Origin of the sequence: Schaalia georgiae DSM 6843 (assembly GCF_000429245.1) — a bacterium.
Classification (GTDB): domain Bacteria; phylum Actinomycetota; class Actinomycetes; order Actinomycetales; family Actinomycetaceae; genus Pauljensenia; species Pauljensenia georgiae.
Genome location: NZ_AUBM01000008.1, coordinates 172364 through 230034 on the forward strand (window position 1 = coordinate 172364; position 57671 = coordinate 230034).

Here is a 57671-nt window from a genome sequence, read left to right on the forward strand (position 1 = left end):
TCATCCAGGGACAGGGGGTGGTCGTTGGGGCAGGCGCGCTTCTCGGAGAAGCGGCGGCGCCGCGCGGGATCCGCCTCGTCGAGGTCCACGCAGTCGATGACGACGAGGCCGTCGGACAGGCGCAGGGCCGTTTCCACCGAGTCGGTGAGGCGCTGGCGGATGCCGCTGCGCACGACGAGGCGGTCCACGACGACCTCGATGGTGTGCTTGAGCTTCTTCTCCAGTTTCGGCGCGTTCTCCAGGCGCACGGCCTCGCCGTCGATGATGGCACGCGTGTAGCCGTCGGCTTTGAGTTCGTCGAGCAGGTCCTGGTACTCGCCCTTGCGGCCGCGCACGACCGGTGAGAGCACTTGGAAGCGGGTGCCGTCGTCCATGGTGCGCACCCGGTCGACGATCTGCTGGGGCGTCTGCGCCTGGATACGGGCCCCGCACTGGGGGCAGTGGGCGATCCCGGCGCGCGCGTACAGCAAGCGCAGGTAGTCGTGGATCTCGGTGATGGTGCCGACCGTGGAACGGGGGTTGCGGGACGTGGACTTCTGGTCGATGGACACCGCCGGGGACAGCCCCTCGATGAAGTCGACGTCGGGCTTGTCCATCTGCCCCAGGAACTGGCGGGCGTAGGAGGACAGGGACTCCACGTAGCGCCGCTGCCCCTCAGCGAAGATCGTGTCGAAGGCAAGGGAGGACTTGCCCGAGCCGGACAGGCCCGTGAAGACGATCATCGCGTCCCTGGGCAGGGTCAGGCTCACATCCTTGAGGTTGTGCTCGCGGGCGCCCTGGATCACTAGTTGGTCATGCACCCTACGATCCTAGCGGCGCCCTGGGCAAATTCCGGGATGAGCGCTACGGTGGGTGCATGGCATATTTCGCAGTCGAATACGTGTACGACCCCTCGAAGACCGAACTCATGGACCAGGTGCGCCCCCGGCACCGCGCCTACCTGGGGGCGCTGAGGGACGAGGGGAAGAACCTGGGGTCGGGCCCCTTGTCGGGGGACGCGCCCGGCGCGCTCCTCATCCTCAAAGCGGACACCGAGGCGGACGTGCTCGCCATGTTGGACGCCGACCCGTTCCACGAGGCGGGGGTCGTCGCCTCGCGCACCGTCCGAGAGTGGAACCCGGTGATCCGACACTTCTGATCCTGCGGCGGGCGCGGGCCGTTCCACCGGCCCTGCCTGGCGCGGCCACGGCGTCGGCCATGCGGCTGATCCGGCCCGCGCCCTCTACTGCCCGCCCCCGGATTGGGTGGATTGGGCGCTGGTTCCGAATTGCTGGTCGGGTGGGCCCTGGGGGTTGCCGTCGGCGTCGAAGGACCGGTAGAGCACCAAGTCGGGGAAGGTCTGGCTGAGGTCGCGCCCATAGACCTTCGCTTTAAGGTCGTCCTCGCCCATGTCCCCGAAGGGCACGCACCCCGAATGGTAGTAGAAGCGCAGCATCTGACCGGGCACGTAGTAGACGCTCAGAAGCGTGCCATTTCGGTCCTCACCCCACACCAGGCTCCGCTCCTCATCGGGCGCGAAGGTATCGGGGGGCGTGAACCCCGCGGGCTCGAGGATCTGCTCCGACAGTGCCCGCAGATCCATCGCATCCGTCATCATGATCTTCAAACCCGGGCCCCTCACCCGTATCCCGTGCTCGTCCCCTGTTTCCCCGCACCCGTTGATATACGCAGAACCGGCGTATCCAAGGGCTCCTCCGTTCTGCTTGGCCAGGGCGTCGACGAAACGTTCCAGAACCGGCTCCGCATCCGACAAGTACACCCCGATGGGGGCCCTCTTGTCGAAGGGCAGCAACGGGTCCGGCCTGCCGAAGACATCCGTGCCCCGCCCGCACCCGCACACGGCCACCACCACGCACACGCACCACACGACAGACAGAGCGCGCAGGCGCCCGCGCTTCACTGCCCGCCCCCGGATTGGGTGGATTGGGCGCTGGTTCCGGATTGCTGGTCGGGTGGGCCCTGGGGGTTGCCGTCGGCGTCGAAGGACCGGTAGAGCACCAGGTCGGGGAAGATCTGGGTCAGGTTGCGAGCGTGGACATCCGCGTCCAGCGCGTCGACGTCTGAACCGGTTTGTGGTCTGCACCCCGAACGGTAGAAGAAACGTAGTTCTTTACCCGGCACATAGTAGACGTTGATAAACGTGCCGTCCTGGCTACGCATCCATGAGAGACTGCGTTCCTTGGAAGGGGCAAAGGTGTCAGGTGGCGTGAATCCAGCAGGCTCAAGATACTGATGGGACAGAGCCTGCAAATCCATCGCGCTGGTCATCATCACCTTGAAAATGGGGCTCGCTACCTCCCACCCGTGATCGCCATCGCGCTCGCCGCATCCGCCAACATACGATGTCTCATCGAATCCAAGTGCTCCCCCGTTCTGTTTCGCCAGTGCTTCAACGAACCGCTGAATCACCGGCTCAACGTCAGAAATGTACTGTTCAGCAATAGGGCGTTTCTCCAAGGGCGTCACCGGATTCGGCCTGCCGAAGACATCCGTGCCCCGCCCGCACCCGCACACGGCCACCGCCACGCATGCGCACCACGCCACAGCCAGAGCGCGCAGGCGCCCGCGCTTCACTGCCCGCCCCCGGATTGGGTGGATTGGGCGCTGGTCCCGGATTGCCGGTCGGGTGGGCCCTGGGGGTTGCCGTCGGCGTCGAAGGACCGGTAGAGCACCAGGTCGGGGAAGGTCTGGGTCAGGTCGCGCCCGTAGACCCTCGCTTTGAGGTCGTCCTCGCCCATGTCCCCGAAGGGCACGCACCCCGAATGGTAGTAGAAGCGCACCATCTGACCGGGCACGTAGTAGACGCTCAGCAGGGTCCCGTTGCGGTCCTCAACCCACACCAGGCTGCGCTCCTCATCGGGCGCGAAGGTATCGGGGGGCGTGAACCCGGCGGGCTCGAGGATCTGCTCCGACAGTGCCCGCAGATCCATCGCATCAGTCATCAAGACCTTGAATATCGGACTCGCCACCCGTATCCCGTCATCGTCCCCCGTCTCCCCGCACCCGTTGAAATGCGCGTAACCGGCGTGCCCTAGGGCTCCTCCGTTCTGCTTGGCCAGGGCGTCGACGAAACGCTCGATCAGCGGCTCCGCATCCGACAAGTACACCCCGATGGGGGCCCTCCTGTCGAAGGGCAGCAACGGGTCCGGCCTGCCGAAGACATCCGTGCCCCGCCCGCACCCGCACAAAGCCACCGCCACGCACGCGCACCACACGACAGACAGAGCGCGCAACCACATGGCCCTCATTACTTCGCCCCCCGATGACACGGCAGATGTCGTCCAACGCCTCATTGCGCCGACCAGGCGCCGGGGCGTCGAAGTAGGTGGAGTGGTTGGCGGCCGGATTGAGTGAGAACGACTTGTATTGAGTGGATCCAGTTGTATCGCCGGAGAGGTGCTGGATACCCTCGAGGTCAGCGGGGTCGCGCCCGAAGGACTCCCATCGATCTGGCGGGAGTCCCTGCACGAAGTCGCGGTAGTCGGTCGCCGACACCCACACGTGGGAGGGATCGACTCCGAGCGAGCTGACCGTGCTGGTGCCCGCACCGGGGGACCCCGTGTAGATGAAATCGTCCACCACGCCCGCTCCGATGTCCTTCATGGCCAGTCCCGCCGTGGTGGATCCGTAGGAGTGCGAGACGACCGTCTGGTGGAGGTCGCCGCCCCCTTCCCACCGCCACGATTTGACGCCCGTGAGGAAGTTGTTGAGGCGGGGAGCCCCGGCCTCGGCCTTCTCCGTCGAGGCGACCGAGATGTAGTCCTGCGGCGCATCGTAGCCGAGCCACGCGACGACTGCGGTATCCGACGGATCCCCATGAGAAACCGCAGCCGTGTTCTCTTGGAGCCTCACCGCAGTGTCGACATATTCCTTAATTGAGTTATGGACGTTGGTTCCCAGGCCGGGGACGAAGGTGGCCACGTTCTTCGCGTTGTCGACATCGCCCACCGCCACTGCCGCCTTGAGGCGCTCGCCCGAGGGGTCCAGAGCTAGCAGGGAGGTGGGCGCGCCGTCCGACCCCGTCCTCTGCAGCTGGGCGTCAAGCCTGCGCAACTCCTCGAGGTCGTGCTGGGCTTTGAGCAGTTTTTCGTCCAGCGCGGTCTCGCCGAAATCGGACTCGCTACTCGGCTGCAACCACCTGCTGCCCGCTTCTGCTTGCGCATCGGCGACCGCCGCCTCGGCCTTCTCGATGAGCCCCGGGACGTGGTTGCCCCTGGAATCGGTGTACCCGTAGAGGACGAGCCTATTCGCCTTGTCCCTTGAGGCCATGTCGATGCCGTCGAGGTTCCCGTAGGTGGCGGGGTCGCGCTCGATGCACTCCTGGCGCTCGGCGTCGCTGAGGGCGTGCCACCAGGCGCTCACCTCAGCCGGCGACCACGAGGGGTCGGCGTCATCTGGCAAGCCCGGGGACTTCGAGTCGCGCCCCTCCCGTGCTCCGCCCCCGTCGAACGTCCCATTCGCCAGTGCGCTCAGCCGCTTCTCCAAAGCGGCATCGACCTCGTCCGCGATGCGCAGCGCGTCGGCGATGCACTGCTGGAGCTCCCCGTACTTCGACTGCTTGACAACACTCGCAAAGGTCTGTGAGTTCATCGGAGGGACCTGGAGCCCAGGTACGGGTTTATTGTCCTCGTATTCGGGGACGAATGGATCCAGGCTCCCGTCCTCTTTGATCGGATAGCCTATCTCCGCGGAGATCTCCTGGGCGCTGCGCGTCTTCGCCTCGACCCGGCGGACCCCGTCGGCCGCCTCCTCGCAGGCCAGCATGTACTCACTGGCCACTTGGACCAAATGGTCCAGGTCGTCTTGCAGGGCCGATCCCGCGCCGCGCATCGCATCGGCCGCCTGGCCTTCAGAACGGAAGCGGTCGAAGTACCCCGCGAGTTCTTCGACTTGAGTGCGCGTTCTCCGCCTCCCGTCTCCCCCGGTATTCGCGGACTCGTCGAGGTGACTCGACCGCCAGTACTCCAGATCGCTCCACGCCACCATTGCTGTTCCTCCTCACTCAGTGCGCATCCGCCTGGGAGGCGGCCGCGAGGTTCTGGAACACCACGGAGTTGGCGTCCTCAGTCGTCGCGTACGCACTGATGGTCCCATCGACGTTGAACGCGTAGTCCTCAAGGCCCTGCGCGAGCGCAACCCACGCGTCATCGATGCTTTGGCACGCCTGGAGCACGACTTGCGCGCTCCGGCTTCCGGGCATGCCGCTGGCCACGTACCCCGCCGCGTCGCCGAACGGCGCCGAGCCGAGCGCTTCGGCCACCGTGTCAACGCCGTCGCGCAGGGCCTCCAAGTCGCCTACGATGATGTTCAAGTCCGTCATTGCTCTCTCCTGGGTCCGGTGTTGGGTGTTCGGCCGGCGCCGACCTAGTCCTGGCGGTGGTAGCGCGGTGACGTGCCCAGTGCCGACTGGTCCGGGTGCTTGTCCACGACTTCTGGGTCCACGCCCCGGTACACGTAGGCCTCATCGGCCTTGAAGAACGAGTCCCTCGACGACAGGCCGTCGGTGTAGTCCGCCACCGAGGCCGCGCTCGGCTCCTCCCCGGCGAACTTGTCCATCAACGGGTTCGTATCCGGGTACCCCGTCGGATCGGTTGTGTCCAGGCTGCCTGGAGTAAGTAGTGGATACCCGTACGGTCCCTTCTTGGCTGTACCCACCAGGGATTGGAGGATCTGGTTCGGCGTTGCCTGCGGCCACTGCTGCATCGTCACCGCCAGGGTACCCGCGACGATGGGGGTGGCCACCGAGGTCCCCGTGACCGAGACGACCTCTCCGGAGGCGAAGTCGTGGACCTTGAGGTTCTCCCCTGGGGCCAGAACCGTCAGCCCCTTCCCGAAGTTCGAGTACCGCCATACGTAACCATGATTGTCCGACGATCCCACCCCCACAAGGCCATTGAGGGATGCCAAGGAGTCCTCGGGGTCCTCGCGCCCCTCGTTGCCCGTCGACACCACGACGATCACGTTCTTGGCCAGTGTCCGCACCAGCGCGTCGCGCAGGGACTCGCTGAGCTCTCCTCCGCCCAGCGAGATCGAGATGATCTGCATGCCCTCCGCGACCGCCGCGTCGAGGGTCTCCTCCATCCCGATCCCCAGGCACCCCTTGGTGTCGTTGACCGTGTCGTCCTCCCCGTCGCCCAGCCGCCGCCGCGGGAACGAGTAATTGACCACCTCCGCACCCGTCGCCACCCCGTACCCGCGCGCCGACAGGATCGACACCATCGCGCTCCCATGGGTCCTGGACCTGTCCGACCCGTCGAAGTCGCACATCTTCCTCACACGCACATTCGCCCCCTCCAACTCCGGCAGGCCCGTGTCCGCAGGACCGTCGATGACCCCGATCCGCACCCCCACACCCGTCAGCCCTTTCGCAGTCGCCTTGTCGATGCCCAGCACTGACACGTAGTCCTGGGTCGTGATCTCCTCCACCGCCTGCGCGGGCGCGGCGCCGACCACCCCCGCGCCCACGGCCAGCGCGGCCGCGCACGTCGCAATCCGCAACCGGCGCCTGGCCCGCGACAACGCCCTCACAGTTCCCACTCCTCCAGGTCGAGGGAGAACTCCACTCCGTCGTCCTCCGAACCGGGGCCGTGTGCCGGATCCCACACGGGTTCGGCCTTCGGCTCCGGATCGAAGTACGGGAGGGGAACGACCTCCTTCTCCTGGTCCTCCTCCTCGGGGTTCTCACCGTTGTCGTTGCGCCTGCCGTCTGCCTTCTGCCGTTCCTCCGCCGCGCCGGAGACCGGCACGCCGGCGGCGATCGGCGTCATTATCGGCTGGCCGCCCCGAGCGGAGGCGGGCGCCCTGGTGCCGACGGAGGACGCCTTGCCACCGGCCGGAAGAGTTCCGCCGATTCCCGCAGTGCGCCCCGGCTTCCCTGCTGCGCGGCCGCCCAGGACGCTCCTGGCGCTGGGGAGGCTTCGACCCGGTCCGAGCAGGCCTGCTCCGAGCGCGCCCGCAGTAGCCGCTGAGACTTGCCGCACGCTGGTTGGCATGCGGTAGGTGGGGTCCCAGCGCGGATCCGAGGCATTGACGGCGGAGGGCGGGATGTAGCCGCCGACCAGGCCATTGGGGGTCACTGTCATATTGATGGGACGGCCCACTAGATCCACTCCGTCCAGGTCGCCCACGACGGCGCTATCGGGCGCCTGTTGCGGCAGGCCGGGGCGTTGGAAGCCCTCGGCCACCAGATCGAACCCGGGTGCGGGGCCGCCTCGGGGCGCAGACGGACCCCCGACCCGATCGGGCGCCGCACCGGTATGACCGTCGGCCGCGACGGCCCCGCCTGCGGACTGGTCGGCCGGAGCAGGACGCGACGGCTTCTCCGGCGCACTGGGGAATCGCTCGCTCCATGCCGTGCCCTGCTTCGTGGCCGTATCCTGGACGCTGCTGCCGTGCTGGCCCACCTGGTCGTTGAGCTGGTCGAGCAGGCCCTTGCAGTAGTCCTCGCGCTCGGTGCGGCGTTGGACCTCAAGGGTCTCGAAGTAGCACTCCGACGGCGTGTACATGTAGTAGCCGCTGGCGGGGACGACGACCATTTGCCCCTTGGACGACTCGCGGAGGGACTCCTCCTCGGGAGTCAGCAGCTCGGAGGCGACGTTCTGGTTGAAATCGTCGCGCAGGGAGCGCATCGTGTCGCGGGCGTCCACGATGGTGGCGAACCCCTCCTGGAGCCGTGCCCGCGCCGCCTGCAGACGGCAGCGCAACTCGTAGGACCAGTTGGTGATCGACTCGCCCACCAGGTCGGAGACGTACCCGTTCTCCTGGGCGTAGCGCAGGACGGCTCCGTCGCAGTCGTCGATACCGGCCAGCACCGCCCGGTAGGCCGCTTCATCAGCGGAGTCGTCGTAACGCAGGTCCGCGACGGCCTGCATGCGCCTGAAGAACTGGTCCTGCTTGAGCGCGCCCCCCTTCGTTTTGCCGGCTTCACTCATCAGCATCCCCTTTGTTCTGTACAACGATCCGTACGCATCTCTGATTTGAATCCGAAGTCATCCCAGTTCCTTGCCTTCAGTGTGCGCCATAATCGGCGGTTCCATCGCCGACCGCCTGTGGGCCAGCGCCATAGGCCTCACCGGGGAAGGCGGAGGCGAGGCGGGCGACGATGTCCTCTTCGTTCGCCTCGTAACCGGCCATGGCCCTCTTCGAATCCTCCAGCGCCTGCTCGAGCGCCGTCCGGCATTCCTGCAACTCTGCGCTTACGGCGTCCAGAAGGGCTTTGAAACCGTCCCTGGCGGTCTGCGGCCCGGTCTCCGTCCCCCACTTCAGCTCGGTCTGCTTCGAAGGCGAGCGCCTGGACGCCCTTTTCTCCGGCCTCATCCAGATCGGTCGTCCCCACTGCCGCGCGCGAGAGGGCCTGCTCTTCGATTTCAGGGTCGACGCCACCGCTGTCATTCATACCGCCTTGTCCTTCCGACGCCGTGCCCGTGCTCCTAACGGGCCCCAGTGCGACTATATCCAGGAGGGCGCGCGGTTGTTAACCACTTTGAAAGTGCGATGAATTACAGGATAATCACACATCCTGTTCAAATTACCGGGTCAGTCCCGGGCCGTCGCTCCCTCCTTCAGGGAACGCCTGTAAGCGGTCCTGTAGAAGATCCACTGCCCGGCCTCAATGAGCGCGCCCGCGCACAGGCCCACGCCGACGATGACCGCCCACTCCTGCGGCGTCGGCCACACCATCTGGAAGAAGTCCCGCACGGGCCCCAGGGCGACTCCCCCGACGGTGGCGACAGCAACAGCCGTCAGCAGCGCGCACTTGACGGGGGTCAAGGGCCTGGACGTGATGACGAGCAGCCAGATCGCGCCCACCATGAGCGCCAGGATCGCCGCAGTGGACTCGCGCGAGGACGCCGGGCCGTCCACAATGCGGTCCACGATGCCGAAGGCGGTGAGCGCGGCGGCGGCCAGGACGGCGCCCGTGGGCATCGCCAGTGACAGGGTGCGGCGCAGGAAGCCCGGCACGTAGCGGCGGCGGTTGGGCCACAGCGCCAGGAAGAACGCGGGGATGCCGATGGTGAGGGAGTCGATGTAGCTGAACTGGCGGGGCAGGAAGGGGTAGCGCCAGCCGACCAGGGCCGTGACGATCACCAGGATCGCCGCGTAGGTGGTCTTCGCCAGGAAGAGGCTGGACACCCGTTCCATGTTCGCGATGATGCGGCGGCCCTCGGCGACCACGCCGGGCAGCACGGAGAACTTCGAGTCCACCAGGACGATCTGCGCGATCGCCTTCGTGGCCTGGGAGCCGTTGCCCATCGCGATCCCCAGGTCCGCGTCCTTGAGGGCCAGGGCGTCGTTGACGCCGTCGCCCGTCATGGCCACGCAGTGCCCCCTGCCCTGCAGAGCGCCCACCATGGCGCGCTTCTGCTCGGGCGTGACGCGCCCGAACACGTCGTGGGAGTCGATGGCGAGGGCGAACTCCTCCGAGGCGGTGTCCTCGGGCAGCTCGCGGGCGTCCATGAGGCGGGGCTCGCCGCCCCCCGGCGCAGTGAGGCCGGCCTGTGCCGCCAGCGCGCCCACGGTGGTCGGGTTGTCCCCGGAGATGACGCGCACATGGACGCCCTGCTGGCGGAAGTAGTCGAGGGTCTCGGCGGCGTCCTGGCGCAGGTCCTCCTCCAGTGTGATGACCGCGGCGGCGAGGCGCGCCTCGGGCAGCCGGTCCTCGACGAGCGCAGCGGGGGCGCTCACGAGGGCGACGACGCGCGCGCCCTGGCTGGCGGCCCCGGCGGCCAGTTCCAGGGCCCGGGCCCCGCCCTCGGACGCGCGGTCGATGACGATCTCCGGGGCGCCCAGGATCCACGCGGTCTGCCCGTCCCCCCACGCGCTCCACTTGCGCGCCGACGAGAAGGGCACGCCCCACGTCTGCGGGCCCAGGGGCCCAGGCGCACCTTCCTCCTCCAGGTGGGTGGCGATGGCGGTGGCCGTGGCGTTCGTGCGGTCGGCCGAGGCAGTGGCCAGCGCGCCGAGCACCTGGTCCCGGTCCCCTGCCAGGACCTCGACGGAGCGCACCCGGATACCGCCCGTGGTCAGGGTGCCCGTTTTGTCGACGCACAGCGCGTCCACGCGGGCCAGGACCTCCACCGCGGGGAGCTCCTGGACCAGTACGCCGCGGCGTGCCAGCGTGGCCGAGCCGAGCGCGAAGTTCATGGAGGTGAGCAGGACGAGCCCCTGGGGGATCATCCCGATGATCGAGGCGACCGACAGGACCAGGGCGTTGCGCCAGTCCCCGCCGTCCACTCCGGCGACGCGGTTCTGGGACCAGAACGTCAGGACGACGACGGGGAGCAGCAGGAAGGAGACGACCTGCAGGACCCGGTTGATTGAGGCCTGGATCTCCGAGACGGTGCGCGTGAACTGGCGGGCGGCGGCGGAGATCCCCTGGGCGTAGACGTCTGCGCCCACTGCCGTGGCTCGCATCGCACCCGCTCCGGCGACCACGGAGGTACCGGCCAGCAGCCGGTCCCCCGCCTGCTTCTTCACGGGGCGCGACTCGCCGGTGAGCAGGGACTCGTCGACCTCGAGTCCGTTGACTTCCAGGGCATCGCCGTCGACGGGGATCTGGTCGCCCAGTCCCAGTGAGACGACGTCGTCGAGGACCACCTCGGCCGCCGGGATCTGCTGGGTGCTGGAGTCGCGCACCACGTGGGCGCGGGGCGCGTCCACAATGGCGAGGGCGTCCAGGGTCCGCTTGGCGCGCAGCTCGGAGACGATGCCAATGACCGCGTTGATCACCATGACGCCGCCGAAGATGCCGTCCTGGATGTGCCCGAAGAGCAGGACGATCACGCTGGCCCCGACGATGATCGCGTTGAACAGCGTGAACACGTTCTCCCGGACGATGGCGGCCAGGGAACGCGATGTCTGCTCGCGCACCCTGTTCACTTGGCCGAGGGAGACCCGCTGCGCGACCTGCGCGGCAGTGAGTCCTGTGGTGGTTACGGCGTTACTCACGCGGTGTTCCTTCCTTGGTGGAGCTGGCGACGAGGGAGGCGACGACCGTCACGGCCAGGACGGAGACGACGACGCACAGGGACAGGGCCGAGGGGATCTCGGGCAAGGAGGTGAGCGGGGCGCCGCCAGCCACGAAGGGCAGTGCGCCACCGCGCAGAGCCTCGAGGATCAGTTTGACGCCGATGAAAGCGAGGACGGCGCCCAGTCCGAACCCCAGGTACACGAGCCTGGAGAGCAGAGAGTCGACGAGGAAGAACAGCTGGCGCAACCCCATGAGGGCGAACACTGTGCACGAGAAGACCAGGAATGGTTCGGAGGTGACGCCGAAGATCGCGGGGATCGAGTCGAAGGCGAACATGAGGTCCGCCGAGCCCAGCGCCATGACCACCAGGAACAGCGGGGTGATGGAGGTGCGGCCGCCGTGGCGGTGGAGGAACCGGTTGCCGGTGTAGCCGTCGGTCACGGGCAGGACGCGGCGCACCCGGCGGACGAACCCGTTCTCCCGGTACTCCTCCCCGCCGCCCCCTCCCCGCAGCGCCTCGCGGACCTGCGTGAACGCCGTCCACTCCAGCCACAGGCCGAACACCAAGAACACCGCGGAGAACCGGCTGACCAGCGCCGCCCCCGCCAGGATGAAGGCGAGGCGCAGGACCAGGGCGATGACGATCCCGAAAAGCAGGGCCTTCTGCTGGTACTCCCTGGGCACGCGGAACGACCTCATAATGAGGATGAAAACGAACAGGTTGTCCACCGACAACGACCACTCCATCGCCCACCCCGTGTAGAACTCCTGGGCGTAGGCCGCGCCAGCAGTCAGCCACACCCCGATGCCGAAGAGCACCGCGAGGCCCGCGTAGAACAGCGTCCACCGCAGCGCCTCCCCCGACGACGGGGGGTGCGGCCTGCGCGCGTGCCCGGCGAAGTCGAAGGCGAACAACGCGAGCGCGACGACGGCGAGGACGGCCCACGCCCAGGGGTGCACGGTCATAGGGCGGAACCTCCGCCCCGGCGCCCTTGCCGGGCGCGCTCCGCCTCCGCCTGCCGCGCCCTCGCCCGGCGCCTCGCCGACGCGGCCAGGGAGGCTGCGGCGGTGATGACGATGACGACGACGATGAAGCCCAGGGAGAAGGGGATGGACGGCTCGGGGACCGCGCTCCAGTGCTCGCCGCCGTTGATGAAGGGCAGTTCGTTGGTGTGCAGCGCGTGGTTGACCAGTTTGAAGCCGATGAACCCCAGGATCGCCGCCAGCCCGTAGTGCAGGTAGACGACGCGGTCCAGGAGGCCGTCGATGAGGAAGTACAACTGGCGAAGGCCCAGCAGGCTGAAGGCGTTGGCCGCGAACACCAGGTAGGGCTCCACGGTCAACGAGTAGATCGCGGGGATCGAGTCCACTGCGAACATGACGTCGGCCGTGCCGATGGCGATGACGCACAGAAGCAGGGGTGTGACGTAGGTGCGCCCGCCGTGCCGGTAGAGCATGCGCCCCCCGATGAAGCCGTCGGTGACGGGGACGACCCGGGACACCCACCTGACGATGGACGGGGGCCTGTACTCCTCGTCCTGGTGGGCGTCGGGGTCCTCGGCGCCCTCGCGGATCTGTGAGAACGCGGTCCACAGCAGCCACAGGCCGAAGGGGTAGAACACCCACGACCAGCTCTCGATCATCGCCTTGCCGACCAGGATGAAGGCGAGGCGCAGGACCAGTGCGATGACAATGCCCGCCAGCAGCACCTCCTGCTGGTTCTTCCTGGGAACGCGGAAAGCGGTGATGATGAGCACGAACACGAACAGGTTATCGACGGATAGCGCCTTCTCGGTGACGTAGCCCGCGAAGTACTGCTGCCCGAAGTCAGCGCCCCAGACGGCCCAGACGAGGCCGCCGAAGACGAGGGCGAATCCGATGTAGCCCAGTGACCACCACGCTGCCTCGCGGATGGTGGGCTCATGGGGGGTTCGGACGTGGCCGACTATGTCGATGGTGATCATGGTGATGATGATCGCCGCCAGCGCGGCCCATCCGATGGCGTGGACCTCCACAGATATTCCTCCGGTACGGTTGGTGTACCGGAGGTCTCTTTCCGCCCTCCTCGATGGGATCGGGCCGGTGGCACCGGAGGCCGTTGGGCCGTCGTGGTGACGATGCCACTGTTGGTGGAAGTACTCCCCTCCGCTAACGGGAACCAGGGTACCCGATGACGGGCGGCGGGCACGACACCGTCCAGGTGGTGTGCGTCGCGGCCCTACTGGGCGCGCTCCATGGCGCGCAGCTCCTTCTTGAGGTCCTCGATCTCGTCGCGCAGGCGCGCCGCGAGTTCGAATTGCAGGTGGGCGGCCGCCGTCATCATCTGTTCGGACAGCTCCTCGATGAGGGAGGCGAGGTCCCCCTGGGCGCGCCCGGCGGCGCCCCTGGCGCCCGCTGCGCTCCGCTCGGCAGCCGTCTTCTCCCGGCGGTAGCCGCCCTCGAGCAGGGACTCCGTGTCGATCTGCTCGCGGGCCAGCATGTCGGTGACATCCGCGATCCGTTTGCGCAGCGGCTTGGGGTCGATCCCGTGCTCGCGGTTGTAGGCGATCTGCAGGTCGCGCCTGCGCATCGTCTCCGACAGGGCCTCGCGCATGGAGTCCGTGATGGTGTCGGCGTACATGTGGACCTCGCCGGAGACGTTGCGGGCGGCGCGGCCGATGGTCTGGATCAGGGAGCGGGTGGAGCGCAAGAACCCCTCCTTGTCGGCGTCCAGGATGGACACGAGGGAGACCTCGGGCAGGTCGAGTCCCTCGCGCAGCAGGTTGATGCCGACGAGCACGTCGAAGGCTCCCTGGCGCAGTTCGCGCAGCAGCTCCACGCGGCGCAGGGTGTCGACGTCGGAGTGGAGGTACTCGACCCGCACGCCGCGCTCGGCCAGGTAGGTGGTGAGCTCCTCGGCCATTTTCTTCGTGAGGGTGGTGACCAGCACCCGTTCGTCCTTCTCGACGCGGGCGCGCACCTGCTCGAGGAGGTCGTCGATCTGCCCGTCGGTCGGTTTGACGGTGACGAGGGGGTCGACGAGTCCGGTGGGCCGGATGATCTGCTCGACGACGCCGTCGGAGCGGTCGAGCTCGTAGGGGCCGGGGGTGGCGGACAGGTAGACGGTCTGGCCGATGCGCGCGGTGAACTCGTCCCATTTGAGAGGGCGGTTGTCCATGGCGGAGGGCAGTCGGAAACCGTGGTCGACGAGGGTGCGCTTGCGGGACATGTCGCCTTCGAACATGGCGCCGATCTGCGGGACGGTCACGTGGGACTCGTCGATGATGAGCAGGAAGTCGTCGGGGAAGTAGTCGAGCAGGGTGTGCGGGGGCGTGCCCGGCCCCCGGCCGTCGATATGGCGCGAGTAGTTCTCCACCCCTGCGCACGAGCCGATCTCGCGGAGCATCTCCAGGTCGAAGGTGGTGCGCATGCGCAGGCGCTGGGCCTCGAGGAGTTTGCCCTGCCCCTCGAACCAGGCGACCCTCTCCTCCATCTCCTCCTCGATGGTGCCGATCGCGCGCTTCATGCGCTCCTCCCCGGCGACGTAGTGAGAGGCGGGGAAGAGGTAGGTGTGGTCGACCTCGTCGATGACATCGCCGGTGAGGGGGTGCAGCACGGCCAGGGAGTCGATCTCGTCGCCGAACATCTCGATGCGGATGGCGAGCTCCTCGTATACGGGGATGATCTCGATGGTGTCCCCGCGCACGCGGAAAGTGCCGCGCGTGAAGGCCATGTCGTTGCGCACGTACTGCATGGCGACGAAACGGCGCAGCAGGGCGTCGCGGTCGATCCGCATGCCGCGCTCGAGTTCGATCATGCGGGCCACGTACTCCTCGGGGGTGCCCAGGCCGTAGATGCACGACACGGAGGACACGACCACCGTGTCGCGGCGGGTGAGCAGGGAGTTCGTGGCGGAGTGGCGCAGGCGCTCCACCTCGTCGTTGATGGAGGAGTCCTTCTCGATGAACGTGTCGGTCTGGGGGACGTAGGCCTCGGGCTGATAGTAGTCGTAGTAGGACACGAAGTACTCCACGGCGTTGCCCGGCAGCAGCTCCCTGAACTCGGCGGCCAACTGGGCGGCGAGCGTCTTATTGGGCTCGAGGACGAGCGCGGGGCGCTGGAGCTCCTCGATGAGCCACGCGGTGGTCGCGGACTTGCCGGTGCCCGTCGCGCCCATGAGCACGACGTCCTGCTCGCCGTCGCGGATCCGGGAGGCGAGTTCCTTGATCGCCTTGGGCTGGTCCCCCGACGGCGAGTACTCGGATACGACTTCGAAGGGGCGCTCTTGTCGGAGGACGGGTTTTTCGCTCACCCGCCTACGCTACGCCATAGCGCCCGCCCCCGCTGGCGGGCCGGTGGGCGCCAGCCACTGGGCGAGCACGGCGGCGGCGAGGACGCGCAGCTCGTCGGCGGTGCCCGCGTTGTCGATCCAGACGCTTGCCACCGCGCGCCTCTGGTCGTCGGAGGCCTGGGACGCCATGCGCCGCAGAGCGTCTGCGCGCCCCACTCCCCTGGCCCCCAGGCGCTCGAGGCGCTCCTCCACGGCGGCGTCCACGACGACAACGGCGTCGAAGAGTCCGGCGCCCCCGCCCTCGACGAGCAGCGGCACGTCGTAGACGGCGACGGCCCCTCGGGGCGCGGCCCGCAGGATGGCCCAGGCGCGTTCGTCGATGGCGGGATGGGTGATGGCCCCCAGCGCGGCCACCGCCTCGTCGTCGCAGAAGACCCGCGCCGCCAGCGCCGCCCGGTCCAGGGTTCCGTCGACTCCGACCACGTCCTCGCCGAAGCGCTCGCGGATACGGGCGAGCACGGGGCTCCCGGGGGCGACGACCTCGCGTGCGAGCGCGTCGGCGTCGGCGAGGACGGCCCCCCTGCGCTCCATCTCGCGGGCGGCCGTGGACTTGCCAGAGCCGATGCCCCCAGTGAGTGCGACGACGCGGGCGGGGCCCGTCGGGTGCGGGGGCGGCAGTGGGCGCACGAGGCGGGCGCGGGCGCCCCCGATGACGATCTGGTCCATCCGCCCAGGGTATGCCCCGTTTGGCGCCGGCGCCCGCCCATGCCAGAATCGACGCAGACATCAACCGCTCACGAGGCTCCAGGACAGTGCCGACGCATACGAATACGAACACCACCGCCGCCCCGAACAAGACCGGGCTGCTGATCGCCACTTCGCTCACCCTGTTCTCAATGTTCTTCGGCGCCGGGAACCTCATATTCCCGCCGATCATGGGGGCGAACGCGGGCACTAGCTTCCCGTGGGCGATGACGGGCTTCCTGATCGGCGCGGTCGCACTGCCTGTGCTCTCCATCATCACGATCGCCCTGTCGGGCACCGACCTGCGGGACCTGGCGTCAAGGGGCGGACGGGTCTTCGGCATCGTCTTCCCCGGACTCGTCTACTTGTCGATCGGGGCGTTCTACGCGCTGCCGCGCACGGGGGCCGTGTCATTCTCCACGGCCATCGCGCCCTTGACTGGCTGGTCCTCGTCATTGGCCTCGACGCTCTTCAACATCGTGTTCTTCGCAGTCGCGCTCTTCCTGTCGTGGAACCCCCGGTCCATCATCGACTCGCTGGGCAAGGTCCTCACGCCCCTGCTGCTCGCGCTCCTGGTGCTGCTGGTGTTCCTGTCGTTGGCGAACCTGCCCGCCTCCAGTTCCGCGCCGACTGCGGCCTACGCGAGCGCGCCCCTGACGTCGGGCCTGCTGGACGGGTACATGACGATGGACTCGATCGCGGCACTCGCCTTCGGCATCGTCGTGGTCACCTCGCTGGGGCGCCCCGGGGGCGGCATCGGAGCCAAGATGGTGCGCCGCACTTCCGTGACGGCGCTCATCGCGGGGGCGCTGCTGGCGCTGGTCTACATCGGTCTCGGACTGATCGGGCACGTGATGCCCGGCGGCCAGCAGTACACCGACGGCGCCAGTCTGCTGGCCGACGCCGCGCAGATGACCATCGGGTGGCCGGGGCAGGTGGTTTTCGGGCTGATCGTCCTCACCGCGTGCATGACGACGGCAGTAGGCCTCATCGCGGCGACCTCCGAGTTCTTCCACCGCCTGCTCCCAGTCGTGTCCTACCGGGCGTGGATGGCCGCCTTCACCGTGATCTCTTTCGTTCTGGCCGCCGCGGGTCTGAACTCCGTGCTGGCCATCGCGGTCCCCATCATCACCTTCCTCTACCCCATCGCCATCACTGTCGTTGCGATCACCCTCGTGACCCATCCGCTGCGCCTGGTGACTCCGGCCCTGTGGGCCTTCCGCTTGGGCACTTGGATGGCAGCCGCGTGGTCGGCCGCGACCACGCTCGCTCAGGTTGGCGCGGCCTCCGAGGCCATCGGCCCAGTCCTGTCGTGGAGTCCGGGACAGGCCCTGCAACTCGGCTGGATCGTGCCCACCGCCCTCGCCTTCGTGGGCGGCCTGGGGGCCGACCTCGCCGTGGCGCGGCGTGCGGCGTGAACCGGATCCCCGCACTCGAGGATGGGTCAGTGACCGGCATTGGGGTAGGCAACGGGTCATTGGGGTAGGTAATTTGCCTACCCCAATGTGTGGTTTCCTACCCCGATGCGCCGTCAGCACCTGGCGGCCCCGGACGGATCCGGGACCAGTGACAACCGTGGACTGATGCTCCGTTGCGGCACCCACTCTTCGCAATACCGCCACACATCATCAGCCCGGAGGCGGACAAAGCGGTGGCCCCCGGGATATCCCGGGGGCCACCGCTCACGCGTTCACATGCGTGACGCGCCGATTCAGTTGTTGTTGGTCAGCTTCTCGCGCAGGGCGGCCAGGGCCTCGTCGGAGGCCAGCGTGCCCTCGGAGTCGACTGGCGTGGAGTAGGAGGCCTGCTCCTGGATGGACGGGGCGGATTCCGCGTCCTCCTCCATCGCCCGGCGGACCTGCGCCTTGTGGGCCTCCCAGCGGGCCTGGGCCTCCGTGTACTGGTTCTCCCACGCCTCGCGCTGGGCCTCGAAGCCCTCGATCCACTCCTGGGTCTCCGGGTCGAAGCCCTCGGGGTACTTGTAGTTGCCGTCCTCGTCGTACTCGGCGGCCATGCCGTACAGCGACGGATCGAACTCCTCCGAGTTCGGATCCACGCCCTCGTTGGCCTGCTTGAGGGACAGGGAGATGCGGCGGCGGTCCAAGTCGATGTCGATGACCTTGACGAAGACCTCTTCGTTGACCTTGACGACCTGGTCAGGCAGCTCGATGTGGCGCTGGGCCAGCTCGGAGATGTGGACCAGGCCCTCGATGCCGTCCTCGACGCGCACGAAAGCGCCGAAGGGGACCAGCTTGGTGACCTTGCCGGGCACGACCTGGCCGATCGCGTGCGTGCGGGCGAAGGCCTGCCACGGATCCTCCTGGGTGGCCTTGAGCGACAAGGACACGCGCTCGCGGTCCATGTCCACGTCGAGCACCTCGACGGTGACCTCCTGGCCGACCTCGACGACCTCGGAGGGGTGGTCGATGTGCTTCCAGGACAGCTCGGAGACGTGGACGAGGCCGTCGACGCCGCCCAGGTCCACGAACGCGCCGAAGTTGACGATCGAGGAGACGGTGCCCGTGCGGACCTGGCCCTTCTGCAGGGTGTGCAGGAAGTTCGTGCGCACCTCGGACTGGGTCTGCTCCAGCCAGGCGCGACGCGACAGGACCACGTTGTTGCGGTTCTTGTCGAGCTCGATGATCTTCGCGTCCAGCTCGCGGCCGATGTAGGGCGCGAGGTCGCGGACACGGCGCATCTCGACCAACGAGGCGGGCAGGAAGCCGCGCAGGCCGATGTCGAGGATCAGGCCGCCCTTGACGACCTCGATGACGGTGCCGGTGACGACGCCGTCCTCTTCCTTGACCTTCTCGATCTGGCCCCAGGCGCGCTCGTACTGGGCGCGCTTCTTGGACAGCAGCAGGCGGCCCTCCTTGTCCTCCTTCTGGAGAACAAGCGCCTCAACCTGGTCGCCGACGGCGACGACGTCGTCCGGGTTGACGTCGTGCTTGATGGACAGCTCGCGAGAGAGGATCACGCCCTCAGTCTTATAGCCGATGTCGAGGAGGACCTCATCGTGGTCGACCTTGACGACAGTGCCCTCGACGATATCGCCATCGTTGAAATACTTGATGGTCTCGTCAATGGCGGCGAGCAGATCTTCAGTCGATCCAATGTCGTTGATCGCGACCTGCGGCGTATTCGTGGTCATGTAGTAGTTTCTCCGAAGTGGACTGGATAGTTGGGTGGACAATTCCAGCGACCGGAGCCGACTACGGGTGCAATCCACCCCGGGCGCTGTTATCACCCTATCAGGTTTCTCACAGGTGCCTAGGCCCTTGTCCCCAAGCACGACGTGGCGTTGGTCGCTAGCTCCGCCCTCAGTGCGCCGCCTCCTGCCAGGACGGCCCCACCCCCACCGACACGTCCAGGGGGACCCTCAGGGAGGCGACCCCCGCCATCTTCTGGCGCACGGCCTCCTCGACCCGTTCGCGCTCCCCCGGTGCCACCTCGACCAGCAGTTCGTCGTGGATCTGCACCAGGACGCGCGAGTGCAGCCCCGCCTCGCTGAGGGCGCCGACGACGCCGATCATCGCCAGCTTCATAATGTCCGCGGCGCTGCCCTGGATGGGGGCGTTGAGCGCGGCGCGCTCGGCCATCTCCCGGCGCTGCCGGTTGTCGCTGCCCAGATCGGGCAGGTAGCGGCGCCGGTGGTACATGGTCTCCGTGTAGCCGCGCGAGCGCGCCTGGTCCACCAGCGACTCCAGGTAGTCGCGCACACCGCCGAAGCGCTCGAAGTAGCGTTCGCGCAGGGCGGCCGCCTCGGGCACGGGAATGCCGAGCTGCTTGGACAGGCCGTACTTCGACAGCCCGTAGGCCAGGCCGTAGGACGTGGCCTTGATGCGGGAGCGCTGCTGGGCGGTGACCTCGGCGACCGGCGTGCCGAACACCATGGAGGCCATGGTCCGGTGCAGGTCCTCCCCCGAGTTGAACGCCCCGATGAGGCCCTCGTCCTGGGACAGGTGCGCCATGATGCGCATCTCGATCTGGGAGTAGTCGGCGCTCATGAGCGCCTCGAAGCCCGGTCCGGCCACGAAACCGCCCCGGATCCGCATCCCGTCCCCGCTGCGCGCCGGGATGTTCTGCAGATTCGGATCCGCCGACGCCAACCGGCCCGTGGCGGCCGCCACCTGGGAGAAAGTCGTGTGGATGCGCCCGTCGTCGGCCACGGAGGCGATCAGGGAGTCCACCATCTGCTTGAGTTTGATGCGGTCGCGGTGGGCCAGCAGGTGCCCCAGGAACTCGTGGCCGTCGCCCCCCTGCTGTGCTGTCTTGGCGTAGAGGTCCTGCAGGGCCTCGGCGTTCGTCGTGTACCCGGTCTTCGTCCTGCGCGTCCGGGGCAGGCCGAAGTGCTCGAAGAGCACCTCCTGCAGCTGCTTGGGACTCGACAGGTTCACCTCGCGCCCCAGGACGGCCAGCGCCCCTTCGCGCGCCCGCTCCACATCGCCGCCGAGCTCGTCCGACAGCGCGCCCAGGCGGGCCGAGTCGACTCCGATCCCCACCCGCTCCATCCCCGCCAGCACGGCCGCCGTGGGCATCTCGACATCGGAGAGCAGGCCGGCCTCCCCGCTGTCACGCAGGGCCTCCCCCAGCTTGGCCCGCAGGGGGTGCAGGGCGGCGCACAGGCGCCCGAGGCGGGCCCCGGCCACGCTGGGCCCCTCCCCCTCGGCCTCCAGATCGAAGAGCGCGTCATCGGGGGCGTCCCCGCCCACGTCGATGCCCAGGACCCTGTCGATCAAGTCGGCAGCCGCGTAAGACCGCTGGTCGGGGGCGACCAGGTAGGCGGCGAGCATGACGTCGAAGCACGCCTCCCCCAGGGCCCAGCCCTGGGCGCGCAGAGCGTGCGCGGTGCCCTTCCAGTCGTGGGCCACAGCCACTCCCCCGGCCAGCACTCCCCCGACCTGGTCCACTTGCGCGGGGGTGAGCAGTGCCGGGTCGATGACCAGCGCCCGGTCCGCGCCCGCCAGTGCGAGCCGGTCCACCCGGCCCGCGACGGCGCGCGGATCCCCCTCCACCAGGACAGCGACCGGGGCGTTGTCCCGCGCCCACTGGGAGATGTCGGTGTCCTCCTGGCACGCCCCGACGGCAACGTCCGGCGCCCCGCTGCCGCCCATCGGCGCGTCCGCCGCTGCGCTCCCCTCCGCTCCGGCGCGCCCCACGTGGGCGACCTGGCGGACCTTCTGGCGCAGCGAACCGAACTCGAGCGCGTCGAAAAGGGACTGGATCTCCGCAAAATCGGTGGGGCCCCTGCGCAGGTCGTCGACGCCCACCCCCAGGTCGAGGTCGTCGACGAGGCGGTTGAGCCTGCGGTTGCGGCGGACCTCGTCGGCGTGGTCGCGCAGGGCCTGCCCGCGCTTGCCGCCGACCTCGTCCGCCCGCGCCAGCAGGTTGTCCAGCCCGTCGAAGCGGGTGATCCACTGCGCGGCGGTCTTCGGCCCGACGCCCGGCACTCCCGGGAGGTTGTCGCTGGCCTCGCCCACCAGGGCCGCGATCTCCGGGTAGCGGTGCGGGGGGACGCCGTACTTCGCCTCGACCGCCGCCGGATCCATGCGCCTCAGATCCCCGGGGCCCGTGCCCGGGTAGAGCACCGTGACGTGCTCGCCCACGGTCTGGAAGGAGTCGCGGTCGCCCGACACCACTAGGACGCGCATGCCCGCTTCGGCTCCCCTGCGGGCCACGGTGGCCAGGATGTCATCCGCCTCGTAGTGCTCCTTCGTGAGGCTCATGATGCCCATGGCGCCGAGAGCCTGCTCGATGAGCCCGACCTGGCCCTTGAACTCCTCGGGCGTCGCGTCGCGCGTGCCCTTGTACTCCGGGTACTGGTCGGTGCGGAAGGAATGGCGGGACAGGTCGAAGGCGACGGCCACGTGGGTCGGCTTCTCCTGCTCCAGCAAGCGCGTGAGCATCGACACGAAACCGTAGACGGCGTTCGTGTAGCGCCCCGTCGTCGTCACGAATTTGTCCGCGGGCAGGGCGTAGAACGCGCGGTACGCCATCGAATGGCCGTCGATGATCAGCACAGTGTCACTCACACATGACACCCTAGATGCCATGACAGCATCAGACCAGACGAAAACACCCGCCGACGGCGCCCGCCATTGGGTCGGCGCGTCATGGCCCGGCACCCTCATGGAGCTCACGGGCATGGAGGTCCTGGAGCACACGGCGCGCAGGACCGTGGTCTCCATGCCGGTCGCCGGAAACCTCCAGAACGGAGGGATCCTGCACGGCGGCGCCAGCGCCGCACTGGCCGAGACGGCGGGCTCCTTCGCCGCGTGCGCCCACGCTGACGACCTCTACCCCGGGGGCGGCGCCTACGCGGTGGGGACCGAGCTATCGGCGTCCCACGTCGCAGCCGGGCGCGGGGGACGGGTCACCGCCGTGGCGACCGCGGCCCACCTGGGCCGCACCTCCACCGTCCACACCGTCGAGGTGCACGACGAGGACGGACGCCTCATATCCTGCGCCCGCATCACCAACAGGATCCTCATGCGGCGGTGACGAGCGGGCCCGGCTGCCGTCGTCCGTCCAACAGCACCCGGGCCCGGGACCTCAGTCGTCCACCTGGTTGATGACCGCGTCCGCGACCTCCCGCATCGAGAGCCTGCGGTCCATGGACGTCTTCTGGATCCACCGGAACGCCTCCGGTTCACTCATCCCCATGTTCTTCATGAGCAGGCCCTTCGCGCGGTCGACGCGCTTACGGGTCTCGAAGCGGTCGGTGAGGTCGGCGACCTGGTCCTCCAGGGACTCGATCTCCGCGTGGCGACTGAGAGCGATCTCGACTGCGGGGATCAGGTCGGCGGGGCTGAACGGTTTGACGACATAAGCCATCGCCCCCGCGTCCCGCGCGCGCTCCACCAGTTCGGTCTGCGAGAACGCCGTGAGCATGACGACGGCGCAGGAGAGCTCCTGGAGGATCTTCTCCGCTGCGGTGATGCCGTCCATCTTCGGCATCTTGACGTCCATGACGCACAGGTCCGGCTCCAGGTCGAGCGCCAGCTGGACCGCTTCCTCGCCGTCGGCCGCCTCGCCGACGACGTCGAACCCGGCCGACGTCAATGTCTCGACGATGTCGAGACGGATAAGCCCCTCGTCCTCGGCGACGAGTACGCGACGCGGCTCGGTCTGCTCTTCAGTCATATCGTGTTCCTCGGTTTGATCGGTTTGTTCAACTATTCTATTGTGTACCTACGCAACGCGTAAGCCCCGATAGCCCAACTGGCAGAGGCGGTCGGCTCAAACCCGGCTTGTTGTGGGTTCGAATCCCACTCGGGGTACCGCCCTTGGTGGCCGTGGGATCATGGTACCGGTTCACAGGCCGCGTTGCTGGCATTGACTGTGCGTGCCACGCCACAACAGAGGAGTTTTCCGTGCGCTCCGCTGCGCTCCCGGCATCCGCCGGACTCTGGCCGAACCGGGAACGCGGCCCAGTGCCCCGGTGCGACGGAGCTTCTACGAGCAGCCCATGCGCCAATGTCTGGAACGAGCCCGGGCCGTCCGGCCCCCGAATATGAAGAGCGGATAAAGCAAGGCCCCGAGCAATAGCTCGGGGCCGTTCGCTTTCTCCCTCACGCGACTGGGATGACTTCGAGGCCGAGGTACTCGGCCGCCTCCCCGCGCAGTTCGGGCTCATCAAGGTCCGCGATCGCTTTCGCTATCCTCGAATCGTGGAAGTCGGCGAACCAAGGCGCCACTGCGTGCGACAGTTGCGCGACCTCCAGGTTGTTGGCCACACGGCCGAACAATGTGTCGTGGACCGACACGGTCCGGATATCTGTATTCATTTCTCCTCCATCATTTCCGGTCGCGCCCGCAGTATGTGCTTGATCCGCACAGGCAACTTGGGCGCTTCTCGTTCACGGCCACACGGCCGCAGGACCGGGCCCCCTTTGGCCCGTTCCCCCAACGCGCATCGCGCGTAGTCATCTACTCTAGCGCATCCACGGGATCTTGTCACCCCCAGTCCCCGGATCCGAGGACCAGGAGCCGACGGCGTTCGAGGATCCGGACACCGCCGGTGGGTCGGTGGGCCACATGAAGACGGGTGCTCCCCCGCCACTGCCGATCCGCCCCGACCCGGCGCACGAGCAAAGGGGCGCCGGAAACCCGACGCCCCCCGCATTGTGCGGCCGCTAGCGGGTGCCGCCGATCAAGTAGTCCGCCTCGTCGCCGATATTGTGGATGCGCAGCATGTTCGACGACCCCGGCGTTCCCGGGGGCATCCCCGCGATGAGCACCAGTTGGTCGCCGATCTCAGCCAGGCGCGAGGTTTGGGCCACCTGGTCAACCTGCCACACCATGTCGTCAGTGTGGCGCACTTCGGGGACCCTGTAGGCCCGGACGCCCCACGACAGGGCCAACTGCCTGCGCGTGGACTCCAAAGGCGTGAAGGCGAGCATCGGAATGGCGTGGCGCATGCGCGACATGAGGCGCGCGCTGCGTCCGGACTGGGTGAATGTCACCAGGTACTTCGCCTCGAGGTGCTCGGCGATCTTGCCCGCGGCCTCGCAGATCACGGCGGCCCTGTCCGACGCGTAGTACCCGGGGATGGTGGCGATGCGCTCGCCGCCCTCCTCCTCGGTCGCCTCGATGATGCGGGCCATCGTCCGGACCGTCTCGATGGGGAAGGCCCCCACCGAGGTCTCGCCGGAGAGCATCACGGCGTCAGCGCCGTCCAGGATCGCGTTCGCGCAGTCGGACGCCTCGGCGCGGGTGGGCCGGGGGTTCTTGATCATGGAGTCCATGACCTGGGTGGCCACGATGACGGGCTTGCCCGCGATGCGGGCGAGCTCGATGGCGCGCTTCTGGACCAGGGGCACCGCCTCCAGGGGCATCTCCACGCCCAGGTCGCCGCGCGCGACCATGATGCCGTCGAACGCCTCGACGATCCCCTCAAGGGCGTCGACCGCCTGGGGTTTCTCGATCTTCGCGATGACGGGGATGCGCTTGCCCTCCTCGTCCATGATCGCGTGCACGTCCTGGATGTCGGCCGAGCTGCGCACGAAGGACAGGGCGATGAAGTCGGCGTCCTGGCGGATGCCCCAGCGCAGGTCCTCCTTGTCCTTCTCCGACAGGGCGGGGACGGAGACGGCGACGCCCGGCAGGTTGAGGCCCTTGTGGTCCGAGACGGTCCCGGGGACCTCGACGCGCGTCGTGACATCGGTATCGGTGACCTCGACGACGCGGACCGCCACGTTGCCGTCGTCGATGAGCAGGCGGTCGCCGGGGGCGCAATCGCCCGGCAGGCCCTTGAACGTGGTGCCGACCAGTTCCTTCGTTCCGGGCACGTCACGGGTGGTGATGGTGAAGGTGTCGCCGACGGCGAGCTCCTGGGGCCCATCGGCGAAGGTCTCGAGGCGGATCTTGGGCCCCTGGAGGTCGACCAGGACGGCGATGGCGCGTCCCGAAGTCTGGGACGCCGTGCGGACACGTGCGATGACCGCTTCGTGCTCCTCGGCATTTCCATGGGACCGGTTGATACGCGCAACGTCCATTCCGGCGTCAACCAGTGCTTGGATCTGCTCCGGTGAGTCGGTCGCGGGACCAATAGTGCAGACAATCTTAGCTCGGCGCATATGGATGATAATACCGTGGACTGGAACGTCCGTTCCCGATGAATCGTCGGAGGCGGACGTGATAGTCCCCATTGCGCCGACCGGCCCCCTCTCAGTCGGGGGCAACTGCTCCATCCCCATCGCCCATCACGGTGCTTTCGGCCCCGTCCGCCCGGGATTCACTGGGCCCGTCTTCCGCAGTCCCGGTCCCGTCCGCGGGGGCGCCGTCGTCGGCAGGCGCGTCGTGCGCCTCCCCTTCCAGTGGGTCGGGGCCGTCGGCCCGCGGACCGCTCTCGGAAGCAGAAGGCGCCTCGTCCCAACCAGCGCCCTCCCCGGGCCCGGTGTCCTCGTCCGACGAGTCGGCGCCGACGGCCTTGGAGCCGCCCTCCCCGGGCGCCACGGCCCAGGGCCGCCCGAGGCGCCCGGCGAGGAGGAACAACACCGCCCCGGCCGCGAAGACCAGCAGCGACGTCCACACGTTCAGCCGCACGCCCAGGATCCTGTGCGCGTCGTCGATGCGCAGCGCCTCGATCCACACCCTGCCCGCCGTGTACACCATGAGGTAGAGGGCGAAGACCTGCCCCGCCTTGAACCGCAGCCGCCTCTCCAACCGCACGATGAGGGCGGCGCCGGCCAGGCTCCACAGGCACTCGTAGAGGAAGGTCGGGTGGAACAGGGTGCCCGGCGGGTACCCGGGCGGCATGTGGGCGGCATCGATGCGCAGCCCCCACGGCGCCGTCGTGGGCGCGCCGAAGAGCTCCTGGTTGAACCAGTTGCCCCACCGCCCGATCGCTTGGCCGACCAGCAGGGCGGGGGCCAAGGAATCCGCGACGGGCCCCAGGCGCGCCCCCGCGCGCCTCGCTCCGATCCAGGCGCCGACCGCGCCGAGGGCGACCGCCCCCCAGATGCCCAGTCCGCCGCGCCAGATCTGCCACACCTGCCACGGGTGCCCGCCCGGCCCGAAGTACTGGTCGGGCGAGGTGATCACATGGTAGAGGCGGGCGCCGACAATGCCCATGGGGATGGCCCACAGCGCCAGGTCGAAGAGCAGGTCGGGGTCCCCGCCGCGCCGTGCGTAGCGGCGCGAGGCCCATGCGAGGGCGACGACCATGCCGACCGCGATGATGATCCCGTAGGCTCGCAGCGGCACTGGGCCCACGTACCACACGCCAACTGATGGCGAGGGGATCCCGGCTTGGAGGAGTGCAGTCACTGGCGGACCCCCTTCACTCCCCCGACGAGTTCGGCCGCCAGCGCTCCCAGCTCCACGAGGGCCCGTTCGAAGGGCTCGGAGAACAGGGTGCGCACCAGCGCCGATCCCACGATGACGCCGTCGGCATAGGCGCCGATCTCGCGCGCCTGGGCGCCGGTGGAGACCCCCAGGCCCACGCACACCCGCTCCGCTCCGGCTGCCCGGGTGCGCTCGACGACGTCGCGCACGTGCGCGCCCACCGACGCGCGCGCTCCTGTCACACCCATCGACGAGGCGGCGTACACCCACCCCCTGGAGTGGGCGGCGATGAGGGCGAGCCTGCGGGCCGGCGAGGACGGCGCCGACAGGTACACGCGCTCCAGGCCGTTGGCGTCGGCCGCGGCCTCCCACTGCCCGCCCTCCTCGGGCGGCAGGTCGGGGGTGATCAGGCCGGAGCCGCCCACCTCGGCGAAGTCCGCGGCGAAGCGCTCCACCCCCCACCACTCGACCGGGTTCCAGTAGGTCATCACCATGGTCGCCACCCCGTACGCCGTGAGCTCGTCAACGGCGTGGAACAGGTCCTCGATGTGCGTTCCGCGCTCGAGCGCGGCCACCGTGGCCCGCTGGATGGTCGGTCCGTCCATCCCCGGATCCGAGTAGGGGAACCCCAGCTCGATGGCGTCCACACCGGCATCGGCCAGTGCCTTGCCAGCCCGAACCGACGCCTCCACCGTGGGGAAGCCCACCGGCAGGTACGCGATCAGGGCGGCGTCGCCCCGGGCGTTGGCCTGGTCGATGCGGACTGCGCAATGGGGTGCGCGCGCGGTCATCGTTGCGCCTCCTTCGTGACGGCGCGGACCCCGCTCGGTCCGGCGCTCGGGTCGATGATCTGCTCCTTGGCGCGCCCGTAGCCGAACCAGCGCGACGCGGTGTCCATGTCCTTGTCGCCCCTGCCCGACAGGACGACCAGCGCAATGGGCGCGCCCGCCCCGTCGAAGGGCCCCTCCGCCCCGGCCTTGGCCCGGGCCCAAGCGCGGGCGCCCGCCAGTGCGTGCGCGGATTCGATCGCGGGGATGATGCCCTCCGTGCGGCTCAGGCGCGCGAACGCGTCCATCGCCTCGCCGTCGCAGACGGGGGTGTACGAGGCGCGCCCCGTGTCGGCCAGCCACGCGTGCTCGGGGCCCACACCCGGGTAGTCCAGTCCCGCGGAGATCGAGTGCGAGGCCTTCGTCTGCCCGTCGCGTTCCTGGAGGACGAAGGTGCGGGCGCCGTGGAGGACGCCCTGCTGGTCGGCGGTGATCGACGCGGCGTGGCGGCCCGCGGGGAAGCCGTCGCCTCCCGCCTCGCACCCCAGCAGCGCCACCCCCGGGTCGTCGAGGAAGGCCGTGAACGCGCCGATGGCGTTCGAGCCCCCGCCCACGCACGCGCACACCACGTCGGGCAGGCGCCCCTCGGCCGCGAGCAGCTGGGCGCGCGCCTCGTCGCCGATGACGCGCTGCAGGTCCCGCACCAGCTCCGGGAAGGGGTGTGGGCCCGCGGCCGTGCCGAAGACGTAGTTGGTGGTCGCGGCGTTCGTCACCCAATCGCGGAACGCCTCGTTGATCGCGTCCTTGAGTGTCGCCGAGCCGGCCGACACCGCGACCACCTCGGCTCCGAGCATCTGCATGCGCGCCACGTTCAGCGCCTGGCGCTCCGTGTCCTCCTTGCCCATGTAGACCGTGCACTCCAGGCCCATCAGGGCCGCGGCCGTGGCCGTGGCGACCCCGTGCTGGCCAGCGCCGGTCTCCGCGATGACCCGGGTCTTGCCCAGTTCCCGCGTCAGCAGCGCCTGGCCGAGCACGTTGTTGATCTTGTGGGAGCCCGTGTGGTTGAGGTCCTCGCGCTTGAGCAGGACGCGCACACCGCCCAGGTCCGAGGCGAAACGGGGCGCCTCGGTGAGCAGCGACGGCCGCCCGGCGTAGTCGGCGAACAGGGACCGCAGGTTCCTCTGGAAACCCGGATCGGGCCACAGGCGCCTCCACGCGGCCTCGACCTCCTCCAGCGGGCCCATCAGCGACTCGGCGACGAAACGGCCGCCGAACCCCCCGAAGTACGGGCCTTGAGTGGTGTTGAGCGACATAGGATCAGCCTTCCTGTAGGGCCTGGCGCACGCGCGCCTTGCGGTCCGTGAGCAGCGCGGGGTGCGCCCCGGCGCTCACCATGTCACGAATCGACTCCAACGGGTTGCCGGATGTGACCAGTGCCTCGCCGACGAGCACGGCGTCGGCCCCCCACTTCGCGTACTCGAACACGTCGTGCGCGTTGGAGACCCCTGACTCCGCCACGGCCACGACATCCTCCGGGATCACATCGATGACCTGCTCGATGGTGTGGCGATCGACCTCCAGGGTCGTCAGATCCCGCGCGTTCACTCCGATGACGCTGGCGCCGGCTTCGAGGGCGCGCAGCACCTCCAGGCGCGAGTGCGTCTCCACGAGCGCCTCCATCCCCAGCGAGCGCACCCGCTCGAGCAGGGACACCAGCGCCGGCTGCTCGAGCGCGGCGACGATGAGGAGGACCAGGTCGGCGCCGTGGGCGCGCGCCTCGTGGATCTGGTACGGGGTGACGATGAAGTCCTTGCGCAGCACCGGGATGTCCACCGCCGCGCGCACCGCGTCAAGATCCGCCAGGGAGCCCCCGAAGCAGCGCCCCTCCGTGAGGACCGAGACCACCGAGGCGCCCCCGCGCTCGTAGGTCGAGGCCAGGGACGCGGGATCGGGGATGGCGGCCATCTCCCCCTTCGACGGCGAGGACCGCTTGACCTCCGAGATGATCGTCACCGCCCCGTCGGAGCCCCTCAGCGCGGAGACTGCGTCCTTGGCGTCGGGAGCCCGCAGGGCGAGCTCCTTGACCTCCTCCATCGGCGCTGCGGACTCCCGGACCCTCAGGTCCTCCATCACTCCGGCGATAATGCTCTCGAGAACACTCACGACGACCCTCCTCAAACCTTCAGACCCAACGATGCTATCGCCACGGGGCGCGGCGCCCGAAATCCGCTTCCCCGACCGACCGGTATCCGGGCTAGAGCGACGACCATGGGCGCAGCACCGACGCGGTCGTCACCGCCTCCAGAGCCGCGGCCGCCTTGTTGCGCGATTCCTCGTACTCCAGGGACGGCACCGAGTCCGCGACCAGTCCCGCGCCGGCCTGAACCGACGCGATTCCGCCCCGCAGGGCGGCCGTGCGGATGGCGATCGCCAGGTCGGCATCGCCGCCGAGGTCGAAGTAGCCCACCACTCCCCCGTAGACACCGCGCGCCGCGGGTTCCAGCTCGTCAATGAGGCGGATCGCACGGGGCTTGGGCGCTCCCGACAGGGTCCCCGCGGGGAAGGCCGCCACCAGGCAGTCGAGGGCGTCCGCGTCTGGCCGCAGAATCCCCGTCACCGTCGAGGAGATGTGCTGGATGTGGGAGAACCGCTTGACCTCCATGAGGGTGGAGACCTCCACGGTGGCCGGGTCGCACACCTTCGACAGGTCGTTGCGCGCCAGGTCGACCAGCATCACGTGCTCCGACAGCTCCTTCGGGTCCTGGAGGAGTTCCTCGGCCAGCTCCCGGTCCTGCGCGCCGTCGGCGCCCCTGGGGCGCGAACCTGCGATCGGGTAGGTCCACACCCGCCGCCCCTGGGTGCGCACCAGCGTTTCGGGCGAGGATCCCACGACCTCGAACTGGCCGCCGTCGCCGTCGGGCAGCGCCAGGTAGTACATGTAGGGCGACGGGTTGATCGTCCGCAGGACCCGGTAGACATCGACCCCGGCCGCGCCCGTGCGCACGTCGAGCCTTTGGGAGACGACGATCTGGAATGCCTCGCCGTCTTCGATGGCGCGCTTGGCGGCGTCCACCGATGCCTCGAAGGCGGCTCTCGGGGTGCGTTGTCGGACGGCGGGGCGCTCCGCCCCGGGGTCGGCGGCGAGCACCGCCGGGCCGATGGGGGCGGCCAGTTGGCGCGTCATCGCGTCCACGCGCGCCACTGCGGAATCGTAGGCGCCGTCCACTCCTTCGTCCGTGCCATTGAGGTTCCAGGCGATCGCCATGAGGTACACCGACCCCGTGCGGTGGTCGATAGCGGCGACCTCCGTCGCCAGGCACAGCGCGGCGTCGGGGATGTCGGACTCGCGGGGCGACGATGCTTCGAGGGTGGGCTCCCACTCGGGGATGATGCCCCACCCCAGCGACCCCACGAGCGCACCCGTCAGGGGTGGGAGCCCGGGGATCGGCGGGGCTTGCAGCTCTGCCAGCGCCGAGTGCGCGACTTCCAAGAACGCGCCCTGGGCGACGGCGCCCTCGGGGCGCGCCCCCACCCACCGGGCCCTCCCCCCACTGGAGACGATGGCGCCCGCGCTGGAGGCGCCCACGAAGGACCACCTGCCCCATGCGCCTCCGTGCTCGGCGGATTCGAGGATGAAGCTGCCGTGCGAGCCGTGGGCCAGTTGCCTGTACACGCCCACGGCGGAAAGCTCATCGGCCAGGACGCGCCTGACCACCGGGACCACGCGCCGAGTCGCGGCCAGGCGCCGGAACTCCTGCTTGTCGGGCCATGTCTGGCCCCACTGCAGGTCGACGCCGGGCGGGTTGTCGCTGGTGCTCTTCGAAGGACTGGTCACGCCGATCATTGTGTCATCGACGCCACCGGGCGGCCCGCCGTGTCTCACGGGCGCGCCTACAGCCAGTCCGGGATCACTCCCCACGCGACGGTGGCGAAGAGCGCGGCCCCGATCATCCACGGCCCCATGGGAACGCGGCTCTTAGTCCCCGCCGATCCGACGACCAGTTTCCACAGGGCGGCCGCGCCCGCGGACACGAACGCCAGTGCGAGGCCGGCGGCGGCTGCCTCCACGCCGACCGACCCCACCATCGCCCCGAGGACCGGGGCGAGCTTCACGTCCCCCGTGCCCATTCCGCCCGGGAGTCTGTTGAGGAGCCAGATGGGCACGAGCCAGATGAGCAGGCCCAGGGCAGAACCGGTGAGGCGTTCCCTCCAGAAGGGCGACACCAGGGCGCCGCCGACCAGTCCCGCGCAGACGCCCACCGCCATCGCGGCGGTGTAGCCGTTGGGCAGCCGGTGCGTGAGGGCATCGACGTAGGCGCTGAGCACGCCCACCATCGCCACTGCGAGGATTGCGGGCAGGCCGGGACGGCGCTCGCCCGCGACGAAGAACACCGCCCCCACGAGCGCCGAGGACCACACGATGCCATTGCGGCCAAGAGGGGTGTGCGTGGCCTCCACGAAGTACCTCCGCTGGATCCTCCAGCCCGATTTCGCCAGCCAGAACAGGATGACGATCCACGTGAGGAAGCCCGAGACGATGGGGAAGTTCGCCACCGCCCTCTCCGGCAGCCAGTCAACGATCATGGCGGATCAGCGGCCCTCCCGTCTGGCGAGTTCGGCTTCCAGCGCCGCCCGCATGGCGCCGGTGTCGGGGTCGCGCCCCGTCATGAGACGCACCTGCTGGGCGCCCTGGTGGATGAGCATCTCCGTGCCCTCGGCGATGACGGCGCCGCCCGCTTCGAAAGCGCGGCGCAGCGCCGTGTCACGCGGCGAGTACACGACGTCGAGCAGGCACTGGTGGTCGCCGGGGCGCGCCAGTGCGGCGAGCGGGTCGGCGGCGCCCGCGGGCAGTGTCGACACCACGATGTCCGCGGCCAGCGCGGCGCCCGCCCTCGCAGTGTCCCCGATCAGCACCTGGTCGATCCCGACGCCCATGCGCGCCGCCGCTGCCACGACCGACCCCGGGCCCGAGAACCGGCGGGCCACAACGGTCGTGCGGGTGACGCCCAGGGCGCCCAGCGCGGCGAGCGCTGACGAAGCCGTCGCCCGCGCCCCCAGTACGCAGGCGCTGCGCGCCGGCCCCAGTCCGCGCACGGCCCTCGCCTCGGCAATGGCCGTCGTAATGCCGTGGACATCCGTGTTGAAGCCCGTCAGAATGCCCGCTCCGGGCACCACTGTGTTCACCGCGCCCACTGCACCGGCCAACGGATCGACGACATCCAACATCGGTATGACCGCTTGCTTGCAGGGCATCGTGACCGACAGACCGCGGCACTGGGGGTCCAGGCCCGCGATGAACGCGCCCAGTCCCCCGCGGTCCACCTCGGCGCTCCTGTACTCCCAGTCGCCTTCTAGCCCGAGGCCCTCCCAGGCCGCCCGGTGGATCGCTGGGGACATTGAGTGCGCGATCGGCGAGCCGATGACCGCCGCCCACGGCACCGTCAGCACTTCCCCTCGTGCGAAGCGCAGTAGTCCTGGAACTTCTTCTGGTTCTCCATCTGCTCGGCGAAGTTGTCCGCGAACAGGGTCTCGCCGGTGTCCAGGTTGACGGTGGTGAAGTACAGCCACGTGCCCTGTGCGGGGTTGACGACCGCAGCGATGGCGTCGCGGGACGGCTGGCCGATCGGCGTGGGCGGCAGGCCGGCGTGCAGGCGGGTGTTGTAGGGGTTGTCGTCCGCGATAGCGGCGGCGTCGGGCACGCCGCCCGACTTTCCGACGCCGTACTGCACGGTCGAGTCCATCTCCAAGCGGCCCCGGGTCTCGCCGTCCGGGTCGGCCAGGCGGTTCTCGATGACGCGCGCGATCATGGGCTGGTAGCGCTTGATGTTGCCCTCGCCGTCCACGATGGACGCCTTGGTGAGCACCGTCTCGCGGTTCTCGTCTGCGACCCCCATCTCCGCGAGCTCGGCGATGGTCCCCGCCACCATCCTCTTGACGACCGTTGTGGGGGTGTCCTCGGGATCGACCTCGTACGTGCCCGGCAGCAGCCACCCCTCGGCCTTCCCATTGGCCTCGGCGGGCAGCCCGATGGACTCGGCGTCATCCAGCGCTTTCTGCACCTCGTCCTCAGACACGCCCATGATGTCGGCGATCTTCGCCTTCACCTGCCAGATCGGCGTACCGGGGATCACAGTGATCGTGTTGTCCGTCCGGTTCGTCTCATCCAGGAGGGCGGCGAGTGCCTCGGCGGCGCTCATCTGCAGCCGCATCGAGTATGTGCCCGGGCGGATGGACGTGGCCGCCTTGCTCTTCTCGAACTGTCGGATGAAAGCCCCGACCGACTTCACCACCCCGGCGTCGACCAGCGCCTTGCCGATGTCCCGGCCCGTGGAGTTCTCCTCGATGGTCACCGAGACAGTCTCCGTCCCCGGGCCCGGGAAGTCGTCCTGGGCGGGCTGGTTGGCGCTGCTGCGCAACTGGCGCACGGCCAGGTACCCGGCGCCGCCAACCATGGCCAGAACGATCACGAGGACGAAGAACGAGCGCACACTGCGCCAGAACCGCCTCCTCTTGGCCGCCTGGCGCTCCCGCGCGAGGCGCCGGGAGCGCATCCCGGTGGTCTCCTCCTCTTCGGAGGACTCCTCCTGGCCGGGGCCATCGGCGTCCGAGCGGCCGACCGCCGGGATCTCCGCGGTGTGCGCGCTGGGGCCCGGGTGCTCCCGCTGCGGCTCCGCCTTGTCCCCGCCGGCAACCGCCCGGCGCCTCTTAGGGGTGCTTCTACGGGAGCGGGTGCTGCTGGGCCAGGGGAAGTCGGACTCGACAGAACCGGGTGCGCCCCCCTGACCGGGGGCGTCGTCGGGCTCCTTGGCAGCGGCGCCCTGACGGGGGCCGGAGGCGCGCTCCGTTGCAGTGGCGGCACGGCTCTCGGCATCGCCGCTGCGCGCCCCCGCCCCACGGGCTCTCTTGGCGCGGGAACTGGGGACGGCCGCGCCGGTGCGCCCCGCAGCACTGGAACGGCGCCGCTCCGCCTGGCCCGCGGCCGGATCGGCTGTTCGCCCGGTGCGGGCGGAGGCTTCCTCATCGGGGTCGGGGTGCAGGTCCGCGTCGGAGTACGTGCGGGGCTCGTTGCGGTGGATTTCGCGCCGCGAGCGGAAGGGATAGCTGGGAGGGGTGGAACTCGTCATCGCCCAGTCTCCTCGCTTTCGGGTGCGTCTACCGGCTCTCCAGGGGCCCGCCCGCTCATGCGCTCGGTGTCCAGGGCGTGCTCAATGATGATCTGAGCGGCGACCTGGTCGATGACCTCGCGGTGGTCGATCTCCGGCACCCCTCGCGCACGAAGTCGCTGGTGGGCCTGGGTCGACGAGAGCCTCTCGTCCACCATAGCAACGCGAACGCCAGGACACGCGACCTTGACCCGGCGCGCGTAACGACGCGCCCCTTTCGCGGAGATGCCCTCCCCGCCCTTGAGGTGGCGGGGCAAGCCGACGAGCACCTCGATGGCGTCGTACTGGGCGATGATCGTGGCCAATTCCTCAACGTCCGACCAGTCGTCGGCGCGCCGGAGCGTCCGAACGGGGATTGAGAGGATCCCGTCCGGGTCGGTGCGCGCGACCCCCACCCGCACGGTGCCGACATCGACCCCGATCCGCACTCCAGGGCGCAAGGTCACAGGCCCTCGATCTGCCGGCGCAGCTCTTCGAGCGCCCTGCCGATGCCCTCGGGCTTCGTGCCGCCGCCCTGCGCGATGTCGTCGCGCCCTCCTCCGCCGCCGCCCAGGAAGGAGCCGACCGCGCGGACGAGCGCCCCCGCCTTCGCCTTGCGCGCGCGGGCGCCGTCGTTCGTGGTCACGACCAGCGACGGTTTCCCGCCGACCAGGCCCGCAAGGGCGACGACCGCGGCCCCGTCCCCGCCGATGCGGTCGCGCACGTCGAGCGCCAGGGAGCGCAGCGCGTCGGCCGAGGGCACGGCGCCCACAGCGGCCACGACCCCGGTCAGCCGCCCAATCGTCTTGGCCCGCGCAGCCAGGTCGGACGCTTGCGACAGGGTCTGGTCGATGCGGCTCTTCTCCAGTTCCTTCTCCGACTCCTTGAGTTTGGCCAGCAGGGCCTCGACGCGCTCGGGCAGGTCCTCGGGCCTGCCACCCACCAGGGATGCCAGGCGGGACACGATGGCGTGCTCCTTCGCCTGGTACTCGTAGGCCCCGTCCCCCACCAGGGCGTCAATGCGGCGCACGCCCGAGCCGATGGAGCCCTCCCCGAGGACGGTGACCCGCCCGAGGTGCCCGGTCGAGGGGACGTGGGTCCCGCCGCACAGCTCCTTGTCGAAGCCGTCGCCTATCGTGACGACGCGGACCTGGGAGCCGTACTTCTCGCCGAACAGGGCGATGGCGCCCGACGCGCGCGCCTCTTCGATACCCATGACCTCAGTGGTCACGGGCATGTCCTCAGCGAGTTTCTCGTTGACCAGGGCCTCGATGTCGTCCACCTGGGAGGCGCCGAGCGCGCTGGAGTGGCGGAAGTCGAAGCGCAGGCGCGATGGCGAGTTCTCAGAGCCTGCCTGTGAGGCGTCCTGGCCGACCACCGCGCGCAGGCCCGCGTACACCATGTGGGTGGCGGTGTGGGCGCGTGCGATGGCCAGGCGCCTTTGCGTATCGATCTGCGCGAAGGCCCTCTCGCCCACGGTCACCGTGCCCTCGACGACCGTGCCCCTGTGGACGAACAACCCGCGGATCGGGGCCTGCACGTCGTTGACCTCGATGACCGCACCGCCCTCGGCGCGGATGGTCCCGTGGTCGGCCAACTGCCCGCCCATCTCCGCGTAGAACGGCGTGCGGTCCAGGACCACCTCGACATCGGCGCCCGCCGAGGCCGCTGGAGCGCCGTGGCCGTCCACCAGCAGCGCGGCCACCGAGGCGTCGGAGCCGGACTCGGTGTACCCCAGGAACTCCGAGCCCCCGCCCAGGCGCTTCTCGATCTCCTGGAAGACGCGGACATCGGTGTGGCCCGTCTTCTTGGCGCGCGCGTCCGCCCGTGCGCGTTCCTTCTGCTCCTCCATGAGCGCGCGGAAGCTGTCCTCGTCGACCTTCACGCCCTGCTCCGCGGCCATCTCCAGGGTCAGATCGATGGGGAAGCCGTAGGTGTCGTGCAGGGAGAACGCCGAAGCACCCGGGATCGGGGATCCCGTGCTCCTCGCCTCGGCCACCGCCGCGTCCAGGATCGTGGTCCCCGCGCTCAGGGTACGGCGGAACGCGTCCTCCTCAGCGTAGGCGACATCGGAGATCGTCCCCCAATCGGCCTCGAGCTCCGGGTACGAGGCGCGCATCGCGTCCTTCGAGGCCGTCAGCAGCACGGGCATCGCCGCGTCATGGACGCCGAGCAGGCGCATGGAGCGCACGGCCCTGCGGATCAGGCGGCGCAGCACGTAGCCGCGTCCGTCGTTGCCGGGGCGCACGCCGTCCCCTATCAGCATCAGGGAGGAGCGCACGTGGTCGGCCACGACGCGCAGGCGCACGTCGTCGGCGTAGGCCTCGCCGGCCTCGGGCCCCGCGGCGCCCAGGCCGTAGGTCTTCCCGCTCATCGCCTCAGCTGCGGCGATCACGGGGAAGACCTCATCGATCTCGTACATGTTCGGCTTGTCCTGCATGATGAACGCCAGGCGCTCCAGACCGGATCCCGTGTCGATCGCGGTCCGGTCGAGTTTGCCGACCAGTTCGAAATCGTGTCCGGCCCCTTCGCCGCGGACGAACTCGTCGAAGACCAGGTTCCAGATCTCCAAGAAGCGGTCGCCCCCCGTGTCGACCACGGGCCCCCCGTCGGGACCGTACTGCGCTCCGCGGTCGTAATGGATCTCGCAGCACGAGCCGGCCGGCCCGGGCTGCCCCGTCGACCACGAGATCTCGGCGAAGGGAAGGCGCTGGACGCGTTCGGCGGGCAGGCCGATCTCGCGCGTCCAGTAGTCGAAGGACACCCGGTCCTCCTCCCAGATCGTCATCCACAGGCGGTCGCCGTCAAGCCCGTAGCCGCCCTGGTCACGGGGGTCGGTGAGCAGGTGCCATGCGAAGTCGATCGCGCCCTCTTTGAAGTAGTCGCCGAAGGAGAAGTTGCCGTTCATCTGGAAGAACGTGCCGTGGCGCGTCGTCTTGCCCACGTTGTCGATGTCGTTCGTCCGGACGCACTTCTGCACCGAGGCCGCCCTGGGCCACGGTGCCGGTTCCGTCCCGAGGATGTAGGGGATGAAGGGGACCATCCCCGCGACCGTGAACAGAATGGAGGGCTCGGGCGAGATCAGGGGGACTGAGGGACGGATCTCGTGATCCCGGGCGGCGAAGAAGTCCAGCCAACGGCTGCGGATTTCACTGGTGCGCATGGGAACTCATCTTAGACAACAACCACCCCAGCCTCCACATCGTCCACGCGGGCGCATGCGACATCACTCCATCGTGTTAGTGGGCAGCACCCTGCGGGAGCCGGTGCGTCCGTCGAGCACGGCGGGCGCAGGCACCGGGAGCGGCCCCGCACGGCTCCCCGGTTATGACGACGCGCCCCAGGGCGCAGTGCCCTGGGGCGCGTGGGCCGGTGTCAGCGCGAGTAGTGCTCGACGACCATCTGCACGTCGCAGGTGACGGGGACCTCGGCGCGCTTGGGGCGGCGCACCAGGGTGGCCTTCAGGCGCTCGAGGTCGACGTCGAGGTAGTCGGGGACCTGGGGCAGCACGTCGCGGTGGATGCCCTGCGCGGCGATCTCGAAGGGGACCGTGGTCTGCGACTTGGGCTTGACCTGCAGGGTCTGCCCCGGATTGACGCGGAAGGAGGGGCGGTCGACGATCTTGCCGTCGACCAGGATGTGGCGGTGCACCACGAACTGACGGGCCTGCTGGATGGTGCGGGCGATGCCCGCGCGCAGGACGAGTGCGTCGATGCGCATCTCCAGGAGCTCGACCAGGTTCTCACCGGTCAGGCCGGCGGTGCGGCGGGCCTCCTCGAAGGCGCGGCGCAGCTGGGCCTCGCGGATGCCGTACTGGGCGCGCAGGCGCTGCTTCTCCTTGAGACGGACCGCGTAGTCGGAATCCTGTCGGCGGCGCGAACGGCCGTGCTCGCCAGGGCCGTAGGGGCGCTTCTCGAAGTAGCGGACGGCCTTGGGCGTCAGGGCGAGGCCGAGGGCGCGCGACTCGCGCACCTGCTTGCGGGAACGGTTCTTTGCCATGTTCTCTTTTCTTTCCTGTTTCCAGTGTCATGCCCGTGCCGGGCACGGGCATGGGGCCAACTCTTGCGGCACTGCCGCACGGCTAGGGCCCCAGGGAGCCTTCCGCAGAAGACAACCCCGCCATGCTAGCGCATTTCCAGGAGGTTCCTGATCACCTCGAGCCTCTTCGTGATGAGCGCCTCGTTCCCATTGCGGGTCGGATCGTAGTACCGAACCCCGACGAGGTCGTCGGGCAAGTACTGCTGCGCCGCGACGTGGTGGGGCGCGTCGTGCGCGTAGACGTACCCCTCCCCGTGGCCCAGGCCGGCCGCGCCCGGGTAGTGCGCGTCGCGCAGGTGGGCGGGGACGGGACCGCCCTTGCCAGCGCGCAGATCCGCCAGCGCATGGTCGATGCCCCTGTACGAGGCGTTGGACTTCGGCGCCGTGGCGACGGCGATGACGGCCTGGGACAGGAGGATCCGCGCCTCGGGCATACCGACCATGGCGACTGCCTGCGCCGCGCTCACGCAAGTGGTGAGGACTTCCGGCGCGGCCATGCCCACCTCCTCGGCGGCGGCGATCATGACGCGCCGGGCGATGAAGCGCGGATCCTCCCCCGCCTCGATCATCCGCGCCAGGTAGTGGAGGGCCGCATCCACGTCGGATCCGCGCATCGATTTGATGAACGCGGAAGCCACGTCGTAGTGCTGGTCCTGGTCCCACCGCACCAGCGCGCGGTTGGCGGCGGCCTCGACCTGGGAGAGGCCGATGACCGATCCGCCCGCCCCGGCGGCCGCCCCCGCCGCGGCCTCGAGCAGGGTCAAGGACTTGCGGGCGTCCGATCCGGCCAAGCGCACGAGGGCGTCGCGCGCCTCGTCGGTGATGGTGAACGCGCCCGCGAGCCCACGGTCGTCGGCGAGGGCGCGTTCGATGAGCCCGGCGACCGCCGCGTCGTCGAGCGGGCGCAGTGCCAGTAGCAGGGAGCGCGACAGGAGCGGTGGGATGACGGAGAAGGACGGGTTCTCCGTCGTTGCGGCGACCAGGACCACCCACCGGTTCTCCACTGCGGGCAGAAGGGCGTCCTGTTGCGACTTGGAGAAGCGGTGGACCTCATCGACGAACAGGACCGTCTCGCCGCCCCCGGCCGCGAGCCGTCTCCTGGCCCCACCGACCGCGTCGCGGATGTCCTTGACGCCCGAGGACACTGCTGACAGCTCTTCGAAGCGACGGCTCGTCGTCCGGGCGACCAGGTACGCCAGCGTCGTCTTCCCCGTTCCGGGAGGCCCCCACAGGATCACCGATGACACCGCGACGGAATCAGCAGCCGCGGGTTCGAGCAGGCGGCGCAGTGGCGCGCCCGCGCCGAGCAGGTGGTCCTGTCCGACCACTTCCTCGACGCGCGCGGGCCGCATGCGGACGGCCAGGGGCGCGTCGGGACTGTATGCGGGAACGCCCGAGTCGTCGATGCCCTGGGCTGCGAAGAGATCCATGCGGACAGACTAACGCCCTGCGGATGCGGACGCGGGGCGGCTTCCCGGATCGGGAAGCCGCCCCGCAGGGCTCCTGGGGCTCAGCTTGGGCTCTTGCGCAGGCCCCGCAGTGTCGGACCGGACATCACCTGGAGGACCACCAGGCCGCCGAGGACCAGCATGCACGCCCCAGCGCCGAGCAAGTAGCCGTTGAGGCCGTCCGCAGCGTCGGTGCGCAGCGAGTTCTCCAGCATCTGCGCGTGCGCTGTCATGGAAGAGGCGGTGTCGACCGTGTTGCCCTCCCCCGCGCTGGCGGACGCTGTGGCGACCTTGAACTGGGCCCATCCGACCAGGGTGTGGTCGCGTGTGGCGATGACGATCTTGTACTCGCCGTTGGGCAGGGACGGCAGATCCATCGACGCCTGGTTGTCATCGGTGACCTGCAACCACTGCGCTTGGCGGCCCGGCAGGATGTTCGCCGACACCCAGTCGCCGGCGGGGGCTTTGTCGGAGGGGACGTTCACGGTGACTTTGCCCGACGCGAAGGAGGCGGAGACGCCCCCTGTGTTCGCGTCGGTGAGCTCGGACTCGCTGGCCACCGGTAGGACGGGCTCCCCATCCGGCTTCACCGTGTTGGAAGTCGCACTGGGCGTCGGATCCGGCTTCGCGCTGCCGTCCGACTGGGCGGGGCCCACGGTGTTGGGCGTCGCTGCAGGAGCGACGGGGGCCTGCGATGGTTCGGCGGGGACGGCGGGATGCTCCGAAGCCGGTTCCTGCGGCGTGTAGGGATCGGGGGTCTGCGTGGAGTGCTCCGGCTCCGGCTCGGAGCTGGGGGTCGGATCGGGAGCTGGGAGCTCGGGACGCGGACTGGCTGTGGTCGCAGGGGGCTGCGGCTCCGTGGTCGGCTCCTGCGTGGGGGCGGGGGTGGGTGCCGGGGTGGTCGGGGTCTCGGAGGGCTCCGGCTCCGTCGTGGGCCCAGGTTCGGGCACGTTGACGATCCGCACGTAGTGCGCGGTCTTCGACTGCAGCGCATCGCCCGCGTAGTAGACGTAGATCGTCAGTTTGTGCACCTCCTCGTCGTACCATGAGGCCCTCTGAGGATTGTTCGTGCCGTTCGGGAGTTCGACGGCCACTGCGAAGTCACCGTCCGGGGACACCGCGCCGACGGCGTAGAAGTCGTCCCTGGCGAGTGGTTCGCCCGTAGTCGGGTTGACGTGGGACTCGTAGCTGGTGACCGCGCCCTCGTCGAGGAGGACGCCGACGTACGCCCCCTTCGCCTCAGATTCGCTGGGCGTGAAGTCTGAACCGGGTATCACTGTGACGCGGACTTCGGTGCTGGGCAGTTCGAGCGGCGCGAATGGGTTGTCCCACCGGTCGCTTGCCGTCGCGGGGAGCATGACGGCGACGACGAGCACAAGGACGGCTCCGAGTCCAACGGTCAGGAACCGGAGCTGATTGGCGATCTGCCGCTGGACGCTGACCACGGCTCCGCGGGCGTGCTTCATCCCATCCTCCTTCGCGCCGACGGATCGGCATAATATGCGTCGTCTACCAGGCTAGCAAGAAGCTGGCAGTCATGACGAAGAATAAACTACACCAGTGCGCGAACATTTTCCACAAGGTTTGTGGAAAAACACTAATCCGGTCGCCCCGTCCGGCCGCACCCCCGGGAAGCGCTGGAACGGCGCCTAATGCGGGTGGGCCATCCTGCGGATGAAAGTGAAGGCGACGGTAACGCCGAGGAGTAGCAGACCGGCACCACCGACCATGACCCAGCTATTGAGTCCGGAAGCCGATTCCTCACTGGATCCCCCGCCGGTATTGGGGGGGACTGCCGCGTCCGCAGAGACTCGGGTCGGCTCGGTGCTCGGCGAGGCGGAGGGCTGGGCCGTCGTCGGGCGCGCTGCGGGTGCGGTGCCCTGGGAAGTGTCCGCTGGCGGTCCGCTGCCGGCCGCCCCTTCCGCGGGGCCGCTACCGGCACCGGCACCGCCCTCCTGGGGGGCGTGCACCGGGGCGCCAGAGGCCGCGGGAAGTGGATCCTGAGTTCGCGCGGGGGCCGCAGGCGCACCGGGGACCCGGGCGGAGGCCAGCTCCTCCGACGCGGACGGGGCAGTGGACGGCTCGGCTGCCTGGGGGGCGGCGGTCGTGGGAGCGGGCTCCGGTTTTTGCGCGGCCCCGTCCTCCACGGCTCGTGCCCCGCCCCTCGACTCGAGCGACGGCTCCCTGGAGATGGTCGGCGTGGCACTCGCTCTCGTGGGTGTTTGGGACGGAGAGGGTGTCGACGGTGTAGGAGCAGGGGTGGACGACGCGGAGGGAGTCGAGGGAGAGGGGGTCGGGCTCGACGACGCGGAGGGAACCGACGGAGATGGCGTCGGGCTCGATGACGCGGACGGAGTCGAGGGCGAGGAGGGGGTTTCCGCCGGGACCGGCTTCTCGGGGCTGTCCGCGCAGTTCTCGGGGCGCAGCGGAGTCAGCGCGCCCACCACCGAGACCGAGAAGGTCACGGACACGCCGCTCGCACCGTCATTGACCGCGACCGTGTGCCTACTGCCCGCTTCCCACTCGTCGGGGACCGCGATTGCAGCCCTGAAGGCGCCCTGGGCGTCGAGTTCGACGACGTCCCACACCTGCCGGTCCTCCGCCAGGGCGCGGGGCGCCCACGTGGGGAGCTGCCTATCGGCGGGGCGCAGCTGCTTGCCCTCGTCCAATAGGACCGAGACGAACGCGCGCGTCGAGCCGGCGACGGTCCAGCCGCTGCCCGACAACACGGCCTTCTGGCCGCGGACCCACTGGGAGGGCACCGCGATCCTGGAGGCGCCCCCAGACACGATCCGGCACCCGGTCCGACCCACGCCATCGACTGGGGAACCCCACAAATCCACGCTACTGGTCAAATTGCCGCTCTGGGCGTCAGCGCGCGCCTGAACGCCGCCGTCCATGGCAATCGCGCCCACCCCCAGTGCGGCGCCCGCGCACACCGCGACGAAGCGCGCCAGCCGCGACGCGCCCGTCGGTGCGAGTCCAGCCATCAGAGTCCCTTCGGAGCAGAGGCAACACCGAATACTGATCAGAATTGGTTCCAGTGTTGTAGTAACTAGATTTAGGATAAAGGATGCCGCGCACTCGCGACACCCCAGTTCGCGAAGTGGTCTGCAAACCAGGGTATCAACAGGCCGTTTCCCGCGCGATTCCGCCGTCCTTGTTCAACAAGTGTGATGCATTCTATTGCGGCGCGCTCCGCTTTCCTGACCCCCCGGTTACCAGCGGGCGCCCGAAGAGGGCCCCACCGTGGTGCGCGGAGCGCAGCAGTGCGCCACTTCCGGTACGCGAAGGAGCGGTCCAGCGAACGCAGCCACAGGAGCGCCCCTCCCCCATCGTGTGGAGCTCAACGGGTCAGTGGATCCATACTCCCGAGTCGTCGAACGTCCTGGGGACCCCATTCGCCCAGTGGTTGCCCGTCACTATCGCACCGGACGCCTCCAAGCAGTATTAGCTCCTGTCGAGTTGGAGCCAGCCGGTGGCCATGGCGCGGGCAGCCAGCCGCCCTTCCCTAGTGCGGCCAATACCGGACGGGATGGGCGCGCCGACCAGGGGCGTACCCGCGCACGAGGCCCTCCAGGTCCGGGCCGCCCCCGCCTGCCACTGCGCCGGACAGGGCGAGGCGAATCGACGCCCCTCCCTCCAGGGGCGTGGGATCCGGGCGCTGGTTCCAGCGGTCGGTCACTCGAAGAGGGACACGTCCCCCGCGCCGCGGCGCACCACCTCGGCGGTGCCGGAGGTGAAGTCGACGACGGTCGTCGGCTCGGCGTCGCCCACGGGCCCGACGACCACCAGGTCCACCCTGGAACCGATGCTCTCATCGACCTCCAGGCCGTCGGTCATCGGCTCGGTCTGGCCCGGCAGGATCAGCGTCGAGCACAGGAGGGGCTCGCCCAGGGCAGAGACGACGGCCTGCGTGATGGCGTGGTCGGGCAGGCGGACCCCGACCGTGTGCTTCTTCTTGTTGAGCGTCATACGGGGCACCTCCTTGGTGCCGCGCAGGATGAAGGTGTAGGGGCCGGGGGTGAGCGCCTTGATCGTGCGGAACTCGTGGTTGTCGAGGATCACGAGCTCGCCGAGCTGGGCGAAGGACGAGCACAGCAGGGAGAAGTTGTGCTTGTCGTCGAGGCGGCGCACATCGCGGATCGTGTCCATGCCCGCCTTGTTGCCCAGGCGGCACGCGATCGCGTACCCCGAGTCCGTGGGCAGGGCGACGACCCCGCCCTCGCGCAGCAGGCCGACCACCTTGTCAACGAAGCGCTTCTGAGGGTTCACCGGATGCATCTCTACGTACGACATACACCTATTGTGCACGATACCCCGGGCGGCTGTGGGCGAAACGGCGGCACTCGCCAGATCCGCGCACTGGCGCGAAGCCCCGTGTCCGCACGCAGGGCCCCGGGAGCGCCGCTCCCGGGGCCCTGCGTGCGGCGCGGCCACGGCCGGCGTTCAGGAGGCGGGGGCCTCCTCGCCGCGCTTCTTCGGCTCGGCGTCAACGCCCGCCTCCTTGCGCTGGGCGGGGGTGATCGGAGCCGGGGCGTCGGTGAGCGGGTCGTAGCCTCCGCCCGACTTCGGGAAGGCGATGACATCGCGGATCGACTCGGACTTGGTCAGCAGGGCCACGATGCGGTCCCACCCGAAGGCGACCCCGCCGTGCGGGGGCGCTCCGAACTTGAAGGCGTCCAGCAGGAAGCCGAACTGAGCCTGCGCTTCCTCCTCGCCGATTCCCATGACGGCGAACACGCGGTTCTGCACGTCCCGCCGGTGGATGCGGATCGAGCCGCCGCCGATCTCGTTGCCATTGCACACGATGTCGTAGGCGTAGGCCAGGGCGTTGCCCGGATCCTCGTCGAAGGAATCGACCCATTCGGGCTTGGGGGAGGTGAAGGCGTGGTGCACGGCCGTCCACGCGCTGTGGCCCAGGGCCACGTCGCCTTCCGCCTCGGCGTCCCCGGTGGGTTTGAACAGGGGCGCGTCGACGACCCAGGTGAACGCCCAGGCGTCGGGGTCGATGAGGCCGCAGCGCTTGCCGATCTCCAGGCGCGCGGCGCCGAGCAGCTCGCGCGAGGGCGTGGGTTTGCCGGCGGCGAAGAAGATGCAGTCCCCGGGGTTCGCGCCGGTGGCCGCCGCCAGGCCCTCGCGTTCGGCCTCGGAGATGTTCTTGGCGACGGGACCGCCCAGGGCCCCGTCCTCGCCCACGGTCACGTAGGCCAGGCCCTTGGCGCCGCGCGCCTTGGCCCACTCCTGCCACTTGTCGAAGGTGCGGCGGGGCTGGGAGCCGCCGCCGGGCATGACGACGGCGCCGACGTAGGGGGCCTGGAACACGCGGAAAGGCGTGTCCTTGAAGTAGTCGGTCAGCTCAGTCAACTCCAGGCCGAAACGCAGGTCGGGCTTGTCGGACCCGTAGCGCTCCATCGCGTCCTTGTAGGTCATGCGGGGGATCGGCGTTGCCAGGTCGTACCCGATCAGCGCCCACACGTTCCTCAGGACATCCTCGGCGACGGCGATGACGTCGTCCTGGTCGACGAAGCTCATCTCGATGTCGAGCTGGGTGAACTCGGGCTGGCGGTCGGCGCGGAAGTCCTCGTCGCGGTAGCAGCGCGCGATCTGGAAATAGCGCTCCATACCGGCCACCATGAGCATCTGCTTGAAGAGCTGGGGGGACTGGGGCAGCGCGTACCACGAGCCTGGGGCCAGGCGCGCGGGAACGATGAAGTCGCGGGCGCCCTCCGGGGTGGAACGCGTCAGCGTCGGGGTCTCGACCTCGACGAAGTCGTGGGCGTACAGCGTGTCGCGGGCCGCGCGCGACACCATCGAGCGCAGCCGGAGGGCGCGCTGCTCGGGCTCGCGGCGCAAGTCGAGGTAACGGTACTTCAGGCGCACCTCCTCGCCGACGTTGCCCGAGTCCTCCGCGTGGGACGAGACCTGGAAGGGCAGCGGCGCCGAGGGATTGAGGATCTCGATGTCGTCGCCCATGACCTCGATGGCGCCCGTGGGCAGGTTCGGGTTCTCATTGCCCTCGGGACGGGCGGCGACCTCGCCTGTGACCTTGAGGACGAACTCGCTCCTGAGCTCGTGGGCCACTGACTCGTCGCGCACAACCACCTGGGCGATGCCCGAGGCGTCGCGCAAGTCGATGAACGCAACGCCCCCGTGGTCGCGACGCCTGTCCACCCAACCGGTGAGTGTGACGGTCTGGCCGATGAGGTCCTTCCCCAGGGAGCCGATGGTGTGAGTACGGAGCACGTGCAGTCCTTTCGTCGGTGCCATCCGCGAGACGGGCGGCGGCACGTGGGATTCTACGCGCCGGGAGCGGTTGCGGGGAAACGTATCGGTTAGAATCGCCGCTATGCCACGAACGTCACCCGCCTCCCCCGCCTCCCCGGAAGGGCCGCGTTGGCGCGCGCAGGAGGTGTCCTTGATGGCCGGCTCGGTCCTGCTCATCACGCTGGTCGCCTTCGAGGAGCTGGCGTCGACGTCCATCATGCCCAGCGTGGTCGCCGACCTGGGCGCCGAGCGGTGGTTCTCCCTCGCCTCGGGCGCCGCACTGGCCGCCCAGTTGGCTGCCACGGTCGTCGCCGGCCTGGCGTGCGACTGGCGAGGTCCGCGTTTCGTCATGGCGTGGGGGCTGGCCCTGTTCACCTCCGGCCTCGTGGTGTCCGCGCTGGCCGGGACCATCTCTGTCTTCGTGGTCGGCAGGCTCATGCTGGGCCTGGGCGGCGGGCTGCTCATCGTGCCCCTCTACGTGCTCATCGGCTCCGTGGCCGACCCCTCCCACCACCCCGCCTTCTTCGCGTCCTTCTCCCTGGCGTGGGTGGTCCCCAGCCTCGTCGGGCCCGTCATCGCGGGCTACGTGGTGCGCGCTTTCGGCTGGCACCCGGTGTTCGGCTTCGTCCCCCTGCTCACCGCAGTGGCCGTCCTGCCCCTGGTGGGGATCCTGCGCGGCCTCACGCACCCGCCCAGCCCGCGCCCCCCGAAGCTGTGGGCCATGGCGCGCACCGGCGCGGTAGCGGGCACGGGCACCGCGCTCATCCAACTCGCCGGAGCACTCGACTCGGCGTGGCGCTCCGTGGTGGTGGCCGTGTTCGCCGCGGGGATCGCCATGTGCGCGTGGTCCCTGCCCCGCCTGCTCCCGCGCGGTGCGTTCGCGCTGCGCCGGGGCATCGGGGCGGGCGTCATGGCGCGACTGCTCGCCATGGGCGTCCAAGCCGGCGCGGGCGTGTTCATCCCCCTCCTCCTCCAGCGCATCCACAGCTGGCCCGAGCACACGGCCACCCTGTGGGTGTCCGCTGGCTCTCTGGCGTGGGCGGCGGGCGCCGTCATCCAGTCAAGGGTCAAGAGCCCGGGGGGCCGCTCCCGCCTGCCCCGCGCGGGCACGCTTCTGCTGGCCACGGGCGTCGTCTCCCTAGCGGCGCTGCTCACCCCGGCGGCCCCCCTGTGGGTAGCGCTGGCCGGGTGGATGGCCGCAGGTCTGGGCACCGGGCTCTTCCACTCCTCCCTGTCCGTCCTCGCCCTGGAGATCACTCCCGCCGCCGAGCACGGGAAGGTCGCCTCGTGGTTGCAGGTCGCCGACTCGGCGGGGCCGGCCATCGAGCTCGCCTCCGTGTCCGTCCTCATGGGCGCGTGGGCCGACTCGGGGGCGACCGGCGCCCTCGCCTACGCCCCGGCCTACGTGGTCGCAGTGGTCCTCGCCTGTGCGGCGGTCGCAGCGTCGAGGCGCATCGCGTGACCCCCTCACCGCGTGAGGGAGCCGGATGGCGGGTACGACAGGACCGCGGGGAACGGAGCTGACGGTCGGACGGGCGGCGCGCCCCTCCCCCGGGTTACGCACACAAGGACCCCGATTTACGGAACACGCGCCGCACACAAGGGCTTGATTCCGCCCTTGTGTGCGGCGCTGTGCTTCCTAATTCCCTCCCTTGTGTGCGACATCGAGGGGGACGAGGGGCGGGCCTTCTCGAATTCGAAGAGCATGCTGACTGATTTCTTACACAACATGCTGTTTTCAAACGAATAACGTCAATTTGAAAGGGATACCGTTACTTTGAAAGCGTTATAACGCTTGCGAAGTGTAGTATCGCTTGGCAAGTGACGACTTCCCTTGTGAATCCCCCACTTGCCCTGGACGGCGCTGTGTGCCACGCGGCTGCGCAACGCGAACCGCGCCCCCACTTGCCCCGGTGCAGCGTTGCGGTAGCTGCCCGATCCGCCGCCTTCCCCGTGCCTTCGCCGAATGGGTCCTGCCCCAGGGTGCCAGGGCGCGCCCTGGGGCAGGAGCAACGGAGAGAAGGAGCAGCGAGGAGGCGAAAACAGCGCCGAACGCGCTCAGGCGCCCGAAACCGGGGCTTGCCCCCGCGCGCGCCTGGGACCGAGTGGCCCTGCTCAGTCGCTGGGCGCCTCAGTCCTCGTAGCGGCGCTTGCCGAACCGGCGCGCGTCGTCGTTGCGTCCGCGCCCCTCGTCACGGCGGTCCTTGTGGCCGAAGCCCCTCCCGGACTCCTTCGCGTCGAAGTCGTCGCGCGCCCGGCGCTTCTTGATGTCCCTCTCCCAGCGCTCGGTCCTCACGGAGCGGTGCCAGCCGCCGCGCCCGTCCTCGCCGAAGCGGCCGCCACGACCGGGGCGGCTGTCCTCCCGGTCGAAACGGTCGCTACGACCACCGCGGTCCCCACGGTCGAAACGGTCGTCCCTTCCGGGGCGGCTGTCCTCCCGGTCGAAGCGCTCACCACGACCGGAGCGGCGCTCCCCCCTGCTGGGGCGCTCGGAGCCACCGCGTTCGAAGCGGTCGCGCCGCCCGGGGCCCTCGTCCACCCGGATCCGCAGCTGGCGGCCGGAAACGTAGCCCTTGGAGATGCGCGAGAGCTGCTCGGCGCTCAGATCCGCGGTGATGTCGACCAGCGAGAACGTCGGGAAGATATCGATGTGCCCGATGTCGCGTCCGTCGATCCCGCCTTCTCCGGCGATGGCGCCGACGATGGAGCCGGGCTTGACGCGGTCCTTCCTGCCGACCTCGACCCGGTAGCGCGTGCCCGGGCCCGCCACGGCGCGCCCGCCCCCGCGGCGGCGGGCTCCGTCACGGCCGCCCTTGAGGGGCTTGTCCTTGTCGCGCCCCGCCTCGAAGCTGGCGCCCACGAACTCCCCGGACTCGTCGAGCTCCTCCTCGCGGCGCGCCCTGCCCCGCCCCCGGTGGCCGGACTCCGCTCGCGGCGCGGGGCCGTCGTCGCCAACAGCCTGGGCGATCAGCGCCGCCGCGACATCCTCGACATCCAGGGACGCGGCCATCTGCTCCAGGAGCTCCCGGTACATTCCCAGGCGGCCCCGTTCGACCCGTGCGCCCACGCCCTCGAGCAGTCGACGGGCCCGGAACTCGGACACAGCGGCGGGCGAGGGGATCGCCACTTCCTCCATCGGCGTCCCCGTCAGTTTCTCGATGCGGCGCAGGCGCGTGTGCTCGCGGGGGGTGAAGAAGGTCAGTGAGCGCCCCTGGCGCCCCGCCCGGCCCGTGCGCCCAATGCGGTGCACGTAGGCCTCGGGCTCGCGGGGCACGTCGAAGTTGACCACCAGGGAGATCCTCTCGACGTCCAGGCCCCTGGCGGCCACGTCCGTGGCGACCAGGACATCCAGGGAGCCGCTCTTGAGGCGCTCGACCATGCGCTCGCGCTCGGTCTGGGCAACGTCCCCGGAGATTCCCGCCGCGCGGAATCCGCGCCCGGACAACTCCAGTGACACCTCCTCGACATCGACGCGGGTGCGCACGAAGACGATGGCGGCGTCGGCGTCTTCCTGGCCCGCGGCGATGTGCTGGGCGCGCGTGGCCAGGACACGGCTGAGGGCACCGATCTTGTGCTTGTAGGGGACGACCGCGTAGGTCTGGTGGATCGTGTCGACGGTCGATGACTCCTCGGAGACGGCGACTTTGACCGGGTCCTTGAGGTGCTCGCGCGCCACCTTCTCGATGGCAGGGGGCATCGTCGCCGAGAACAGCGCCGTGAGGCGGTCGTCAGGAACGGAGGAGGCAATGGTCTCCACGTCCTCGGCGAAGCCCATGCGCAACATCTCGTCCGCCTCGTCCAGGACCAGCATGCGCACACCGGACAGATCCAGCGCGCCCTTCTCGATGAGGTCGATGACGCGGCCGGGGGTGCCCACGACCACTTGAGCGCCGCGCTTGAGTGCTCCGATCTGCGGGCCGTAGGGGCTGCCGCCGTACACGGGGACGACCACCAGCTCCGCCGTGCGGGCCGCGAAGTCCTCGATGGCGGCGGCGCTCTGCATGGCGAGTTCGCGAGTGGGGGCGAGCACCAGGGCCTGGACGGCCTTCTCGTCCGCGTCAGCGATCGCCAGCAGGGGCAGGCCGAAGGCGGCGGTTTTGCCCGTGCCGGTCTGGGCGATGCCGACGACGTCCCGCAGGTCGAGCAGCGGGGGGATCGCCTCGGCCTGGATTGGGGTCGGCGCGACGAAACCCATGTCGGTGACAGCCTGGAGGAGCTCGTCCGGCAGACCGAGGTCGGCGAAGGAAACCGTGTCCTCCCCCGCGCTCCCCTCCTCGTCGGGAGCTTCGACGGAACCACCGTCCCCCGCGGCGCGCGCCCCGTCGGACTGTCCCGCGTCCGCGGTTCTGGCGGCGCTGTCCGCGCGCTGGACGGGCCCGGCCCCCTCGTCGGGGGGCAAGGGGACCCCCGGAGCGGTGGCCGCGTCGGTGGGGGCCACGGCTCCGCCGGGGCCGTCGATGGCGTCAGAAGTCATAGGGCTGTCGGGCATGTGTGTTCCTCCGTGTTGGAAGCGGATCGCAGAACCGTTTCGGGTGGGCCTGCACCGGGCCCCGCGCGGCCCGCCTTGTCCACAACACGTTCCGGTCTACCCGGGCACCATATTCAGGAGGCTGCGCCTCATTGCTCCCCCACCCTATCGGTTGACCCGCGCGCAGGACCGCAACCCGCCGGTGACTTCCCTCACCGGTGGTATACGGGGAATCAGGGTCGGACCAGGGCCGGCCCCTGATGCCGTCGCGCGCTCGACGTCAGTAGGATGGCGCTATGACCGACGAGAAGCCCCCGGACGAGGAACTCCCGAAGAAACGCCGCCGCTCCGCCCGCGCCATCGGTGCGGGAGTGATCGTGGCGGTCCTCGTCATCGCGGGCGCCATCGGGTGGGCCCTCCATGTCTACGGTCCGAGCTTCGGGATCTGGTTCCCCCCGCCCTCCGCCCGCGACTACGGGCGCACCGCGCTGGGGTTCCTCGACAACGGTCTCTACGCGGACACCCCCCAGTGGGCCGCGGCCCGCGCCGACGCCACCACCCGCATCAACGCCGCCACCACCCACGACGAGGTCGACGCCGTCCTGGGCGACGCCATCGGAGTCGCCGGCGGCAAGCACTCGTTCCTCGCGGACGCCGACTCGGACGAGCAAGGGGCCGACTCCTACGAGGCGCCGACCTGGTCGATGAGCGGCTGCGTGCTCACGGTCGCCCTGCCCGGATACGTGGGCGCGCCCGAGCAGGGGAACTCCTACGCCAATTCCATCGCCGATGCCCTCAGCCAGGACGACCTGTGCGGGGTCGTCGTCGACCTTCGCGACAACGACGGAGGCGACATGGGCCCCATGATCGCGGGCCTGTCGCCCCTGCTGCCCGACGGCGTCGTCATGACCTTCTCCATCGGCCAGCGGCGCACCCCGGTCGCTCTGTCCGACGGAAGAGTCTCCGGAGGGGGCACCCCGACCTCGGTGGGCCACAGGTCGAAACTCGCGGTGCCCGTGGCCGTCCTCACCTCCGAGCGGACGGCGTCGTCGGGCGAACAGGCCCTCCTGGCCTTCAGGGGGATGGCCAATGTCCGCACCTTCGGCCAGCCGACCGCGGGATACGCCTCGGTGAACACCGTGATCCCCCTGTACACCGGCCGGGCACTGGTCCTCACCGTCGGCACCACCACTGCGCGCTCGGGCGAGGAGTTCGGGGACGACCCCATCGCGCCGGACGAGATCCGTGAGGCCGACGAGGCGCCCGCCGCGGCCCAGGAGTGGATCGCGAACAACCAGTAACCGCGGGCGGCGCGCTCAGACCGGGACGACCCCGGGGGCGAGGTCCTGCGCGGGCGGCGCCCACGTGGCGGGGTCGGCCTCCACCTGCTTGCCCGAACGGATGTCCTTGACCGTGTCGGCCCCGTCGGAGCCGGGGAACCACACGAAGGGGATAGCGCGTTTGTCGGCGAACTTGATCTGCTTGCCGAACTTCGCGGCACTGGGCGCGACATCCGTGGGGATGCCCCGTGCCCGCAGCGCGCGGGCGACAGCCTCGGAGCGCTCCCGCTCCTCCTCACTGGCCACGGCGACGACCACGGCGGTCGGCACTGGGCGCGTCGCGCGCACCAGGGGCGCCGAGATCATCCGGGACACCAGGCGCGAAACGCCTATGGACAGGCCAACACCCGGGTAGGAGCGCTTGGAGTCGCTGGCCAACGAGTCGTAGCGCCCGCCCGAGCAGATAGAACCCAGGTCCTCGTGGCCCTCCACCTCGGACTCGTAGACCGAGCCCGTGTAGTAGTCCAGGCCGCGTGCGATCCGCAGATCCGCGACGACCGCCCCCGGCATTCTGGAGCCTGCGGCGTCCAGAAGCGCGCACAGCTCGCCCATGCCCTCCTCCAGGAGGGGCCCCGACAGGCCCAGGCCGGCCACCCGGGAGCGGACCTCGGAGGACGAGCCGCTGCGGATGCGCGCCATCTCCAGCAGCGCGCGCGCCTGGGCGGCTCCGATGCCGCTGGCTGCGAGCTCCCCGGCGACGCCCTCGGCGCCGATCTTGTCGAGTTTGTCCAGCCCCCGCAGCGCGGCGTCCACGTCGTCGACCCCCAGGCACTCGCACGCGCCCTGTACGACCTTGCGGTTGTTCACAAGGACCCTCACGGGCGGGATCGGCAGGGAGTTGAGGGCCTCCGCCATCACCAGGGGCAGGTCGACCTCGAAGTGGAACGGCAGCTCCCCGTTGCCCACCACGTCGATGTCGGCCTGCGTGAACTCGCGGAAGCGCCCCTCCTGCGGGCGCTCCCCGCGCCACACCTTCTGGATCTGGTAGCGCTTGAAGGGGAAGTCCAACTCGTTGGCGTTTTCGACGACGTAGCGCGCGAAGGGGACCGTGAGGTCGAAGTGGAGGCCCATGCGGCGCTCCTTGCCGGGGCGGCGGCCCTGTGCGGTTTTGAGGGCCTGCAGGCGGTCGAGGACGTAGACCTCCTTCGAGGTCTCGCCCTTTGCCTCCAGCTGTTCCAGGGTCTCGACGGCGCGCGTCTCGATCCCGCAGAACCCGTGCAACTCGAAGACGCGGCGCAGGGCATCGAGCACGTACTGCTCGATGACGCGCCCGTCGGGCAGCCACTCGGGGAATCCGGACAGGGATGTGCGGGCCATGGAGGGATCCACTTCCTTTCGCGGCGCCTCAGCCGATGCGGCGGGCGCGAATCAGGTACTCGTTCGCCGCGATCTCCTCGGCCATGGTGGTGGCCGGCCCGTGACCGGGGATCAGAACGGTCGCGGGGTCGATCGCGTTGGACACGGTGCGCAGGCTGTGGCGCATCTGTGTCTCGTCCCCGCCGGGCAGGTCGGTGCGCCCGACACTGCCGCGGAAGATGACATCGCCGCTGAGGGCCCACGGAACCGGGCCATCGGAGTGGTAGAACGAGGTGTTGTCAACGCGGATGTCCAGGTCGCACTCGCCCAGGAACAGGGCCGACCCCTCCGAGTGACCAGGTGCGGGCAGCATGCGCAGTCGCACGCCCTCCACGATCTCGAAGGCATCCGCGGGCATGGGCTCCACCCGCTCGGGCTTGACCCACTCCCCCGCGAAACCGGGCACGGGCAGCGGGACGTGGGCCGCGGGGTCGTCCATGCGGTAGACGTCGGGGCCGGGCAGGTACACGGGCAGCGGCGGCCCGTCCGTCCACCCGGCGACCGCCGCGCAGTCCCACACGTGGTCGGGGTGCCCGTGGGTCGCCATGACGCCCCCCACGCCCACGCCCTCGAGGTCGAGGACCTCGCGCAGCAGGTGCTGGACGCCGGCGGAGGGATCGACGACCAGGGCCGCCGACCCCTGGCCGGGGACCAGAACCAGGGCGTTCGCCGCGAAGAAGGGCGAGGGGATGACGTGCAGGCGCATGGGTCAGGCGATCGTGGAGGAGATCTGGTCGAGCCAAGCCCTCTTGGTGGTGAGGGCATCGCGCACCGACTCGGCCCTCTTCTTGTCTCCGGAGGCCTCGGCGCGCGCCAGCTCGGCCTCGAGGTCGGCGATCTGCCCCTCGAGCTGGCCCAGGACCCCGGCCGCGCGGGCGCGGGTCTCGGGGTTGGTGCGCTGCCACTCGCGCTCCTCCGCCTCGCGCACCGCGGTCTCGACGGCGCGCAGACGGCCCTCGACGCGGTGCAGATCGGAGGAGGGGACGCGCCCGACCTCCTCCCAGCGGTCCTGGATCCGGCGCAGTTGGGCCTTCGCCTTCTCCAGGTCGGTGACCGGCAGGATCGCCTCGGCGTCCACCAGGATCTCCTCCTTGGCGACCAGGTTCTGCCGGTACTCGGCGTCAGTGGCCTCGTCCTTGGCGCGACGGGCGTCGAAGAAAATCTGCTGGGCGGCGCGGAAGCGCGCCCACAGGGCGTCGTCCTCCCGGCGCGAGGCGCGGGGGGCGGCCTTCCACTGGTTCATGAGATCCCGGTAGGCGGCGGTCGTGCGCCCCCAGTCGGTGGAGGTCTGCAGGGCCTCCGCCTGGGCGATGAGCCTCTCCTTGACGCGCTTCGCCTCGGACTGGGCCTGGTCGAGCTGCGAGAAGTACTGGCGGCGGAGGCGGTCGAACTGGCTGCGGGCGGCGGAGAAGCGCTTCCACAGCTCGTCCTCGGTGCTCTTGTCCAGGCGCGGACCCCGCCGCTGGAGGGTCTTCCACTCCTCGAGGAGCTCGCGCAGGGCCTGCCCGGAGTTCTTCCAGTGGGTGCGCGCCGGGTCCTGGGCGACGATCGCCTCGGCGCGTTCGACGACGCCCGTGCGCTGGGCGAGGGCTTGCGCCTTGGCGGCCTTGCGCTCCTCACGGGCCGTCTCCTTGCGCGCCTGGGCCGCCTCGGCGACCCTGTCCACGCGGCGGCGCAGTGCCGCGAGGTCGCCGACGACGTTCGGCTCCGCGATCTGCTCGCGGATGGAGGCCAGGGTCGTGTCGATCTCGCGGGGCGAGAGCTGGGCCAGGCGGTCCTCGAAGAGGCGCACGGAGGCCTCGAGGTCAGCGTAGCGGCGCTCGTAGAGGGCGTAGGGCTGGGCGGGGATCCCCTCGGGGTAGGCGCCGATGGCGCGCTCCGAGTCCCCGTCCTTGACGTACACGGTTCCCTCCGCGTCGATGCGGGCGAAGGGGTGGGCGGGAGCCTCCTGGGGCGAGCCAGCGGACGGCGCGCCGCCGACCGGGACCGTGCCGGTCGTGTCGACGGGGTTGTTCTCTTCGGATGGAATCGGCATCGTAGTCACGATTTTCCTTCTAATACGAGGGCGTTCGCCCGGACGCTGCTGCGCGCCTCATTAGGCGCACACGCCCCAGTGTGTCACACCTAACGCCGCTGACGGAAGCGGATGCGCGCATTAGGACGGAGATAACACCGTTCCGCACCTGTCTTCTCACCGTGCGGGACGGCGGCCCCAGTCCGACAGGCGCACTGCCTCGAAGACCCCGTCCACGCGCCGCAACGCCGCCAGTACCGCGTTGAGGTGGCCCAGGTCCGCCAGCTCGAAGCTGAAGCGCCCGCCCGCCACCTGGTCGCCGGAGGTGTTGAGCGAGGCCGAGAGGATATTGACACCGTAGTCGGAGAGCACGCGCGTCAGATCCGACAGCAGGCCGCCCCTATCCAGGGCTCGCACCTCGATCTGCACGCGGAAGGGCGCGCCCGCCCCCTCCTCGTTCCAGCTCACGTCGACGAAGCGCTGGGGCTGTAGTTCACCGAGGCGGACCGCGTTAGCGCACGTCGAGCGATGGATGGAAACCCCCTGGCCTCGCGTGATGAATCCCACGATATCGTCGCCGGGGACCGGGGTGCAGCACTTCGCGAGCTTCACCCAGATCTCGTTGGGGCTCATGCCCGCCACCACGATCGCGCCCTCGCGCGACGGGTCCTGGCGGAGTTTGGGCTGGCCCGGCGTCACCGCCTCGGAGAGGGTCTCCTCCGTGCCGTCGCCTCCGCCCAGGTTATCGACCAGCCTCGTCACGACGCTCTGGGCCGACACGTGCCCCTCGCCGAGGGCCGCGTACAGCCCCGACACGTCCTGGTAGCCGAAGGACGTGGCCACCGACAGCACCGACTCGTGGCTCATGAGGCGCTGCAACGGCAGGTTCTGCTTGCGCATCGCGTGCGCCAGCGCTTCCTTGCCCGACTCGACAGCCTCCTCGCGCCTCTCCTTGGAGAACCACGCCTTGATCTTCGAGCGCGCCCGCGGCGAGGCCACGAACGCCAGCCAATCGCGCGACGGCCCGGCCTTGTCCGACTTCGACGTCACGACCTCGACCGTCTCGCCCGACTCCAGCCTGGTGTCCAATGACACGAGGCGCCCGTTCACCTTCGCGCCCACTGTGTGGTGGCCGACCTCGGTATGGACCGCGTAGGCGAAGTCCACAGGCGTCGCCCTGGCGGGCAGGGTGACGACCTCTCCCTTGGGGGTGAAGACGTAGACCTCGTCACCGGCGATCTCGTAGCGCAGCGAGTCGAGGAACTCCTCCGGGTCCCCGGTCTCGCGCTCCATCTCCACCAGGGCGCGCAACCAGTTCGCCTGCTCGTCGGCCCCCATCTTGTCGGTCTCGCCCTGGGAATTGGGGTTCTGCTTGTACTTCCAGTGCGCCGCCACGCCGTGCTCGGCGCGCTCATGCATGTCGAAGGTGCGGATCTGGATCTCGACCGGCTTGCCGCCCGGGCCCACCACCGTCGTGTGCAGCGACTGGTAGAGGTTGAACTTCGGCATCGCGATGTAGTCCTTGAACCGGCCCGGGATCGGGTTCCACCTGCCGTGCAGCGAGCCGAGGACCGCGTAGCAGTCCTTGATGGACTGCACGAGCACGCGCACGGCCACCAGGTCGAAGACCTCGTCGAAGGCCTTGCCGCGAACGATCATCTTCTGGTAGATCGAGTAGTGGCTCTTCGGCCTGCCGCTCACCGTCCCCTTCGTGCCTGAGCGGCGCAGGTCCTCCTCGATCTGGTCGATGACATCACGCAGGTACTCCTCGCGCTGAGGGGCGCGCTCAGCCACCAGGTGGTCGATCTCCTCGTAGATCTGCGGGTACAGCGTCTTGAAGGACAGCTCCTCCAGCTCCCACTTCACCATGTTCATACCGAGGCGGTGGGCAAGGGGCGCGTAGATCTCCAGGGTCTCCTGCGCCTTCTTCGCCGCCGAGGCGGCTGGGACGAAGCGCCACGTGCGGGCGTTGTGCAGCCTGTCCCCCAGTTTGATGAGCAGCACCCGGATATCGCGGCTCATGGCGACCAGCATCTTGCGCAGCGTCTCGGATTGGGCGG

45 protein-coding genes and 1 tRNA gene (2 of these 46 running past the window's edge) are annotated in these 57671 nt (G+C 69.5%); 7 read left to right on the top strand and 39 right to left on the bottom strand.

Features of this window, described 5'->3' with window-relative positions; all coding sequences use genetic code 11:
• Positions 1–800, bottom strand: the start of a protein-coding gene (gene uvrA / locus G447_RS0104220; RefSeq protein WP_005872009.1) for an excinuclease ABC subunit UvrA. It extends 2068 nt beyond the left edge of the window; only the first 800 of its 2868 coding nucleotides appear in the window; its start codon is at positions 798–800; its stop codon lies off the left edge, out of view.
• Positions 801–856: 56 nt separating this feature from the next.
• Between uvrA and G447_RS0104225 the strand changes: the two genes are divergently transcribed.
• Complete coding sequence (locus tag G447_RS0104225; RefSeq protein WP_005872024.1) at positions 857–1138, top strand: YciI family protein; 282 nt, start codon at positions 857–859, stop codon at positions 1136–1138.
• Positions 1139–1222: 84 nt separating this feature from the next.
• Here the strand turns inward: G447_RS0104225 and G447_RS0104230 are convergent, their stop codons facing one another.
• The 13 genes from G447_RS0104230 to coaE form a co-directional block, all read right to left on the bottom strand.
• Positions 1223–1900 carry a DUF4853 domain-containing protein gene (locus G447_RS0104230; RefSeq protein WP_026430169.1) on the bottom strand — a complete coding sequence of 226 codons (678 nt, stop codon included), beginning with the start codon at positions 1898–1900 and terminating at the stop codon, positions 1223–1225.
• Complete coding sequence (locus tag G447_RS11965; protein ID WP_243442297.1) at positions 1897–2466, bottom strand: DUF4853 domain-containing protein; 570 nt, start codon at positions 2464–2466, stop codon at positions 1897–1899. The genes G447_RS0104230 and G447_RS11965 overlap by 4 nt, the downstream gene beginning before the upstream one ends.
• 104 nt (positions 2467–2570) lie before the next feature.
• Positions 2571–3083, bottom strand: a complete 513-nt coding sequence (locus G447_RS11970; protein ID WP_243442302.1) for a DUF4853 domain-containing protein — start codon at positions 3081–3083, stop codon at positions 2571–2573.
• On the bottom strand, positions 2980–4986 hold the full coding sequence (locus G447_RS11065; protein ID WP_243442298.1) for an alpha/beta hydrolase: 2007 nt from the start codon (positions 4984–4986) through the stop codon (positions 2980–2982). Before G447_RS11065 ends, G447_RS11970 begins: the two co-directional genes overlap by 104 nt.
• Positions 4987–5002: 16 nt before the next feature.
• On the bottom strand, positions 5003–5320 hold the full coding sequence (locus G447_RS0104250; RefSeq protein ID WP_026430172.1) for a hypothetical protein: 318 nt from the start codon (positions 5318–5320) through the stop codon (positions 5003–5005).
• Between the two features lie 44 nt (positions 5321–5364).
• On the bottom strand, positions 5365–6528 hold the full coding sequence (locus G447_RS0104255) for a S8 family peptidase (protein WP_026430173.1): 1164 nt from the start codon (positions 6526–6528) through the stop codon (positions 5365–5367).
• Positions 6525–7931, bottom strand: coding sequence for a hypothetical protein (locus G447_RS0104260; RefSeq protein WP_026430174.1), 1407 nt, complete (start codon positions 7929–7931; stop codon positions 6525–6527). Before G447_RS0104260 ends, G447_RS0104255 begins: the two co-directional genes overlap by 4 nt.
• 76 nt (positions 7932–8007) lie before the next feature.
• Entirely contained in the window at positions 8008–8316 is a 309-nt protein-coding gene (locus tag G447_RS0104265; RefSeq protein WP_243442299.1) for a hypothetical protein, read from the bottom strand.
• A 219-nt stretch (positions 8317–8535) separates the two neighbouring features.
• Positions 8536–10947: an HAD-IC family P-type ATPase gene (locus G447_RS0104270; RefSeq protein WP_026430176.1), complete on the bottom strand. Its 2412-nt coding sequence runs from the start codon at positions 10945–10947 to the stop codon at positions 8536–8538.
• Positions 10940–11935 carry a TerC/Alx family metal homeostasis membrane protein gene (locus G447_RS0104275; protein ID WP_026430177.1) on the bottom strand — a complete coding sequence of 332 codons (996 nt, stop codon included), beginning with the start codon at positions 11933–11935 and terminating at the stop codon, positions 10940–10942. The genes G447_RS0104270 and G447_RS0104275 overlap by 8 nt, the downstream gene beginning before the upstream one ends.
• Positions 11932–12984 carry a TerC/Alx family metal homeostasis membrane protein gene (locus tag G447_RS0104280; protein ID WP_026430178.1) on the bottom strand — a complete coding sequence of 351 codons (1053 nt, stop codon included), beginning with the start codon at positions 12982–12984 and terminating at the stop codon, positions 11932–11934. Before G447_RS0104280 ends, G447_RS0104275 begins: the two co-directional genes overlap by 4 nt.
• Before the next feature lie 203 nt (positions 12985–13187).
• A complete protein-coding gene (uvrB, locus tag G447_RS0104285; protein WP_005867532.1) occupies positions 13188–15260 on the bottom strand; it encodes an excinuclease ABC subunit UvrB in 2073 nt (690 codons plus the stop codon).
• A 9-nt stretch (positions 15261–15269) separates the two neighbouring features.
• Positions 15270–15965, bottom strand: coding sequence for a dephospho-CoA kinase (gene coaE, locus G447_RS11070; protein ID WP_051226242.1), 696 nt, complete (start codon positions 15963–15965; stop codon positions 15270–15272).
• Positions 15966–16051: 86 nt separating this feature from the next.
• On the opposite strand from coaE, the gene brnQ reads away from it, so the two are divergent.
• Positions 16052–17401 (top strand): branched-chain amino acid transport system II carrier protein, encoded by a 1350-nt coding sequence (gene brnQ, locus G447_RS0104295; protein WP_026430179.1) that lies wholly within the window; start codon positions 16052–16054, stop codon positions 17399–17401.
• Between the two features lie 293 nt (positions 17402–17694).
• On the opposite strand, the gene rpsA is transcribed toward brnQ, so the two are convergent.
• Positions 17695–19134, bottom strand: coding sequence for a 30S ribosomal protein S1 (gene rpsA, locus G447_RS0104300; RefSeq protein ID WP_005870357.1), 1440 nt, complete (start codon positions 19132–19134; stop codon positions 17695–17697).
• Between the two features lie 169 nt (positions 19135–19303).
• Positions 19304–22036, bottom strand: coding sequence for a DNA polymerase I (gene polA, locus G447_RS0104305; RefSeq protein WP_207382537.1), 2733 nt, complete (start codon positions 22034–22036; stop codon positions 19304–19306).
• Here polA and G447_RS0104310 point away from each other — a divergent pair.
• Complete coding sequence (locus G447_RS0104310) at positions 22035–22484, top strand: PaaI family thioesterase (protein WP_005870334.1); 450 nt, start codon at positions 22035–22037, stop codon at positions 22482–22484. The two genes, polA and G447_RS0104310, sit on opposite strands and share 2 nt — an antisense overlap.
• A gap of 51 nt (positions 22485–22535) precedes the next feature.
• Here the strand turns inward: G447_RS0104310 and G447_RS0104315 are convergent, their stop codons facing one another.
• Positions 22536–23126, bottom strand: coding sequence for an ANTAR domain-containing response regulator (locus tag G447_RS0104315; protein ID WP_005870367.1), 591 nt, complete (start codon positions 23124–23126; stop codon positions 22536–22538).
• A gap of 63 nt (positions 23127–23189) precedes the next feature.
• On the opposite strand from G447_RS0104315, the gene G447_RS0104320 reads away from it, so the two are divergent.
• Positions 23190–23263: transfer RNA gene (locus tag G447_RS0104320), tRNA-Leu, on the top strand.
• 291 nt (positions 23264–23554) lie between these two features.
• Here G447_RS0104320 and G447_RS0104325 read toward each other — a convergent pair.
• From G447_RS0104325 to G447_RS0104395, 15 genes are all read right to left on the bottom strand, one after another.
• Positions 23555–23770: a hypothetical protein gene (locus G447_RS0104325; RefSeq protein ID WP_005870365.1), complete on the bottom strand. Its 216-nt coding sequence runs from the start codon at positions 23768–23770 to the stop codon at positions 23555–23557.
• Between the two features lie 348 nt (positions 23771–24118).
• Positions 24119–25561 carry a pyruvate kinase gene (pyk, locus tag G447_RS0104330; RefSeq protein WP_081491382.1) on the bottom strand — a complete coding sequence of 481 codons (1443 nt, stop codon included), beginning with the start codon at positions 25559–25561 and terminating at the stop codon, positions 24119–24121.
• 91 nt (positions 25562–25652) lie between these two features.
• Positions 25653–26753, bottom strand: coding sequence for a prolipoprotein diacylglyceryl transferase (lgt, locus tag G447_RS0104335; RefSeq protein ID WP_026430181.1), 1101 nt, complete (start codon positions 26751–26753; stop codon positions 25653–25655).
• Complete coding sequence (trpA, locus tag G447_RS0104340; protein ID WP_026430182.1) at positions 26750–27562, bottom strand: tryptophan synthase subunit alpha; 813 nt, start codon at positions 27560–27562, stop codon at positions 26750–26752. Before trpA ends, lgt begins: the two co-directional genes overlap by 4 nt.
• Positions 27559–28851: a tryptophan synthase subunit beta gene (gene trpB, locus G447_RS0104345; protein WP_026430183.1), complete on the bottom strand. Its 1293-nt coding sequence runs from the start codon at positions 28849–28851 to the stop codon at positions 27559–27561. Before trpB ends, trpA begins: the two co-directional genes overlap by 4 nt.
• Before the next feature lie 4 nt (positions 28852–28855).
• Positions 28856–29701: an indole-3-glycerol phosphate synthase TrpC gene (trpC, locus tag G447_RS0104350; RefSeq protein ID WP_005870344.1), complete on the bottom strand. Its 846-nt coding sequence runs from the start codon at positions 29699–29701 to the stop codon at positions 28856–28858.
• A 91-nt stretch (positions 29702–29792) separates the two neighbouring features.
• Positions 29793–31382, bottom strand: a complete 1590-nt coding sequence (locus G447_RS0104355) for a chorismate-binding protein (protein ID WP_051226243.1) — start codon at positions 31380–31382, stop codon at positions 29793–29795.
• A gap of 47 nt (positions 31383–31429) precedes the next feature.
• On the bottom strand, positions 31430–32122 hold the full coding sequence (locus G447_RS0104360) for a prepilin peptidase (RefSeq protein ID WP_005870351.1): 693 nt from the start codon (positions 32120–32122) through the stop codon (positions 31430–31432).
• Between the two features lie 6 nt (positions 32123–32128).
• Entirely contained in the window at positions 32129–32986 is an 858-nt protein-coding gene (locus G447_RS0104365; RefSeq protein ID WP_034476328.1) for a shikimate dehydrogenase, read from the bottom strand.
• On the bottom strand, positions 32980–34662 hold the full coding sequence (gene mltG / locus G447_RS12575; RefSeq protein WP_243442300.1) for an endolytic transglycosylase MltG: 1683 nt from the start codon (positions 34660–34662) through the stop codon (positions 32980–32982). The genes G447_RS0104365 and mltG overlap by 7 nt, the downstream gene beginning before the upstream one ends.
• Positions 34659–35147, bottom strand: coding sequence for a Holliday junction resolvase RuvX (gene ruvX / locus G447_RS0104375; RefSeq protein ID WP_026430187.1), 489 nt, complete (start codon positions 35145–35147; stop codon positions 34659–34661). The genes mltG and ruvX overlap by 4 nt, the downstream gene beginning before the upstream one ends.
• Positions 35144–37843 (bottom strand): alanine--tRNA ligase, encoded by a 2700-nt coding sequence (alaS, locus tag G447_RS0104380; protein WP_026430188.1) that lies wholly within the window; start codon positions 37841–37843, stop codon positions 35144–35146. Before alaS ends, ruvX begins: the two co-directional genes overlap by 4 nt.
• 212 nt (positions 37844–38055) lie before the next feature.
• A complete protein-coding gene (gene rpsD, locus G447_RS0104385) occupies positions 38056–38679 on the bottom strand; it encodes a 30S ribosomal protein S4 (protein WP_005872137.1) in 624 nt (207 codons plus the stop codon).
• A gap of 125 nt (positions 38680–38804) precedes the next feature.
• Positions 38805–40148: a replication-associated recombination protein A gene (locus G447_RS0104390; RefSeq protein ID WP_026430189.1), complete on the bottom strand. Its 1344-nt coding sequence runs from the start codon at positions 40146–40148 to the stop codon at positions 38805–38807.
• A gap of 80 nt (positions 40149–40228) precedes the next feature.
• Positions 40229–41632 carry a hypothetical protein gene (locus tag G447_RS0104395; protein WP_026430190.1) on the bottom strand — a complete coding sequence of 468 codons (1404 nt, stop codon included), beginning with the start codon at positions 41630–41632 and terminating at the stop codon, positions 40229–40231.
• Positions 41633–42239: 607 nt separating this feature from the next.
• Between G447_RS0104395 and G447_RS0104405 the strand changes: the two genes are divergently transcribed.
• Positions 42240–43052, top strand: a complete 813-nt coding sequence (locus tag G447_RS0104405) for a hypothetical protein (protein WP_131295682.1) — start codon at positions 42240–42242, stop codon at positions 43050–43052.
• Between the two features lie 795 nt (positions 43053–43847).
• Here the strand turns inward: G447_RS0104405 and G447_RS0104410 are convergent.
• A complete protein-coding gene (locus tag G447_RS0104410) occupies positions 43848–44465 on the bottom strand; it encodes an L-threonylcarbamoyladenylate synthase (RefSeq protein ID WP_034476332.1) in 618 nt (205 codons plus the stop codon).
• Positions 44466–44615: 150 nt separating this feature from the next.
• The gene (gene aspS, locus G447_RS0104415) at positions 44616–46412 is read right to left on the bottom strand and encodes an aspartate--tRNA ligase (RefSeq protein ID WP_005868494.1); all 1797 of its coding nucleotides are present in this window, start codon (positions 46410–46412) and stop codon (positions 44616–44618) included.
• A gap of 175 nt (positions 46413–46587) precedes the next feature.
• Here aspS and G447_RS0104420 point away from each other — a divergent pair, with 175 nt between their 5' ends.
• On the top strand, positions 46588–47895 hold the full coding sequence (locus G447_RS0104420) for an MFS transporter (protein WP_005868498.1): 1308 nt from the start codon (positions 46588–46590) through the stop codon (positions 47893–47895).
• A gap of 669 nt (positions 47896–48564) precedes the next feature.
• On the opposite strand, the gene G447_RS0104425 is transcribed toward G447_RS0104420, so the two are convergent.
• On the bottom strand, positions 48565–50922 hold the full coding sequence (locus tag G447_RS0104425) for a DEAD/DEAH box helicase (RefSeq protein ID WP_026430193.1): 2358 nt from the start codon (positions 50920–50922) through the stop codon (positions 48565–48567).
• A 275-nt stretch (positions 50923–51197) separates the two neighbouring features.
• Between G447_RS0104425 and G447_RS0104430 the strand changes: the two genes are divergently transcribed.
• Positions 51198–52202, top strand: a complete 1005-nt coding sequence (locus G447_RS0104430; protein WP_005868519.1) for a S41 family peptidase — start codon at positions 51198–51200, stop codon at positions 52200–52202.
• Between the two features lie 15 nt (positions 52203–52217).
• Here G447_RS0104430 and hisS read toward each other — a convergent pair whose 3' ends face one another.
• The 4 genes from hisS to G447_RS0104450 all read right to left on the bottom strand — a co-directional run.
• Positions 52218–53558 (bottom strand): histidine--tRNA ligase, encoded by a 1341-nt coding sequence (hisS, locus tag G447_RS0104435; protein ID WP_026430194.1) that lies wholly within the window; start codon positions 53556–53558, stop codon positions 52218–52220.
• A 28-nt stretch (positions 53559–53586) separates the two neighbouring features.
• Positions 53587–54303, bottom strand: coding sequence for an MBL fold metallo-hydrolase (locus G447_RS0104440; protein ID WP_026430195.1), 717 nt, complete (start codon positions 54301–54303; stop codon positions 53587–53589).
• A gap of 3 nt (positions 54304–54306) precedes the next feature.
• Positions 54307–55641, bottom strand: a complete 1335-nt coding sequence (locus tag G447_RS0104445) for a DUF349 domain-containing protein (RefSeq protein ID WP_005868511.1) — start codon at positions 55639–55641, stop codon at positions 54307–54309.
• A 147-nt stretch (positions 55642–55788) separates the two neighbouring features.
• Positions 55789–57671 carry the 3' portion of a RelA/SpoT family protein gene (locus G447_RS0104450; RefSeq protein WP_207382295.1) on the bottom strand. The gene runs 433 nt beyond the window's last position, so only the last 1883 of its 2316 coding nucleotides appear in the window; its start codon lies off the right edge, out of view — the gene reads right to left on this strand; the stop codon is at positions 55789–55791.

Bases quoted from the DNA above. Each gene is read 5' to 3' on its own strand.
- G447_RS0104225 (WP_005872024.1), top strand. From the start codon at position 857: ATGGCATATTTCGCAGTCGAATACGTGTACGACCCCTCGAAGACCGAA.
- G447_RS0104250 (WP_026430172.1), bottom strand. From the start codon at position 5,320: ATGACGGACTTGAACATCATCGTAGGCGACTTGGAGGCCCTGCGCGAC.
- G447_RS0104360 (WP_005870351.1), bottom strand. From the start codon at position 32,122: ATGATCGTTGACTGGCTGCCGGAGAGGGCGGTGGCGAACTTCCCCATC.
- G447_RS0104440 (WP_026430195.1), bottom strand. From the start codon at position 54,303: ATGCGCCTGCACGTCATCCCCTCGCCCTTCTTCGCGGCGAACGCCCTG.
- G447_RS0104275 (WP_026430177.1), bottom strand. From the start codon at position 11,935: ATGACCGTGCACCCCTGGGCGTGGGCCGTCCTCGCCGTCGTCGCGCTC.
- G447_RS0104265 (WP_243442299.1), bottom strand. From the start codon at position 8,316: ATGAGGCCGGAGAAAAGGGCGTCCAGGCGCTCGCCTTCGAAGCAGACC.
- pyk (WP_081491382.1), bottom strand. From the start codon at position 25,561: ATGCGCCGAGCTAAGATTGTCTGCACTATTGGTCCCGCGACCGACTCA.
- hisS (WP_026430194.1), bottom strand. From the start codon at position 53,558: ATGGCCCGCACATCCCTGTCCGGATTCCCCGAGTGGCTGCCCGACGGG.
- G447_RS0104420 (WP_005868498.1), top strand. From the start codon at position 46,588: ATGGCCGGCTCGGTCCTGCTCATCACGCTGGTCGCCTTCGAGGAGCTG.
- G447_RS0104390 (WP_026430189.1), bottom strand. From the start codon at position 40,148: ATGGATCTCTTCGCAGCCCAGGGCATCGACGACTCGGGCGTTCCCGCA.
- rpsD (WP_005872137.1), bottom strand. From the start codon at position 38,679: ATGGCAAAGAACCGTTCCCGCAAGCAGGTGCGCGAGTCGCGCGCCCTC.
- G447_RS0104410 (WP_034476332.1), bottom strand. From the start codon at position 44,465: ATGTCGTACGTAGAGATGCATCCGGTGAACCCTCAGAAGCGCTTCGTT.
- G447_RS0104425 (WP_026430193.1), bottom strand. From the start codon at position 50,922: ATGCCCGACAGCCCTATGACTTCTGACGCCATCGACGGCCCCGGCGGA.
- trpB (WP_026430183.1), bottom strand. From the start codon at position 28,851: ATGTCGCTCAACACCACTCAAGGCCCGTACTTCGGGGGGTTCGGCGGC.
- coaE (WP_051226242.1), bottom strand. From the start codon at position 15,965: ATGGACCAGATCGTCATCGGGGGCGCCCGCGCCCGCCTCGTGCGCCCA.
- G447_RS0104355 (WP_051226243.1), bottom strand. From the start codon at position 31,382: ATGATCGGCGTGACCAGTCCTTCGAAGAGCACCAGCGACAACCCGCCC.
- G447_RS0104395 (WP_026430190.1), bottom strand. From the start codon at position 41,632: ATGAAGCACGCCCGCGGAGCCGTGGTCAGCGTCCAGCGGCAGATCGCC.
- G447_RS0104315 (WP_005870367.1), bottom strand. From the start codon at position 23,126: ATGACTGAAGAGCAGACCGAGCCGCGTCGCGTACTCGTCGCCGAGGAC.
- G447_RS0104430 (WP_005868519.1), top strand. From the start codon at position 51,198: ATGACCGACGAGAAGCCCCCGGACGAGGAACTCCCGAAGAAACGCCGC.
- G447_RS0104260 (WP_026430174.1), bottom strand. From the start codon at position 7,931: ATGAGTGAAGCCGGCAAAACGAAGGGGGGCGCGCTCAAGCAGGACCAG.
- G447_RS11065 (WP_243442298.1), bottom strand. From the start codon at position 4,986: ATGGTGGCGTGGAGCGATCTGGAGTACTGGCGGTCGAGTCACCTCGAC.
- G447_RS0104310 (WP_005870334.1), top strand. From the start codon at position 22,035: ATGACAGCATCAGACCAGACGAAAACACCCGCCGACGGCGCCCGCCAT.
- G447_RS0104325 (WP_005870365.1), bottom strand. From the start codon at position 23,770: ATGAATACAGATATCCGGACCGTGTCGGTCCACGACACATTGTTCGGC.
- trpA (WP_026430182.1), bottom strand. From the start codon at position 27,562: ATGACCGCGCGCGCACCCCATTGCGCAGTCCGCATCGACCAGGCCAAC.
- polA (WP_207382537.1), bottom strand. From the start codon at position 22,036: ATGGCATCTAGGGTGTCATGTGTGAGTGACACTGTGCTGATCATCGAC.
- alaS (WP_026430188.1), bottom strand. From the start codon at position 37,843: ATGCGCACCAGTGAAATCCGCAGCCGTTGGCTGGACTTCTTCGCCGCC.
- mltG (WP_243442300.1), bottom strand. From the start codon at position 34,662: ATGACGAGTTCCACCCCTCCCAGCTATCCCTTCCGCTCGCGGCGCGAA.
- rpsA (WP_005870357.1), bottom strand. From the start codon at position 19,134: ATGACCACGAATACGCCGCAGGTCGCGATCAACGACATTGGATCGACT.